The organism is Streptomyces sp. NPDC101227, from assembly GCF_044767545.1.
In the GTDB taxonomy this organism is placed as follows: Bacteria; Actinomycetota; Actinomycetes; order Streptomycetales; family Streptomycetaceae; genus Streptomyces.
In genome coordinates this window covers 57,672-115,342 of record NZ_JBIWOD010000025.1, presented here as the reverse complement: position 1 = coordinate 115,342, position 57,671 = coordinate 57,672, and the positions used below count along the sequence as shown (strand labels likewise).

Genomic DNA, 57,671 nt, shown 5'->3' with positions numbered 1-57,671 from the left:
ACTGGAGGACAACCTGGGCGCCTTGGAGGTCGACTTCACCGCCTCCCACCTGGTCCGCCTCGACGAAGCCGGCGCCATCGACCTCGACTACCCGCACACCTATCTCGGGGGCGACATCGCCCGCACGCAGACCCGGGGCGACCTGAAGATCGACGTCCGCCGCTGACGCCCGATCGAGCACCGAAGGCAGCGCAGCGCGTACGGCTGCCCTCGGTGCGGCCATCGGCACACCTCTGCCGCAAGAGCGCCCCCCGTGCTGATCTCAGTGACTCCGGCGCGCACCAGCCGTTAACCTCGATGTTTGTCTCTGGGCCGGGGCGAAAGCCGGCGCTACTTCGAATACATCAACGGCTTCTACAACACCCGGCGTATCAAGGAACGGCTCGGCTTCCTCAGCCTCATCAAGTTCGAGGAGAAGTGATACACCAAGCAGGCGACGGCGGAACAAGCGAACCGAAACCCCGTCAACCCCAGCTGACCAGTTGATCAGCACCTCCCGCGCAGCGGGGGAACCTTGCAGATCAGGTCGAATGGGGAAGCTCGACCGTTTCAGATATTCATGAACCAAGCTGCATCTAACGGCGATTGCGAACCCTGACCTTGGAGCCACCACGGTCGTGTCCGCGGATGTACGGACGTGGTGTACGGCATCGCTGACGGCATTGCTCCCGTGCTGGTGATCCGGCTGTCCATCCCGGTAATATGCCCGAGTCCGAGCCCGGTGCCCGATATATACACGTCACCCAGGGAGGCGGACGTGCTCAGTGGCGGTGGATCGACCGATTCCACACCCATCGCGGGTGCGACCGCGCCTCCGCAGCCCTCCGGCGACACTGCCCCCGAGGCTCCCAACACGCCGGTGATCTCGCTGCCGAAGGGTGGCGGCGCCATCCGGGGGATCGGGGAGAAGTTCACCGCGAACCTGGTCACCGGCACCGGCGGGTTCTCGGTTCCCCTCGCGATCAGTCCGGGACGGTCCGGGTTCGGCCCATCTCTGACGCTCGGTTACGACTCCGGTGCGGGCAACGGCCCGTTCGGGGTCGGTTGGGGAATCGGCCTTCCGGCGATTACCCGCAAGACCGACAAGGGGATCCCGGGCTATCTCGACGCCGACGAGGACAGCGAGGACACCTTCATTCTGTCCGGCACGGAGGATCTTGTCCCTGTCCTGGTGGAGGACGATGGCGAGTTGGTCCGGGATCGCCGTTCGCGCAGGGTGGACGGCTCGGATTATGCGGTGTGCCGATATCGGCCGCGCGTGGAAGGCCTCTATGCACGTATCGAGCGGTGGACCGAGGTACGGTCCGGCGACGTGCATTGGCGCTCGATCAGCCGGGACAATGTCACCACTGTCTATGGGCGTGATGCCGCCAGCCGTATCGCCGACCCGAACGACGCGCGCCGGGTTTTCAGTTGGCTGATCTGTGAAAGCCATGACGACGTCGGCAATGTGGTCCGCTACGAGTACAAGGCCGAGGACGACAGCGGCATCGATCTCGATGCCTGCTGTGAACGCAACCGCACCGCGGCCGGTCGCGCCGCGAACCGGTATCTGAAGCGAATCCACTACGGAAACACGGTCTCCCGGCTGGTCTCCGACGATTCGGATGATCCGGAATACATGTTCGAGGTCGTGTTCGACTACGGCGAACACGACGAGAGTACGGCCGAGACACGGCCGTGGACCTGCCGGCTGGACCCGTTCTCCTCCTACCGGGCCGGATTCGAGATTCGTGGCTACCGGCTCTGCCGCCGGGTGCTGATGTTCCATCATTTCCCGGACGAGCCCGGTGTCGGCCGTGACTGTCTGGTGCGCTCCACCGAGCTGGCTTATCGCGGCGACGCCGAGCGGGGCGCGGTGACGGGCGCGTTTGTGGAGTCGGTGTCACACAGCGGCTGGCGGCGGGCTTCGGGCGGATACCTCACCAGGTCGTTGCCGCCACTGGAATTCTCCTATTCCCAGGCGGAGATCGACACCGAGGTGCGCACGCTCGACGCGGCCGACCTGGAGAACGCGCCGATCGGTGTGGACGGATCGGCCTACCGATGGACGGACCTGGAGGGCGACGGGCTGGCCGGGTTGCTCACCGAGCAGGCCGGGACCTGGTTCTACAAGCCCAACCTCGGCGGTGGCCACCTCGGGCCGATGCGCGTGGTGCGCAGCCGCCCGGCCGGCGGCCGGACCGAACTGCTGGACCTGGACGGCGACGGCCGCCCGGCCGTGGTGGGCTTCGGTGGCACGACACCGGGTTACACCGAACGTTCCGACCAGGGCTGGGAGGTGTTCCGGCCGTTCCGGTCCCGGCCGGAGCTGGCATGGGACGACCCGAACCTGCGGTTCGTGGACCTGAGCGGCGACGGCCGCGCCGACGTGCTCGTCACCGGCGAGCCGGGCTGGACCTGGTACCGATCGCTGGGCGAGGAGGGATTCGACACCGGCCGCCGCAACTGGCCGGCGCGGGATGAGGAATCCGGGCCACGACTGGTCTTCGCCGACCGCACCTCGTCGATCCACCTCGCGGACCTGTCCGGCGACGGGCTCGCCGACCTGGTCCGGATCCGCAACGGCGAGATCTGCTACTGGCCGAACCTGGGCTACGGCCGGTTCGGCGCCAAGGTCACCATGGACGGCGCCCCCCGGCTCGACAATCCGGACCAGTTCGACCCGGCCAGGATCCGGCTGGCCGATGTCGACGGCTCCGGTCCGGCGGACCTGATCTACCTGCACCGCGACGGGGTCCGGCTCTACCTGAACCGTTCGGGCAACGCATGGAGCGCTCCCCACGCCCTGCCCCTGGCCTTTCCCCGGATCGAGAACGTGTCCGAGGTCGCCGCGATCGACCTGCTCGGCTCCGGTACCAGCGCTCTGGTGTGGTCATCGCCGCTGCCCGCCGACTCCGGCCGGCAGCTGCGCTACCTGGACCTGATGCGCGGCGGCAAACCCCATCTGCTGACCGCGGTACGCAACAACCTGGGCGCCGAGACACGGATCCGCTACGCCCCCTCGACCCGCTTCTCCACCGAGGACGCCGCCGCCGGGCGCCCCTGGCTGACCCGGTTACCGTTCGTCGTGCACGTGGTCGAGCGCGTGGAGACGGTGGACGCGATCGGCCGTAACCGGTTCGTCAGCCGCTACGCCTACCACCATGGCTATTTCGACGGGCCGGAGCGTGAGTTCCGGGGCTTCGGCATGGTGGAGCAGACCGATACCGAGGAACTGGAAGCGCTGGCCGACGCCTCCAATGTGGACGAGGCCACGTACCGGCCACCCACGCTCACCCGAACCTGGTTCCACACGGGTGCCTTTCTCCCTGGAGAGAGGATTTCGCGGCAGTTTGAACGCGAGTACCACGACGGCGACCTGTTGCTGCCGGACACGGTGCTGCCGGACGGCCTGACCGCCGATGAAGCCCGGCAGGCATGTCGGTCCCTGAAGGGATCGGTGCTGCGGACGGAGGTGTACGCGGTCGACGGCAGTGACGCCGAAGGGCGCCCGTACCGCGTCACCGAGCACAACCACCTGATCAGGATGGTGCAGCCGGCTGCCCCGCACGCCGACGCGTCCGGCATGCGGCACGCGGTCTTCGACGTACACCCCAGGGAGACCCTGACCGGGCACTACGAACGCACCCTTGACCCCCGGGTCGGCCATGAACTGACCCTCGCCGTCGACGCATACGGCAACGTGCTGCGGTCGGTGACCATCGGCTACCGCCGCACGCGCCCCGACCCCGACCTCGATGAGCGGGACGCGGGGCCCCAGCAGCGCACGCATGTGGTACTCACCGACCACGACTACACCAACGCCGTCGAGGAACCCGACAGTCACCGGGCCCCCTTGCCCTGCCGGACACGCGCCTTCGAGGGGGTGGGGCTCCAGCCCGTCGGAGACCGGTTCACCCACCCGGAGCTGACCCGCGCGCTGGCCGGCATCGATCAGACGATTCCCTATCAGGACTGGGACGCGCGGCCACCGACACCGGCACTCCGGCTCACCGAGCACGTACGCACCCTGTACCGGAGCGACGATCTCTCGGGGCCGCTGCCCCTCGGCACGCTCCAGGCCCGTGCCCTGCCCTACCAGGCGTACCGGCTCGCCTTCCCCGACGGCCTGGTCACCGCGCTCTACGGGGACCGGGTCGACGAGGCGATGCTGCGGACCGCCGGATACCTGTGGCACGAGGGCGGATGGTGGATCCCCTCGGCGCGGACCGCTTACGCGCCACCGGACACCGGTGAACTGGCATACGCCGAAGGCCACTTCTTCCTGCCCCGCCGGTTCACCGATCCGCTCGGCGAGACCTCGACGGTGTTGTACGACGACTACGACCTGCTCCTCGTCGACAGCACAGACCAGCTCGGCAACCGCTACACCGTGGGTGAACGCGACGCCGACGACCGGACGCTGTCCCACGGCAACGACTACCGCGTGCTGCGGCCCGCTCTCGTCACCGACCCCAACCGCAACCGGGTCCAGGTGGCCTTCGACGTGCACGCCAGGGTCTCCGGGACCGCGACCATGGGCAAGCGTGAGCAGTCCCTCGGCGACTCGCTGGACGGCTTCGATCCCGACCCGTCACCTGCGCTGGTGGCCCGCTACCTCGCCGACCCGCTGGGGGCAGGACACGAGTTGCTCGGGTCGGCGGGGACCAGGTTCTGCTACGACGAGTCGGCGTTCCGGCTGCGCGGCGAACCCTCCGTGGTCGCCACCCTCGCGCGGCACTCCCACCAGTCGGACCTCGCCCCTGGCGAGCAGAGCAGGATCACGCACACCTTCGCCTACGGAGACGGTTTCGGCCGCGAGATCCAGTCCAAGGTCCAGGCCGAACCCGGGCCGCTGACCGAAGGCGGCCCGGTCGCCGGGACCCGCTGGGCCGGCACGGGATGGACGATCTTCAACAACAAGGGCAACCCGGTCCGTACCTTCGAACCGTTCTTCACCGCCACCCACTCCTTCGAGTCCGAGGTGACCGCGGGGGTGAGCACGGCGCTCCTCTACGACCCGTTGGAGCGGGTGATCGGCACCCTGCACCCCGAGGGTATCTATGCGAAGACGGTGTTCGACCCGTGGCGGCAGCGGGAGTGGGACGGCAACGACACCGTGCTGACCGATCCCCGGCAGGATCCGGACATCGGCGGCCAGGTCCGCCGGCTGCTGGCCCCGCAGCCGGGATGGACCACATGGCACGCCGCGAGGGCCGGCGGCGCGCTCGGCCCCGAGCAGCAGCGCGCCGCCGAGAAGGCCGCGATCCACGCGGACACCCCCACGGACACCCATCTCGACTCCCTCGCCCGCCCGTTCCTCACCGTGGCGCACAACCGGTACGCCAAGGACGGAATGCCCGCCGAGGAGCGTCTGGTGACCCGCACGACCACGGATGTCGAGGGCAACGTCCGCGAGGTGCGCGATCCCCTCGGCCGCGTCGCGATCCGCCATGACTACTCGATGGTGAGCACGCAGGTGATCCGGGCCGGCATCGACTCCGGCACCGGGGCGCTGCTGCCGGACGTGCTCGGCAACCCACGCTGTACCTGGAACAGCAGGGGCTTTAGGTTCCGCACCGAGTACGACGCCGGCCACCGCCCGGTACGCGCCTACATCAGCGGCCCGGGCCTGACGGACGAGGTTCTGCACCAGAAGACCGAATACGGCGACGATCCGGCCCGCAACCTGCGGGCCAGGGTGTTCCGGCGGCACGACGGTTCCGGTGTCAGCACCCACGCGGCCTACGACTTCCGCGGCAACCTCCTGGAGGCGACGCGGCGGTTCCCGGTGGAGTACCGGCGAGCGCCCGACTGGCGGGAGGAGGTCACGCTCGAAGAGGAGGTCTACACCGGCCGCACCCGTTTCGACGCGCTGGACCGACCCATCAGCATCACCAGCCCGGACGGCACCATGGTCCGGCCGTACTACAACGAGGCGAACTTGCTGGAGCGTCTCGTGGCCACGGCCGACGGCACCGACACCGTGCTGGTCGCGGCGGTGGAGTACAACGCCCGCGGGCAGCGCACCCGGATCGACTTCGGCAATGGCGTGCGGACCCGCTACACCTACGACCCGCTGACCTTCCGCCTCACCGCGCTGCGGTCGCGCCGGGAGCGGCCGCGGCCCCGCCGCGGGCACCGGACGGTGCAGCGCCTGACCTACTGCCACGACCCCGTCGGCAACATCGTCTCGATCCGGGACACCGCGCAGCAGAAGACGTTCTTCCGCAACCGGGTCGTCGAGCCCGGCGCGGACTACACCTACGACGCGGTGTACCGGCTCATCGAGGCGACCGGCCGGGAACACCTCGGCCAGACCGACCCTGGTGACACCGGCGACGCGCCCAGGGTGGGACTCGCCCACCCCGGCGACGGTGCCGCGATGGGGCGTTACCTGGAGCGGTACGTCTACGACGCGGTCGGCAACATGCTGACCCTGGAACACCGCGCGTCCACCGCTCCCGGCTGGACCCGACGGTTCCGGTACGCCGAGCCCAGTGCGCTGGAACCGGAGGTGACCGGCAACCGGCTGAGCGGTGTGGGCGACGGCGAATTCGCCTACGACGCCAGAGGGAACACCACCGCGATACCCGGCCTGTCGGTGCTGCGCTGGGACCCCGAGGACCAGCTGGAGGCCACCGCCCGGCAGGTCCGCGGTGCCGGAACCCCGCAGACGACGTACTACTCCTACGACGCCACCGGACAACGCGTCCGCAAGGTCACCGACTCGTCCTGCGGCGAGGGGGACACCGCGAGGAGAAGCAACGAACGCCGCTACATCGGCCCGTTCGAGGTATACCGGGAGTACGGTGCGGACGGCGCGGTGACCCTGGAACGCCAGACCGTGCACGCGATGGACGACACGCGGCGCGTCGCGTTGCTGGAGCGACGGACCCGCGGCACGGATCCCGGCCCCGGACGACAGATCCGGTATCAGCTGGCGGACCATCTCGGATCCGCCACGCTGGAGTTGGACGAGCGGGCCAGGATCCTCACGTACGAGGAGTACCACCCCTACGGCGGCACGGCCTACCAGGCGGTACGCGCCAGGACCGAGACGCCCAAGCGCTACCGCTTCACCGGCCGGGAACGCGACGCCGAGACCGGCCTGTACTTCCACGGCGCCCGCTACTACGCCCCGTGGCTGTGCCGCTGGACCAGCTGCGACCCGGTCGACGCGCCTCAGGCCAGCCCGTACGAGTACGCCCATGGCAATCCAGTGCGCCTGATCGATCCCGACGGCCGGCAGACGCAGACCCCGACGCTGATGGACGTCTGGCAGTACGGCGTGAAGGTCGCCAACCGCGCGCAGCTCGGCCGCAATGTCCAGGTGGACCATCCCATCCAGGTCGCGGCCAGGATCGCCCAGCGCACGTCGCCGACGGGAGCCTCGTTCTATTCCCGCGCGGTCTCCAAAACCAGCCAGGAACTGGGCATCCTGGTCGAGACGGGCAAGGGCCTTTTCCATACCGAAGTCGGCAAACTCCAGAAGGTCATCACCCAGCAGGTCAAGAGCGGCGCCCTCGCGAGCGAAGGTGCGCTGATCGAGGCCACCCGTGACGCCTACCGGGCCGCGGGCCAGACCACGAACACCGCGATCAACTGGCGGGCACTGGACAAGGCCATCCTGACCAACCAGGCGGCGATCCACCGGTCCCTCGGCGAAACGGTGAGTGAGTTGGGGGCGGTCGGCGGGGGTGGATCCGCCCCCGCGTCAGGGGCGTCTGTTGCCGCCGAGGTGGAGCAGTCGTTCGCCCAGACCTTCAACCTGACAGAGCAGGCCGTGGCCGGCACCGCGGCGGCCGCCGCGCCGGCGGCGACGGAGGCCGCATCGGCCGCGACCGAGACCGCGTCCGTCGCCAAGACCGTTTCGGCGACCGCGCAGGTGGCCTCCGAGACCGGCGTCGCGGCCAAGGCGGTGGGTACGGGAGCGCGGGCTCTGCAGGCGGCCGCGCCGGTGCTCAAGGTGGTCGGGAAGGTGGCGGCCCCGCTGGCCGTGGCCGCCACCGCCGTCCAAGTGGCCACCGCGAAGACCACGTCCGAGAAGGTCGACGCCGGGATCGGTGTCGTGTCCACAGCGGTCGGTTTCGCGGGCCCGCCGGGAGCGGTCGCCGCGGTCGGCATCCAGGGCACCGCGTACGTCAGCGGCAAGGTGGGCGAAGTCGTCACCGAGAAGACCGGCAGCGAGACCGCCGGGGTGGCCGCGGCCACGTTGACCGGGGCGGCGGCGGGGGCAGGGGTCGGCGCCGTCGTCGGAAGCATCGTGCCCGGAGTGGGTACCGCGGTCGGCGCCGGGGTGGGCGCGGTCGTCGGCGCCGGCATCGGATTCGTCAAGTCGTACTGGAAATAGTCGTGTTGGACCAGCTGGTACAGCTGGAATCGGGGCGGAAGGGCGTAGGTTGATATGCCGGAGTTGATCATCGTTCGGTTGCATCCGACGAAGCCGAGGTCCGCGGCGGAGTTCCGGGCAGCCCTGGACAAGCTGACCCTGACGGCGTTCGACCTGACCTTCGCCGAGCCCAGGAAGGGCGTAGGGATCGGTTCGGCGAAGGGGCTTGCCGTCACGCCCGCCGATGTCACCAGGCACGACGTGAACGTGACCAACACGGCGATCATCCAGCACTACCAGGACATCGTCGGCGGCGGCCTGCCGCCCGTGACCACCCGGCACCAGGAGGCGATCGCCACCGCCGTGATCGTGGTGACGCCACCGGCGGGCCATCCGGAATACCCGACCGCCTCCTCGTACGACCTCCGGCTGGAGCTGACCCGCGACGGCGTCCCCATCGGCGACGGGGAGCTGGACTTCAACATCACGGTCACCAGCGTGGGCACGCTGCCGGTGCTCCAGCCGGCGTACTTCGCGATGCCCGCGAGCGCCTACGCGGCGGTGCCTGCGACGTCGCCCGGCGGGGACCAGGTCGAGCTGCCCAAGGACGGCACCCCGCCGAACTTCGCCGACCTGGTCGCGAAGGTCGACAAGGTGCTGGCGAAGGATCCCGGCACGGGCGGCTCCCTCGCCCAGCGCCCACCGCTCAGCCCGGCGCAGAGCCGGCATGTGGCAGCCGAACTGACCTGGGATCGGCTGGTGTATCCGCCGCCGGACCTGCCGCGCCCGCTCGGCGAGATGTACACCAAGCCGCCCGTGGCCGTCGGCCTTGACGAGCAGAAGGCGGAGAACGACCGGCAGCGCTTCGAGGCGGAACTGGCCGGCTATCACGCCACCGTCGACGTGAAGGCGTCCAGGCTCGCCACGTTCGTCTTCGCCGCCTCTGCGGCCGTGCAGGGCGAACGGCTGGCCGCGGCCGCCGCCCAGGCGAGGCTCACCCTCCCGATCCTGACAGGTGGTCAGGCCGGGCACGCCGCGGTCACCCTGGTTCCCCCGGGCGGCTCGACGACGCTCGACCCCACGTTCGCCGTGCCGGCGGCTTACCTGTACGCGCTCGCCGCGACACTGCCGACAACGGTCGATCCCGAACACCGCTACGACGCCGCCCGGTTCGGCACCGAGACGCAGTCCCTGGCGCAACTGCGGATCGCGATCGAGAACGGCGTGGTCGCCGCGTCCGAGCCGCTGCTCACCAAGCCCGCCGAACCGGCGATCGGCCCGCAGGCCGCGGCCCGCCGACTGCGCGCGCTGGGCTCGGTCACCACCTCGGACCCCACCGTCGCGCCGGCACCGCCGGTCTCCACCATGGTGCGCTCGTGGAGCACGCACCCCGGGGCAACGGAGGCCATCGACGCGGAGTTCTGGGCCCCGACCGCGACCACCTCCCCCGGACCGTACCTGGAGCTGGTGCTGCGAGCGGTCACCGGCAACCATGCGCCGCTGGTGGTCGCGGTGGGGCAGCCGCCGCTCTCGGTCACCGCGGTCGCCGGGCTCGTGGCCGTCACCGATGAGCAGTGGCGCACCGTCCTGCGGGACAATCCCGCGCTGCTGCCGCCGTTCACCGAGCCGGGCACGGTCGCGGAGCGGGCGCAGGCCTTCGTCCGGCACCTGCGCACGTTCTTCACCGTCCCGTTCAAGCCCCCGACCGCGGAGAAACCCGCCGCCGGTACCCTGCCGACGCTCGGCGTCTCCGCCTCCGATGTGTTCGCCCGCATGATCGCGGCATACGGCGACCACGGCGGTGGCGCCTTCGTCTTCGGAGCGCCCCGGGACGAGGCCGCGTTCGCGGCCGCGCTGGCCGACACTTTCGGCGCGGACATCGCGGCGCAGCGGTGGCTCGAGCAGGCGGTCGCGGTGCTCGACGCGCTGCACGAACTGACCGCGTTCGCGGCCGGGGACGAACTGCGGTTCTCGCTGATGGAAGCGCTGTACTCGGCCGGCTTCACCAGCAGGTCGCAGCCGGCGGCGCTGCCGGCGGCCGATTTCGCCGCGGCGCTCGCCGGGACCGTCGCGCACCCGTTCGCCGCCCAGATCCAGGAAGCGGCCGGGGGCCCCGCCGATCCGGCCGGCCCGCCGGACGAGAGTTTCGCGCCGGTCAACCCGGACGGCACCCTGACCGACTGCGTGCCGCCCGATCACCTGTCACCGTTCGGCCCGCCTCGGTACCTCCATGACCTGCTGCGGATCTCGGCCGCGTCGACCTGCGAGCACCCCACCACGCCGGCCAACGTGGCAACGCTCGGCGAACTCCTCGCGGATCGCCGCGGCCCGCTCGGCGATCTGCAGGTGACGGCCGCCAACCTCGGTACCCCCCTGCCGGTGATCGACCTGGTCAACGAGAGCCTGGAGAAGCTGGCGGGCGGCGGCACGCCCGGCGCGATCCACGACACCGCGACGGATCGGCTCGCCGGGCACGCCCTGGGGCAGCCGCACGATCCGGCGACCTTGTTCGCCGCGGTGCCGGAGCACTCCTCACCGGCCACCGAGGCCCTGCCCCAGGCTCACCTCGACGCGTACGGCCTGCTGCGCAAGGACTTCACCTCACCCGCCCTGCCGTACCACCAGCCCCTGGACGTGAACAGGTCCTACCTGCGCTTCCTGGGCACCAGCCGGTACGCCGCGATGCGCCGGTTCCGCAAGGAGATCACCGAGCTGGTGCTGGACCCGGCGCACGAGCCCGTGGGGTTCCAGAGCCACCGGTGGCGCTACCCGGTCCGGTTGGAGACCGCCTGCGAGTACCTGGGCATCTCCGCCGAGGAGTACGACCTGCTCTATGCCCACGACATCGTCCATCGGAAGGCGCGGGCCCGGCTGACCCTGTACGAGGTGTACGGGTTCGTCAAGGAGTCCGTCGGCGATGCGTCCTGGACCGACGTCGTGCTGCGGGTGCCCGAGTTCCTGGACCGTACCGGCCTGGGCTACTGCGAGTTCCTCGCACTGTGGCGCAGCGGCTTCGTCGCGTTCCAGCGTGCCGTGGTGGAGGGCGGAGACCCGAGCTTCCCCGACTGCGAGCCGTGCTGCCTCGACGACCTGCGGATCAGGTTCACCGATCCCAAGGACCAGCAGGACCCGCGCGCCGCGCTGCGCAAGCTGATCGTCTTCGTCCGGCTGTGGCGGCGGCTGCGTGAGGGTGCGGCGCCGGGGATCACCTTCGCGATGCTGCGTGATGTGTGCGAGGTGTTGCGGCTGTTCAACGGTTCCGCGATCAACCCGGACTTCTGCCGCCAGCTCGCGGCGCTGCTCATCCTGCACGCGGAGCTGTGTCTGTCTCTCGTGGACACCTATCGGGCCGACGCGGCATCGCCGGCCGAGAGAGTGCCGCTGCTGGGGGTGTGGGCCACCAAACCCCCGGCCGCCGGGGCCGTCGAGCTCGTGCTGGACCGGATCGGCGACCTGGCACGGGCCCGCTATTCCTGCGGGGACCGGGAACCGCGCTTCGCCAAGGCGCTGGCCGGGAACCTGACCGTGCTGTCCCGGCTGGCCGGGTTCGACCCCGGCACGGCGAGCGACACCTGGCACGCGCTGCCCACGCACACGCTGCGGTTCGTGGAAGTCCTCGGCAAGATCTACGCCTCCGACTTCACCGTCGGCGAGATCATGTGGCTCTTCACCGTCGAAGAGCACCGCGACGGTGACGACCCGTTCGCTCTCCAGGACCGCAACGAGTCGGCCGACGATCCCCTGTCCCTGCCCGAGCCGGCGGGATCGACCGGGTGCAACGAGGCGCAGACCCTGTGGGCGCTGCGGCGCTCCCTGCTGGCCGTGCGCGTGTCCGAGGAGGACGCCGAAGCCTGGACGTGGCCCCGGATGACCGCGATCTTGCGGGACGAGTTCGGCTACGTCCCGGCGGAGGGCGGACCCGACGCCTGGCAGGTGCTCGGGGAACACTTCTTCCCGGCCGTGCTGGAGCGGTGCGGCTGCCCTGTCGATGTGCGGGGGCGCCAGTACCGTACGCCGCTGGCGGCAGCGGACACCTCTCCCCCGATGTGGCTGCGACCGGAGGAAGGGCCGTTCGGCTACGACAGCGCCGCGCAGGAACTGTGGACCTCGCTGCCGGTCTCCGACACCGAGGTGATGGAGGAGCTCAGCCACCTGCGGCCGCTGCGGGAGGCCGAGCGGGTCGCCGTACGCAACCTGTACTTCGCGCCCCGAGCCGCGCTCGCGCCGTTCGCCGCCCTCTTCGAGAACGCCGAGCTCGCCATCGACACCCTGGTCTCCGAACCCGACGAGCAGGCCAGATTCGCCTACTTCCAGGCCCAGTTCGCCCGATTCCGGGCGCGCTGCACCGTGATCGTCGACCATCTTGCGGCGCACGTGGCCGCGGTGACCGGCTGCCCGGCCGACGCGGGCGCGGCGGCCACGGTGCTGCGCAGCCTGTGGGCGGACGAGAACGCGGCGGCAACGCCGTGGGAGACCGACGACGGCAAGACCCCCGAGGTGACCTGGGCGCCACCGCCCAGCGGTGGCGCGTTCGCCGCGCTGCTGGGCCTCGTCGGCACCGGTCTGCTCGGCGAACTGCACGACGGCGCGGGGAAGCTGGTCTGGAGGGAGACCCGCGGTCCGGCCACCGCGTTCGGTCCGGTGCGCGACCACTACAACGCTCCCGTGCCCACCGTGCTGCCGGCGATGGACCTGGCGCCGAGCCCGGCCCAGTCCCGCTTGGTCGGCGTGCGCAACGGATTCGCCGTCAGGGAGGGCGACGCCGAACCGCTCGGTGGCGCGAGCCCCTTCACCGTATGTTGGACCGGCATGCTCCTGGTGGACGAGGCGGGCGAGTACCACTTCCACGCCGGCGCGCCCACCGAGGGCGACACCGCACCGGACTTCGCCCGCGCCCGCGAGCACCGCTGGCGGGTCACCCTCGGGCGCGGCCAGAAGACCTGGATCATGCTGGACCACAACTGGGTCTCCGACGACGCGCCGGCGGCCGCGTCACGGGGCGTGCGGCTGCGCCGGGGCGCCTACCGGATCACGATCGAGTACGCCCAGTCCGATCCGACCTTCGAGCGGGCCGAGGAGGTCTGTCCGGAGCACACCGGATTCCAGCTGAAGTACCGCGGCCCGGACAGCGACGGTGTGCTGACGGAGATCGCCTTCGACCGGCTGTTCCGGGACGCCAAGGACGGCACGCTGGGCGACGGCCTCGTGGGGACCGCGGGCCGGTACGCCTCGGGCGAGGCCGCCGCCCAGTACCTGCAACGGCGCTACGGCGCGACCCTCCGCGACATCCGCCGCACGTACCAGCGGGCGGTGAAGGCAGCCCTCCTCGCCCGCCGGTTCGCGCTCTCGGCGACGATCGTGCCCGGATACCGGCAGTCCGAACTGGGCCACCTGATCACGCATCCGGAATCCTTCGCCGGCACGTCCTACCCCAGGACCGGGCCTTCGGCGTTCGGGGTCCACCACGCCTGGTTCGACTTCGATTTCCTGCCGGTGTCCGACCCCTACCCGCCGCAACCGGTGGGGGATCAGCGCACCGCGCCGAGCCCGCGCCGCCAGGCGGCACTCTTCGACTGGTGGGAACGGCTCTTCGACTACTGCCTGCTGCGGGCGGAGACCGAGTCGGCCCGGGAGCGCCCCGCCTGGCTGCTCTTCGCCGACGTACTCGAACAGCAGCCGGACGACCCGACGCAGCTGCTCAGGCACCTGGGTGTCGATCTGGCGCACTCTCCACTGCTGCACACCTATTTCGCGAAGCCGCCTTACGTACTCGACGCCGACGACCTCACCGACGAGCGGTGGGCGCTGCGGGTCTGGCAGGGCGAGAAATGGCTGACCCGGCTGCGCAGGAACTTCGCATGCCGGTGGATCGGCGATGCCGTGCCGTGGAAGTGGGCCGCCGACGACCCTGGGGCACAGCCCGACTCGGGCAACGCGAACCTCACCCGGTTCGTGCGGGACGGCGGTTTCGAGAACGGCGAGCCACTGCGCTACGAGGACCTGCGCGGGCTCAACGACGGCTTGCGGGAGCGGGCGCGGACGGCACTGCTCGGGTACCTGTGCGGGATGGACCGAGTGCCGCTGCCCTGGGCTCCGGGCACGTTCGCGACCGCGCCGAAGGATCTCTCGGACCTCCTGCTCCAGGATGTCGAAGCGGGCATCTGCCAGCGGATGAGCCGGATCGAGGAGGCCATCCGGACCGTACAGGCATTCGTCCAGCGCGCACGGCTCGGGCTCGAACCCACGCTGACGCCCGGCCCGGAGTTCGTCCGGCTGTGGGAGCGGCGGCTCGCCACCTACCGGGCGTGGGAAGCATGCCGGCGCCGTGAGGTCTACGGGGAGAACTGGATCGAATGGGACGAGCTGAGCACCGCGCGGGAGTCGGCGGCGTTCGCGTTCCTGGAGTCCGAGCTGCGCCGGTCGACGTTGACCGTGCCGGTGCCCGGTGGACTGGAATGGTGGCCGGGGCAGCGGCCGCCGGAGCACCCGTCGCTGACCCTGCTGCAGTCCCGCGAACCGTCCGGCATCCAGCTGCTGCAACCGGCCCCGGAGGGCCTGGGGTTGCTCGGCACGCCCGAGCGGGCCGCCCGTAACTCCTGGCTCGCGCCGGTGCTCGGCCTCACCCCCGCCCCCCGCCGCCCGCAGGACGACCGCCCCAGGCTTGAACACGACCCGCAGCGCGACCCGCGCGATCACCAGGAGACAGCCGATCAGGACCCCACCGAACTCCCGCTGTGGCTGACCGCCGCGGTCCGCCTGGGCACCCGGTTCGTCCGGGTCGCCGCCGCCGGGCTCCCCCCGGCCGGGACGCATTTCCAGGCACGGCACGAGGACACCACCTGCTGCGCCCGGTGCGGCGAGGAGCGGCACGTCGTCGACGAGTACTACTTCTGGCTGGCCGGTTCCGCGTTCTACTCGGCACAGGACCAGCAGGCGGACGTCGGCGCTCAGCCGGACCAGGCACACCACGACACCTCCGACTGGCACCGGCCGGAGAAGCTGCCGGCCCTGCTGGAATGGGACGCACAGCCGATGACGCACCTGTACTGGAGCCGGGTGCGGCACGGTGAGTTCGACCCGCCGCGCCGGTCCGGCCAGGGCATCGCCGTCACTGGGGAGACGGCCACCCTGAAGTTCTCCGGACGCACAGCGGATTCCCTGCGCTTCGAGGTGGTCGGCGCGGTCACACCGGTCATCGGTCACGCCGATCCGACACCACCGGGATTCCGTTACGACCTCGCCGAGGACGAGGCCGTACCCCTGCCGCTGGTCGAGACGCCGGACCCGGCACCGAGCTTCCCCGGGGGGCTCGCGGCCTACCCCTACTTCGTCTACGTCGCCCCGGGGGCTCCGCTGCTGCCGCCGTCGCCGTTCAGCGTGGCGATGACCGTGGCCGGCGCGCTGCGCACCCAGTGTCAGTACGAGTCCGCGCTGAAGTGGTACGAGCTGGCATACCAGCCCCATGTCCGCGACAACACCTGGGCCTCCTGCGCCACGGACAACCAGCGACGCCGAGGGCGGCAGGACCTGCCGTGCTGCCCGAGTTCGCCCGTCTGCGAGGACCGGGCCAGGAATCGGGCGGTGCTGCTGGCCCACCTCGAGACCATGATTCAGTGGGCCGATTCCCACGCCTGCCACAACACCGTGGAGGGCGCGCAGCAAGCTGGCGTCATCCTCGCCGCCGTCCAGCGGATCCTGGGCGATCGCCCCACCGTGGTGCGGGCCCAGGACCACGTCGGCGAGCCCATGACGGTGAGTGGCCTCGTCACCCGTCCCGCACCGCTGAACCCGCGGCTGATCGCCCTGTACGACGACACCGCGGACCATGTCGCCCTGGTTCACCACTGTCTCAACCGCTACCGGCTTCCCCAGCGTGGTGCCTTCGGTGAGACCGGGCTGCGGGAAGGGTGGCAGGAGACCGTCGAGCCGTGCGCCGGTGACTGCGCGGACGACTGCAAGTGCGGCGGCAGCCCGTACCGGTTCACCTTCCTGGTTGCCAAGGCCATCGAACTCAGCGCGGAGGTACGCCAGTTGGGCGCGGCGCTGCTCGCGGCCTACGAAAAGGGCGATGCCGAAGCCCTGACCGCGCTGCGCAACAATCACGAGCGGCAACTGCTCGAACTGACCCTGGACATCAGGAAGAACCAGTGGCGGGAGGCCGACTGGCAGGTGCAGGCGCTGGACAAGACCAAGGAGGGCGCGCTCGCCCGGCTGCGGTACTACCAGGAGCTGATCGTCGGTGGGCTCAACGCCGGCGAGACCGGCTACGCGGCGCTGACCGGCGTCACGATCGCGTCCCGCATCGCCGGCAATGTGCTGGAGGGCGTCGCGCAGGGAATCGGGATCAGCCCCGACATGTGGATCGGCATCGCGGGCGTCATGGGCACTCCGCTGGAGTTCAACCAGCTTCCGGTCGGCAACAAGCTCGCATCCGGCTTCTCCACCGCGGCGCGGATCATGATGGCGATCGCCGACAACGCCAACACCGGCGCGGGTCTGAGCCTCACCGAGGGCGGCTGGGACCGCAGGGAACGAGAATGGCACCACCAGGCCGAGATCACCGGCATCGAGATCGAGCAGATCGAACGACAGATCCTGGCCGCCCACCGGCGACGTGACATCGCGCTGCGCGAGCTGAACAACCACCAGCGGCAGATTGACAACAGCGCCGAAGTCTCCGACTTCCTACGGGACAAATTCACCGGCACCCAGCTGTACCTGCATCTGCAGCGCGAGACCGCCGCTCTCTACCGCGGCCTGTACGAGGTGGCGATGCACACCGGACGCCGGGCGCAACGCGCCTTCAACTACGAACGCGGCCACACCGCCCGCGCCTTCCTGCCCGAAGCCGGATGGGACGACCTGCACGAGGGCCTACTGGCCGGCGAACGACTGCAGTTGGCCCTGCGTCAGATGGAAGGGGCCTACCTCGACGCCAACTGCCGTGAATACGAACTGACCAAGCACATCTCGATGCGCAAGGAGTTCCCCCTCGCCTTCCTGCACCTTCAGCACGCCGGCTGGGCCGAGATCGACATCCCCGAATGGCTCTTCGACCTCGATCACCCCGGGCACTACCTGCGCCGCATCAAGAACGTGACGGTGACGATCCCCTGCGTGGTGGGCCCCTACACCGGCGTACACGCCCGGCTGACCCTGCTCGGCAGCAGCACCCGCGTCGACCCCACCCTCCCCCGACCACCGGCCGGATGCTGCTCGGGCCCCGAGGGCGACGGCTACCACGCCGGCAGGGACGACCGGCGGGTGGTGCGTGCCTACGGTGCGACCGAGGCGATCGCCACATCCAGCGGCCAGAACGACGCGGGCCTCTTCGAACTGCGCTTCGCCGACGAGCGTTACCTGCCCTTCGAGTTCGCCGGAGCCGTGAGCCGCTGGCGCTTCGAACTGCCCCAGGAGAACAACCGGTTCGACTTCGACACGCTCGGGGACGTCGTCCTGCACCTCAACTACACGGCCAGGGAAGGCGGCGACGCACTGCGCAGGGCCGCCGGCACCGCCGCACGGCGATATCTACCGGGCGCGGGCCTGCAGTTGTTCGACGTGCGGCACGACTTCCCCGACGACTGGCACCGCCTGACCACCGCCACGGGCCCAAGGCGGTTGCCGCTGCGCTTGACGCGGGCGCACTTCCCGTACCTGCCTGGTGATCAGGACCTGCGCGTCAACAGGCTCGGGCTGTTCGTCGAGACCACGGGCTGCGACGACGTCGGCCACATCACAGTGCGCTTCAGGACTGAACACGAGGTGCCCCACGGCCCCGGCGGGAACGGCGGCTGCGGCGGACACGACATCACCTGTGTGACCGGTGCCGAATACCCGGGCCTGTTCCACGGCGAGCTGAGCCTGCCACTGGCACCGCTGCGTCGCGCCCGAGACCACGAGCTGGGAGACTTCACCCTCCCCGCCGATGTCGGCCCGGTCACCCGGATGTACATCCTGTGCGGCTACGAACTCGTCCCGTGACCCGCTTTGTGGGCCAGGCCTGGGGCGCCGGCTTGATCGGTGGCCGGCGTCGAGCGGCAGCAGCGGTCCGGCTCGCCCCACTGGCCGAAGGCGCGCGCGACCTCGATCCAGACCGTCCTCGTCGGCTGCCCCGAGCTCGAACGCAGCCTCGCGGCAGTCACCGCGGGCCTGACCCTGCCCTGGAGCTCACGTGTCGTGGAGGGCCATGTCAACCAAATCAAGATGATCAAACGCCGGATGTTCGGCCGCGCAGGGTTCCAACTTCTCCGCAAACGAGTCCTTCTCGCGTGACGGAGAGTGGCCGCTGCACGGAAGCTGAGTCAGAATCCGAGAAATGACGTCACTGCATGGGCCGTCCGCCATCTGTGACAGCTTCTTCAAGCCTCCTCGATGATCGAGGAGATAGTGAAAGACTTCGCAGGGGCGGACGCCTTCTCACCACAGGAGCCTTCCCAAACCACGCAACCTCACAGGTCGGGGACACTAGGTAGCCCAATTTCTGACCGTCGCGGACGCAGCGATGAGTTTGTCCGGCCAGGGGAGTCTCACCACCGTTATCGCCATCACAGGAGGAACACGTGGCTCAGCTACTGAGAGTCCAGAACTTCAACGTCTCGAGTGACGGAATCGGTGCCGGTGAGGACCAGACCCTCGAGAGGCCGTTCGGTCATGTCGAGCCCGAGAGGCTGTTCGCCTGGGCCGGCGCCACGGCGAGCTGGCCCATGCGCACCGACCCCGGGGGGAGCCGGGGCCTGGACGACTACCTCACGCGGGACTACGCACGCAACATCGGCGCCGAGATCATGGGCCGCAACAAGTTCGGGCCCCAGCGCGGGCCCTGGAATGACCATGAGTGGCAGGGCTGGTGGGGTGACGAGCCCCCGTTCCGCACTCCGGTGTTCGTCATGACCCACCACAAGCGTCCTTCGTTCGCGCTCTCCGACACCACGTTCCACTTCGTCGACGGCGACCCGGCCACGGTCCTCGAGCAGGCGCGGAAAGCGGCGCAGGGCAAGGACGTCCGGCTCGGCGGCGGAGTCACCACCATCCGGCAGTTCCTGGACGCCGACCTCGTCGACACCATGCATGTGGCTGTCTCGCCGGTGAAGCTCGGGTCCGGAGTACGACTCTGGGAGTCACCCGATGAGCTGCTCGACCGGTTCCACCTGGAGGTCGTGCCCAGCCCGAGCGGGGTGACACACCACCTGTTCTGGCGAAAGTGACCGGTCCTCAGGGCCGGCCCCGGCCGGCTGCATTGCCTTCCGGGGCCAGCCCTGAGGCGGGCCGCCGAGTCGAGCCTCGGGTAGTCAGCCGGCCTGGCGGTTTTCTCAACTCGGGCCCGGGTGGAGGCAAGCCGGAAGGAGCCGGGCCATGTGGGACTTGCCAGTGCCGGAGTCCCCGATCAGGCAGAGCGGCTGACTCTTCTTGATCCATTCACAGCTGGCGAGGGTATGAACGGTGGCCGCGTCGACAGCGGCCGCTCCACCACGGGACCAGGCTCACCGTACCGATAGTGACCCGACGCGAGTGAGTCGGCGAGTACATCGGCGGTGAAGGTGGCGATGCCGTTCTCACGCGCGATGTGGACGGGTGTTGGAGCAGCAGGGTGCCGATCCCCCGGTGGTGGAATTGGTCGGCTACGGCCAAGGCGATCTCGGCGGAGGCGGGGTCGCCACAGGTCTCGTACTCGGCGATGCCGACGAGCCGGTCGCCCTGGACCGCCACCAGTGTGTGGTGGCCGGATTCGGGAGGCGCGCAGAGCCGGTCGGCGGCCTGCTCGCCGGAGCGGGCGGTTGACCAGGAAGAACCGGATGTGCAGATGGTCCGTGGGCATCGCGTCGTAGAGCCGACGTAACCGACCACGATCCTCGGGCACGCCGGGCGCAGCCGGACCGTGCTTCCGTCGGCGAGTAGTGCACAGACCTCACGGGTACTGGAGGCGGTGTCAGCGTCGATGTCGGTATCCGTCATCGACGCTGCCTCTCCTCGGCCCGTGTCGCCAGCCCCTGATCGCGCTCGGAAGCGCGGTCCGCCACCGGTGACCCCACCCGGGCGGGAGCCGGTCTTTCGAGGTCGAACGTCACGTCCACGACGCCCTCGACCGCCCGTCCCAGCCGTGCCGCGACGGGGATGAGCGACGTGTCGCGGATCCGGCCGCTGAGGGTGACCACTCCGTCGGTGACACCGACCGACACGTCCTTCGCAGATCCGGCGAACAGCCGGCCGACGATCTCCGTGCGGACTTCCGCCTCCAGGTCCTCGTCGGAACGCAGAAAGACCTTCAGCAGGTCGGAGCGGCTGACGATGCCCTGCAGCAGCCCCTCGTCGTCGACCACAGGAAGCCGCTTCACGGACTTGTACGCCATCGTCCGCGCCGCCTGGGCGAGGGTGTCCCCGGCGTGCGCCGTCAGGGCGGGTGTGCTCATCAGCTCCCCGGCCGTCAGAGCCCCGGCCTTGCGTACGTCGTCCAGCCGGCGCAGCTGCTCCAGACGGTCGGGGTCGGATTCCCGGAATTCCTCCTTGGGCAGCAGATCGGCCTCGGAGACCACCCCGATCACCCGCCCCTCCCCCGCCAGCACGGGCAGCGCGCTGACCTTCCACTGCTCCATGGTCTCGACGATCTCCTTGAACCGCGCCTCCTGGCCGACCGCCACCACCGCCTGGGTCATCACGTCGCTGACGGTGTACGGAGTGTGCTCCATGACGCCTCCTCGTTACGGACCGCGTCGCACGACTGGTGTGACACTTCCAGCCTGCGTCCTCTCACGGGCACCGGGCAGGGCCGTCCGGCCCTTCCGCCGCGCGTCGACGGACCCGGTCCTGGCCCCGTTCGGCTCTTCTGCCCGGGCTGGGCACGGCACTTCTTCGTAATGTCGGCGTATGGCGGTGAAGCAGGGCGGAGACGGTCACGGCAAGCTGCCGCGGCCGCTGTACGAACGGGAGCTCTACCGGTTGCAGACGGAGCTGGTGAAGCTTCAGGAATGGGTGCGCACCGAGGGCGCCCGGCTCGTCGTGGTCTTCGAGGGGCGCGACGCGGCCGGCAAGGGGAGCACCATCCAGCGCGTCACCCAGTACCTCAATCCCCGGGTGGCGCGGATCGTGGCGCTGCCCAGGCCGACCGAGCGTGAGCGCACCCAGTGGTATTTCCAGCGCTATACGGAGCATCTGCCCGCAGCCGGCGAGATCGTGCTCTTCGACCGCAGCTGGTACAACCGGGCCGGTGTGGAGCGGGTGATGGGGTTCTGCACCCCCGGCGAGCACCAGCGGTTCCTCCGGCAGTGCCCGATCTTCGAACGGCTGCTGGTGGAGGACGGGATCCTGCTGCGCAAGTACTGGTTCTCGGTCAGCAACGAGGTACAGGAGCAGCGGTTTCGGCGTCGGCTGGACGACCCCACGCGGCGCTGGAAGCTCTCCGCCATCGATCTGGAGTCGCTGACCCGCTGGGAAGAGTATTCGCGGGCCAAGGACGAGATGTTCGTGCACACGGATATCGCCGAGGCACCGTGGTACGTCGTCGAGAGCGACGACAAGCGTCGAGCCCGGCTCAATATGATCGCCCATCTGCTGTCCACCGTGCCCTATCGCGACATCGCCCCACCGGCGCTCGAACTGCCGCCACGCGCGCCGGCCACCGACTACCGGCGGCCGCCCCGGGACCTGCAGACATACGTTCCCGATCACGCGGCCGGGCTGGAGAAGTAACGGCAGGACCCGGCAGCGCATTCGCGCGTGGCGTGAAGTAAGGCGCGAACCGCCGGAGCGGCCCGAGGGAGGCCGATGTGGGCGTTACAAGGTCCGGGAGCGCCGCTGCCGCCTCGGTGGGCCTGACAGGGTGAACCGCCGGGTGCAGCGTGCCGAGCTCGCCGCCGCTCCCGAGGCCGGTCAGCTGCACCGTGGCGAGGAGTTCGGCGTCCCCGGGGTCAGGAAGCAGGCGGGTCGCGGGATACCAGGGCGCGTGGACCGCCGCGACCCGGAGGTTGAGCAGGGCCGCGCCGCAGCCGATGTGGAGGGCACGGTTGTCGGGGTCGCCACGGTTGGGAATGCGCGCGCTCGGCCAGCCGGCGCATGGCGTCGACCTCGGTGACGGCTCGCGCCGGGCCATGTACGAGTACGCTCCACCCCTGGCTCAGGGCCTCGTCCACGTGGTCGACCTCGAAGGCGACCTCGGTTCCTGGCCGCTGCCGGAACGGCGCCGGGCGCGGTCCGGTAAGCGATCGCACGGTCGACGACCTCGTAATTCACCGGGACCACCATCAGCCCGTCCGGTGTCGAGACGGCGACACGCCCCACTCCGTGTGTCCCGAGCCGGTCCCTGCATTCGTCGGGGCTCAGCTCCCGTAGCTCGGGGTGGTAGGCGGCCTGGCCCTCGCCTGGTGGCAGATCGGCCCCGCCACCGCGCAGACGGGCCGCCGTGGTGCCCAGCGCGTCGGCGAGGCGGGTGAGCCCCTCGATATCCGGAGCGGCCGGTCGCTCCTCCACGTACGCCAGATACGACGTGGCATGCCGGCGCGGTCGGCCACCTCCGCGCGGGTGAGCCGCTGCCGGCGGCGTTCATGGGCTACGCGCCGGCCGATGTCGCCGGGGTTGAGCAGCCGGTAGGACGCCGTGTCGAGCGCAGAGGGCTCCCCTTCGGGGTGTTCGTCCTCGGGCCGGTGCTCAAGGTGGTGGGCATGCGCATCGGGTCCGGGGAACACGAGCGTCACGTCGTTGGTATCCGACCAGCGCACGTTGTAGGGCGGCGTTCCGTCATCGTGCGGGATTCCGACGATTTCGCCGTCCCGCCCGGTCGCCCCCGTTGCCGGACTTTCGACAACGAGTTGGTCGCCGATGTGCGCCCGCATGGTCATCACCACTCTCCGGCGCCGCGTACTCCCCCTGTCCCCTCCAACGTGACATGCCCGCATGCCGACGGCACGCGGGCCAGAAGCCCTGTTCCGAGGGCCGATCGGTCCTGATTCCGCCGATGGGGGCCGGTCGGCTCATCCAGCTCCTAGCCCTCGGGACCCAAGGACCAGGGCAAAGGCGTTCCGACCTGCACCCGTCAGGGACGCCGCCGCGTCCTCGCACGGCACCTCGCTCGACAGCCGCACGTTCGGGGCACGCTGTGCCGCCCGCGCCGTCGCCGAGGCGATGATGCGGTCGACGGCTTCCCGGGCTTCCTGACCGGACGGACCTGCGCCGGCGACCCGCGCGTCGGGCGCCTCATGATGCGGCGGAGCAGCATGCACGAGGCGCAAAGCCCGTGGCGCGCTGCCTCGTCAGCGGCCCAGTCCACGGCCTCCAGTCCGGCCTCGGATCCGTCGACCCCGACCACCAGGGGAATCTCCACCGCCCGCACCTCCTCCGCCTGTCGCTCGCCGCGCCTTTCCCCCTCCCGGGTGTGCCCCGCGCGGCTGCCGATGGGGACCGAGGGGCCCTGGCACCCGTCGCGCGACGGCAGCACGCTGAAAGGGCGGAGGACATTCCCGTCCCCGCGTTCCAGCGTCCGACAAGACGGAGGCAACCGCCATGGAGTCCGTCGTCACCGTAGGCCTCGACGGTTCGGCAGAGAGCCTGGACGCCGCCCGCTGGGCCGCCGACGAAGCCCATCAGCGCAACTTCACGCTCCGCCTGCTGCACGCCTGGCCTCTCCTCTCCCCGGCAGCCGCAGACGCAGAGGCGCCGTCCCCCGAAACGGATCAGAGCTACTGGGCGAAGCGGATCGTGCACGACGTGCAGCGGGACGTCCACGAGCGCCACCCGTACTTGCCGATCGTTGAGGACCTGGTCGCAGCGGATGCCGTGACCGCTCTGCTCGACGCGGCAGCCCAGTCCTGGGTTCTCGTGCTCGGATCACGGGGACTGACACCCACCGAAAGCTTCTTCCTGGGCGACACCAGCATGGACGTGGTGGTCCGGGCCGCCCGGCCCGTGGTGCTCGTGCGCACTGGCATGGGCGAAAAGCCCGGCACCTCCACCCACGAGGGCGGCGTGACCGTGGGGCTCAGCCTGCATGGGCCCTGCGACAACCTCCTCGAGTTCGCCTTCGACGCCGCTGCCGTGCGCGGCGTCCGACTGCAGGCCGTGCACGGACGAAGCCTGCCGGTTGCGGCGTACGCGCCGTGGGGCGTGGATCCCGACGAGTCCAAGGAGATCCGAGAGGATGCACTGAAAGGGCTCAGCGAGGTGCTACGCCCCTGGCAGGAGAAGTTCCCCGGCGTACAGGTGGTCAACAGCGTGCACCTCGCAAGCGCGGCCCGGGCCCTGGTGCAGGCGGCCGCGGGCTCCGACCTGTTGGTGATCGGCCGACGCGAGCACCGGCCCGCCCTGGCGCCGCGTCTGGGCAATGTTGCCCATGCCGCCGCGCACCACGCAGCCTGCCCGATGGCCGTGGTTCCCCATGGCTGAACCGGAGACCGCACAGGCATGACAGCGAGGAGGTGACATCATGCGCGCACTCGTCTACCAGGGCCCGGGAGAATGCACCTGGGATACGGTCCCGGACCCCGTGATCGAGGAGCCGACCGACGCCGTCGTACGGGTCGAGACCACCACCATCTGCGGCAGCGATCTGCACATCCTGGCAGGAGAGTTGCCTGAGGTGAAGCCGGGGACGGTGCTCGGCCACGAGGCCCTCGGCGAGGTGACCGAAGTCGGCTCCGGAGTGCACTCCCTCCGGCCCGGTGACGAGGTGATCGTGTCCTGCGTCTCGGCCTGCGGCCGCTGCTCGTTGTGCCGGGAGCACGCATACGGGCAGTGCCGCGGAGGCGGCGGGTGGATCCTCGGCAACAGCATCAACGGCACCCAGGCGGAACTCGTCCGCGTCCCCTTCGCCGACCACTCCACCCACCGGCGCCCCGGCGCAGTCACCCGCGAGGACGCGGTCCTGCTGGCCGAAGTCCTGCCCACCGCCTACGAAGTCGGGGTGCGCAACGGACAAGTGGGCCCTGGGGACACCGTAGTTGTCGTGGGGGCCGGGCCGATCGGCCTCGCCGCCGTCCTCACCACGCGGCTCTTCTCACCCCGCAGAACCATCGCCGTAGACCTGTCTCCCTCACGGCTCAAGGCCGCGGCACGGCTCGGCGTCGACTTCGCCGAGCTCCCCGGGCGGATGATCAGCGACCTGGCGGAAGGGCCAGGAGCCGACGTGGCCATCGAGGCCGTCGGCGCACCGGAGAGCTTCGTCCTGTGCACGCAGGCGGTGCGCCCGGGAGGGCATATCGCCAACATCGGCATGCACGGCAAGCCCGCGACCCTGCATCTTGAGGCGCTGTGGCGCAAGAACGTCACGATCAGCACCGGACAGGTGGACACCTTCTCCACGCCCTGGCTGCTGGACGTGGTGGCGTCCGGCCGCCTGGACATCTCCCCGCTGATCACCCATAGCTTCGGCCTCAACCAGGTGGAAGAGGCCTACGACGTCTTCGCCCGAGGCGTCGAGACCGGAGCGCTCAAGGTCGCGTTGCACCGGGAGTAGGGCCTGCCGACGTACCCGGACGAAAGGTCACGGTGAAGACCGTGTGTCCGGGACGGCTCGTCACGGCAACCGAGCCGCCGTGCGCGGTGACCACCGCGTGCACGATGGCCAGCCCGAGCCCCGTGCCGCCGGCGGCTCGCGAACGGCCGTGATCGGCCCGGACGAAGCGGCCGAAGATCTCGGGGCGGAGATCCTCCGGAATTCCCGGGCCGTCGTCCGCGACGGTCAGCCGGGTGCCGGAGTCGTCGGCCGTCAGCTGCACCGTGATCGTGGTCCCTGCGGGCGTATGGCTGCGGGCATTGGCGAGCAGATTCCCGATCACCTGATACAGCCGGTGCTTGTCACCGGTGATCGTTACCGCCGTCTCGGGGAGATCCAGCAGCCACCGGTGGTCAGGACCGGCCGCCCGCGCATCATCCGTCGCATCGAGCACCAAGTGGGTCAGGTCCACCGGCGTCCGCTCCAACGCCCGGCCGGCATCGAGACGGGCGAGCAGCAGCAGATCGTCCACCAGCCGGCTCATCCGCTCCGACTCGGACTGGATGCGGTCCAGGGCGCGACGGACATCGCCGGGTACGGGCCCTTGGTGCCGGAGGGCCAGTTCCGCGTGGCCGCGCACGTTGGCCACCGGGGTGCGCAGCTCATGGCTGGCGTCGGCGGCGAAGTGGCGCAGCCGCTCCTCACTGGCCTGGCGACGCTCCAGGGCGTTGCCGACATGGCCGAGCATGCGGTTCAGGGCGGTACCCACCTGCCCGACCTCGGTGCGCGGGTCCGCCACCGGAACCGGCTCCGGCATGGCCACCTCGCCGCTGGCCAGCGGCAGCTCGGCCACGCTCGCGGCGGTGGCGGTCACGCGCCGCAGGGGACGCAGGGACAGTCGTACCCACAAGGCCCCCATGACGCCGGTGACGAGCAGGGCGCCGCCGAAGACCGCTGCCTCCACGGCCTCCAGCCGGTGCACGGTCTCCTCGACCGGGTGCAGCGGCAGGCCTGTGACGAGGACATCGCCGTCGTCTCCGGCCACGGCATTGACGCGGTAGCGCCCCAGCACGGACAGCCGGATGCTGCGTCCCGTGCCGTCCGTGGGGAGCGCGGCCAGCTCCCGTCGGTCGTCTCTGGTCAGCGGCACCCTCGCATCGGCCGCCGCACGGACCACGGCCGCCTGGGTCGGGGTGCCACGCAGCAGCCGTGCGCCGAACGTGCCCTCCGCCTGGCCGCGGGTGTCGGGCCGGTTGTCGGCGTCCGGTCGCGCCTCGTGTTCCAGGCTCACCGCGAAACGGCCGGCCGAGGCGGAAAGCTGCTGGTCGAGGCGGCGCACGAGAAAGCCTTCGAGCGCGACGACGGTGGTCACTCCGACGGCGAGGCACGCGAGGGCGAGGAGGGCGACCAGGCCGGCGGTGAGCTGACTGCGCAGGGTGCGCGGTAGCGGCCGCATCACGTCTCCTCCGGCTTGAGGACGTAGCCGACGCCCCGGACGGTGTGGATCATCGGTGGCCGGCCGGCGTCGATCTTCTTGCGCAGATAGCTGATATACAGCTCGACGACGTGCGATTTGCCGCCGAAGTCGTAGGACCAGACCCGGTCGAGAATCTGTATTTTGGACAGCACCCGCCGCGGATTGCGCATCAGGAATCGCAGCAGCTCGAACTCGGTACGGGAGAGTTCGATGAGCTCGCCACCCCGGACGACCTCCCTCGCTTCCTCGTCCATGATCAGCTCGCCGACGACGAGGCGGTTGCCCTCGGGCTCTCGCGCCATGCCGGCTCTGCGCAGCAGGCCGCGCAACCGTGCCAGTACTTCTTCGAGGCTGAACGGCTTGGTGACGTAGTCGTCGCCGCCCGCGGTGATCCCGGCGATACGGTCCTCGACGGAGTCGCGTGCGGTCAGGAAGAGGACGCAGACCGTCTCCAGTTCCCGGCGCAGCAGATGCAGCAGCCGCAGGCCGTCGATGTCGGGGAGCATCCAGTCCAGCACGACGGCGTGTGGACGGAAGGTGCGGGCCGCCTCGAGGGCCGTGGCGCCATCGGCCGCGGTGCGGACCGTCCAGCCCTCGCTCGCCAGGGCTCCGGAGAGCACTTCGGTGAGGTCCGGCTCGTCGTCGATCACAAGGACGCGGACCGGCGCTCCGTCCTCGCTCTGCAGAGGGACTGTGGTGCAGTGGTTCTCCATGGTCACTCCAGGATCCCCCGGACGTCGGCCCGCGCGGGCCCGCCCTTGTTCTGAGTTTCCTCTGAATTCGCCGGTCAGCGCCCCGCACAGGCCGAATCAGAGAATCTTCAGAGGTTGCCCTGCGACGGTGGCGCCGACCACGGAAAGGGAGCCCTATGAGCACCGTTTCGCACCCCCGCCGCGGTACCGTGCGCCGCCTGTCCCCGCGCCGGCCGCCGTCCCTCGTACCGCTGCTGGCACAGAGCACCATCTGGGCGGGTGCCGTCGGCGTGCTCGGCCTGTGGTGGGCGGACACCGCGTCAGTGACGAGCCCGGCGGACTGGCTGACCGGCGCCGGGCGGATCACCGGGCTGCTCGCCGGATACGGCTGCGCGGTACTGGTCGCCCTGATGGCCAGGATCCCGCTGCTGGATCACCGCCTGGGCACGGACCGCCTGGCTCGCTGGCATGCCATGGGCGGACGCTACGTCCTCTCGCTCGTCCTCGCCCACACGCTCCTGGTCATCTGGGGATATGCACTCGCCTCGCACAGCGGCGTGGTGCACCAGACGACCACGCTCGTCGTCGACTATCCCGACATGCTCAAGGCCACCGCGGCCTTTCTGCTGCTGCTTGCCACCGCCGTCGTCTCGGCGCGGGCCGCCCGCCGCAGAATGAGTTACGAAACCTGGCACTACCTGCACTTCGCCACCTATCTGGCGGTCTTTCTCGCATTCGGCCACCAGCTCTCCAACGGCGCCGACTTCGTCGGCCACCGGCCCGCCCAACTGGCCTGGTACGCGCTCTACCTCTCGGTGGCGGCGCTCATCGCCTGGTACCGCTTCCTGCTCCCCGTACGCCGAGCGCTGCGCCACCGCCTGTGTGTCACCGACGTCCGCCAGGAGGCACCGGGGGTGGTCTCGGTCCATCTCACCGGCCGACACCTGACGGAACTGGGGGCGCAGCCGGGCCAGTTCTTCCGCTGGCGTTTCCTGGCTCCGGGCCTGTGGTGGACCGCGACCCCGTATTCCCTCTCCGCGCCACCACTCCCCCATCACCTCCGCATCACGGTGAAAGAGGCCGGCGGGCACAGCGCTGCTCTGGCACACCTGCGACCCGGCACCCGCGTATGGGCCGAAGGCCCCTACGGCGCCTTCACCGCGGCGCGCCGCAGAGCCCCTAAGACGCTGCTACTGGCGGGAGGCGTCGGCATCACACCCCTGCGCGCCCTCTTCGAGACCCTCCCCGGAGAAGTCACCCTCGTCTACCGGGCGCGGCGGCCCGAAGACCTCGCACTCCGCTCCGAACTCGATGCCATCGCCACCACCCGCGGCGCGATCGTGCACTACTTCGTGAGCCAACCGGCCAGGTACTCCTTCCCGTTGACGGCCCGCGCGTTGAACCGCCTGATACCGGACCTGGCCGCGCACGAGGTGTACCTGTGCGGCCCACCCGGCATGACCGAAGCCGCCCAGCGCGCTCTACGGGGCACCGGAGTGCCACGTCGCCACATCCACCACGAGTCGTTCGAGTTCTGAGGAGCCACCACGTGCGCCGAGCCGTACTCACCACCGCGTCGACCAGCGCCCTGGTCGTCCTCCTGCTCGCTCTCAAACCCCACCACAGTCCCGGTCCGGCCGGCGGCGCACCGGCGACGAGCGCCGCACCGGCACCGTCCGGCACCGCACACCGGGGCGCCGGCCATGGACAGGACGCCGGTCACGGAAACGGCACGTACACCGGCGCCCCGATCGCCATCAGGTACGGCACCGTGCAGGTAGCGGCCACCGTCAAGGCCGGCCGGCTCACCGCCGTCAAAGTGCTCCAGGCACCGTCCGAGAACGGCCGCGACCGGGAGATCGCCGCATACGCCCTACCTCGCCTGACACAGGAGGCCCTCAACACCCACAGCGCCCAGATCGACGCGGTCTCCGGCGCCAGCTACACGAGCGCCGGATACACGCAGTCCCTTCAGAGCGCATTGGACAAAGCAGGTGTCTGATCGCCGGCGTGGCCTGCGCCATGTCGAGCACGCGATGGGCACCGTGTTCTCCTTCGATATCCGCGACCCGCACACCGCCGCCGTCCCTTCCGCCCTCAACGACGCCGTCGCCTGGCTCCACCACGTCGACAGGGTCTTCTCCACCTACCGTCCCGACAGCGCCATCAGCCAACTCGCCCGGGGCGACCGCACACTGGACGACTGCCCGCCCGAAGTACGGGAGGTCCTCGGCCTCTGCGCCCAGGCCGGCCGCACCACCGACGGCTGGTTCAGCCCCACACCGGACGGCACTCTCGACCCTTCCGGCCTGGTCAAAGGGTGGGCCGTGGAACGCGCCTGGCAGATCCTCCACGACGCGGGAGCCCCCAACATCTGCGTGAACGGCGGCGGAGACCTCCAGCTCAGCGGCGAGTCCGCCCCCGGCGTCCCGTGGTGCATCGGCATCGCCCACCCTCTGCGGCCCGGCGAGCTGTGCACCGTCGTCACCGGCCGCGACCTGGCCATCGCCACCTCGGGCACCGCGGAACGCGGCGCACACATCCTCGACCCGCACACCGGCACCCCCGCCGACGGCCCCGCCTCCCTCACCGTGGTCGGCCGACGACTCACCCTGACCGACGCCTACGCAACGGCAGCATGCGCCATGGGAAGGAAGGCCAGGAAATGGCTGGAACACCTCGACGGCTACGAGGGCTTCGCCGTCACGCGCCACGGCCGGTCCTGGTGGACAAGCAAGTTTCCCGGCACTCGGAATTCGGACCGCATGCTGTGACCCGAACACCACACGGACGTCACAAAGCTTCGAGCACCGCAGGTCCGAGGGAAGCACCCGCAGTCTCGACCGATCGCCCCTCTCTCCCCATGGCCGAAGCGGGACACGTGGGACAGCAGCTGTCCAGGCTTGCACGACGGCGTATCGACTGCGCTCTGGAGCTCCTGCCGGCCGGTACTGCACCTCGCTTAGCCCGCCCTCTCGGGCTTCATGGCACCGGCGGCCGGGGGTGTCCGACGCCGTGGCCGTCGCCACCCGCTACGACAAACGCGGATACGTGTACCTCGGCACCGTCAAGCTGCCGCCCTCCTCATCTGGCTCCGATCGTAATCTCGTACGGAAGCGACTGATCTGGCGATCTGTCCTCAACGCCGGACCAGGCAGAACGGATGCCCCGCCGGATCGGTGAAGACCCGCCACCTGTCCTCACCCGGCTGGTGATCCGGCTTGCCCGCGCCCAGCTCCAGCAACCGGGCCTCGGCCTCGTCCAAGTCCTCGACCGCAAAGTCGAGGTGCAACTGCTGGGGAACACTTTGGTCGGGCCAGCGTGGAGCCCGGTAGTCGTCGACCCGTTGAAAGCCGATGAAGAGTCCGTCCGCATGGCTGAGACCGGCGAAATCAGCGTCTGATTTCGGGTGGGGTTCGAGGCCGGACGCCTGCTGGTAGAACGCCGCCAGAGCCGGCGGATCAGGGCAGTCGAGTGTTATCGCGGTCAACTTCATCTGCAGGGGCATGGCACCTCCGGACCGATCGGTGGACTCTCACGATGCACACGCTAGAGGCAGCCGCCCGCTCCGGCGTCGATATCCAAGACCGGAGCGACAGAAGCTAGGGCCGATCGACCAGGCAAACTCACCCGCGCCCGCTTGCCTTGCGTCGCGTTCACGCCCTCAGTTCACCCTGGGATGGACCTGCTCCAGCGCGGGCAGATGGTCATCCTCGTTATTCGCCTCGATCACCGCGTAGCGCGCCCGGTGCTCGTGGTGCAGCACGGAGCGCGCTGCAACGACTGCGTCGGGCGAAGTCATGCGCATGGTGATCAGTATCCACACCGGCGGCCGCGGACCCTGCGGCGGATCCACGGCACCACCCCGCCCGGCGCTGGTCTGAACGTGCCTGGTTTCGGAGCCTCCGAGCGCCAGGAGCCGACACCACTCCGACCCACGCTTCTGCAACACCCTTTAGCCAAGCTGCGTAAGTCAGCGCCACGAGTGCCGTCCCGTAACCCGAACGATGCTGCAAGGCATCTGCTGTGATCCGACGCTGAGAAAGCCGCACCGTGCTCCCGGGGCCGGCCGGTCACCGATGCAGCGGGAGCATCGTGCGTGCCGGATCCGGTACAGGGTCCGGCACGGCGAGTGGGGGCGGCTGGACCGCCCCCGGCCGGGCGGCGCGCCATCCCAGCAGCATCTGGGGCACCAGAAGTCCTGACAGGATCCACAGCGGGATCTGCCAGCCGCCGGTTGCGCTACGCAGCAGACCCATCGTCAAGGGCCCTACGGCAGCAAGCAGGTAGCCGACGGTCTGCGCCATCCCGGACAGGCGTGTGGTGATGTGCGGGGTCGCTGACCGCAGCGCCAGCAGGATCATCGCCAGCGGGAAGGCACTGCCCGTGCCGATGCCCAGGACACACACCCACACCCAGGCCTGTCCGGGGATGAACGTCAGGCCGCCCAGTCCTGCGGCAACGGCGCCGGTCACGGCCAGGACCAGGCACCGTTGGTCCCTCAGCCGGGCCGCGAGGGCGGGGACGACGAAGCCGCACGGGATTCCGACGCACATCATCGTGGACAGCATCGTGGCGGCCTCGGGCCAGTCGTGCCCCTGGAACCGCATGATCGTCGGAAGCCACGAGACCAGCACGTAGAAGGTGAGCGAGACCAGGCCCAGGTATCCGGCTACCGCCCATGCCAGCCGGGACCGCAGCAGGAACCGGCTGGAGGGCTGCGGTGCGGCCTGCACCGGGACGGGGCCGGAAGCGGTGCGGCGGCCACTCGGTCGACGGCCCCCGGTACGGGCGTGGGGTGTCCTGTCGGCACGGCTGAGCCACACCACGGCGGCGATCAGCGACGGCGCCGCCCACGCGGCGAACGCGATGTGCCAGCCGACAACGTGCTGCAACGGGACGGCCAGGCCGGCGGCAAGCGCTCCGCTGCCGGCCATGAGCGTCATCGCGATCCCCGTCAGCACGCCCGTCCGGACGGGGAACCGCCGCTTGATGACGGCAGGCATCAGCACGTTGCCGACAGCTGTCCCCGTACCGGCCAGTGCCGTCCCCGCATACAGGGCGATGGGGGACGGCACCCCACGCAGGAGCACCCCGGCGGAAATCAGAGACAGCGCCAGGGCGATGGCGGCCTCGGCCCCGATCCTGCGCGCCAGTGGCGCGGCGGCCAGGGCGAACACGCCCAGGCACAGCACCGGCAAGGTCGTCAGGATGCTGACGCCCGCGACTCCCAGGCGGTACCGGGTCTTCACCTCGGCGAGGACGGGCGTGACGCAGGTGATCGCCGGACGCAGGTTGACCGCCAGCAGTACCACCCCGGCCAGGATCCAGATGCGGACCGCGCCGTATTTCCGAGCGTGAGCAGACATGCGTTCTCTCCATGGTGAACGTCCGGCGGGCGGCCGGCCGAGCGGTGCCGGAACAAGGCAGACCCCCCATCGATCGGATGGGGGGTCTGGGCACCGGTATGTGGAACCTCGATCGTGTCGCGGGTGCGAGTGCGTGCGTCCCCGATGTGGTGATCGGGGGTGGGGGGTCAGACCTGTGCGGCCTTCTGGCTGAACGGGCACTTCGCCGCGGTGGCTCCGGTTCCGGCCGTGAATGCTGCCGTCGTCGCCTCGGTAGCGGCGGACGGAGTCTTCAACTGATCGAGGATCTCCGTCGAGAGCAGGTCCTGCTTGCCCTTCAGCGCGTCGGCGATCTCCGTGTCCGATACGAACACCAGCTCAGCGGCGATGTTGTCCTGGACGATGCGGGCGATGTTGTCCAGCACGGTGAAGACCGGGTCGGCCGGCGTCGACGTCGTCGGGAAGTCGATCAGGTGCGTGGCGACCTTCTTCGCGTCCATGCACGGCCCGATGATGATGGTGTTCTGGTTCAGGACACTGGTGGTCCACTGGGAGAGGACTCCGACGTACATGTCGGACCAGGCCGCCTCGCCGATCTGCGCGCGCCACTTCTTCATCAGCGCCTGCACGCCGGCGATCTGCGCCTTGCTGGCCCAGTACATGTTCTTCTCGACGTTGGGGAACGCCGCTTTCGAGAAGTCCTGGTAGGACTTCATGTCGAACTGCTTCGTCTTGACTGCCGCGTCGATGAAGACGTTCGCCTTTTTGATCATCTCGTCGCAGGACGAGGTGAGCTGGGCGGGCAAACCGGCAGCCTTGAGGTTGCCCTTGGCGGTGGTCATGGTCTTCTGGAAGTCCTGCAGCGGTGTGATCCAGCCGGTGCCACCGGCCGGGCCGTACGCCGTCATCTCCAGGTCGTGCGGGTCGATGCGGGCGGCGTTGGGGATGTTGGGGACCTTGTCCGACAGGTACGGCGCCAGGATGGTGAAGATCCCCAGCGGTACGTGCGCGATGGACTTGGCCAGCTCGAATATCGGGTCGACGGGCTGGACGGCCTCCTGTGTGCCGCCGTGGATCAGGGTGAATTTGCCGCCTCTGTTGTCGTTCTGCACGACCATCACCGGAGAGAGAACTTTGATGAGTTCGGCTTTGAGCGCCGCGTAGTTGGCGCGCATGCCGACGTTCACCGCGAGGATGGAATCCCGCGCCTCCTTCTCGGTCACGGCCGCCGCGGCGGGCGCGTCGTCTGCCGCATACGCCCTGCTGCTGGTGAGCAGCGTCGCCGCACTGACGGCGGTTGCGGTGCCCAGGAATCCTCTGCGTGTAGCCACGTGCTTGGTACCCCCTTGAGAGAAATGACACGGGGGAGCGCAATGTCTTCCTTGTCCCCCGCGGAGGGGACAGTAACGATCCCGACAGAACGCGGGAATCAGACAATGACACAGGAGTAGGACCCCTGCGCCTGTGTGAAAGCAGAACCCGACCGGTCAGCCCAATTTGCCTTCCTCATCTGCGAGTTCGTTCCGAGACAGGCTCCACAAGCGGAACCGGCCCCACCTGCCGGGAAGGCGGGTGGGGCCGGTCGTATCAGCCAGGGTGGCTACTTCAGGGTGTTGCCCTTGCGCACCACCACCCCGTACAGGTCACCGATCGTCGCCAGTGCGCTGCGGTGTACCTGGTCTGCCGTCAGGTCGCCGTTCACGGAGGGCAGTGGCCGCGTCGCCGACGCGTCCGCCACCACCGTGGGCCGGTTGCCCCGCAGGAACGCACCCTCCGTCGTGAACAGCGTGCACATGTGCGTCATCCAACCGGCGATGATCACGTTCCGGTGCCCGGCCCGGTCGACCAGCTTCCCCAGGTCAGTACCGACGAAGGCATTGGGGACCTTCTTGGTGACGACGGCCTCACCCCTGACGGGTGCGACCTCGGGCATGATCTGACCGATCTTCTTCCGCACGTCGTAGGGCGTGCCGGGGCCTCCGTCGTTCTGCACGTGGATGACCGTGCCGCCCGCCGCGCGGGTCCGCTTCAGAAGATCGGCAGCCGCGTTGAGCGACTCCCGCCAGCCGGCCAGCCGCATCGTGCCCTGCGTGTAGGTCCGCTGGTAGTCGACCATGATCAGAGTCGAATCCCGCAACGAAGCCGGTGCCTTCGGCAGCTTGTTCAGGGTGCGCAGCGTCGTCGTGTCCGACGCGTCCGCGGCCCTGGGCACAGCGGGCCGGGCGTCCGCGGTCCTGCCGTCGGTCGCCCCGGCCACCTGCACCCCACCCAGCGTCGCCACCGCACCGACAGCGACAGCGGCGGCGAGGCCCACAACCGTACGGACCAAGGCCGCCCTGCCGGTCCGCCTCTCGGCCACAAAGTCAGCCGAGCTGTGCGGCGGACGACACGACGACGCCGTACAGGTCCTCGATCGTGGCCAGCGCACCGTGATGCACATGCGCCGTCTCCACCTCCTTGCCCACCGCGCGCAGCGGACGCGTCGCCGACGCATCCGCGACAACGGTGGGGCGGTTGCCCCGCAGGAACGCGCCCGCCGCCGTGTACTGCACGCACATGTGCGTCATGAACCCGGCCACCACCACATCGCTGTTCCCAGCCGCGTCCACAAGGTCACCGAGGTTCGTCTCGTGGAAGGCGTTCGGGGTCGTCTTGACCACGACATCCTCTCCGTCGATGGGGGCGACGGCGGAGTGGATCTGACCGATCGGTGCGGTGATGTCGTAGGGCGTGCCCACACCGCCGTCGTTGATCACGTGAATGACCTTGGCTCCGGCTTCGCGGGCCCGGGCCAGCAGGTTCGCCGCGGCGTCCAGCGCGGGCTGCCAGCCGTCCAGCTCCATCACGTCCTGGGTGTAGGTGTTCTGGTAGTCGACCATGATCAGGGTCGCGTCGGACAGCTTGGCGGGGGTCTCGTCAAATCCGTTGAGCTGGCGCAGCGTCGTCGTAGGCACAGGAATGTCCTTCGTGAGATGTCGTCGATGGCGGCGGCCCCGCACCGTCCGGCGGGCCGCCTCTTGAAAGTACGGACCCAGCCCCCATGGCGGCAATGTCATGTAACTTGCAAATGCCGCCATCACCTCCTGGGGAGCCGCACCGTGCCCACGCCAGAACGCCTCGTCGTCATCGTCCTGTTCGACGGCGTCGACCTGCTCGACGTCACCGGCCCGCCCGAGGTCTTCGCCCTCGCCAAACGCGAATCCCCCACTGCCGACCACCGCGTCCTCCTCGCCGCCGACACCCTGGACCCCATCACCACATCGGCCGGCGTCCGGGTCCTGCCCGACATCACGTTCGCCGAGGCCGCCCGCCGCAGCATCAACACGCTGCTCGTCCCCGGCGCGGTCACCGAGGACACGGAAGGAAAACTGCGGCCCGTCATCGCGCCCGCCGTCGTCGCCCACGTTGCCGCTCTCGCCGCGCGGTCCCGCCGCGTCACCAGCGTCTGCGTCGGGGCACACATCCTGGCCGCCGCCGGGCTGTTGGACGGCAAACGTGCCACCACCCACTGGTCGACCGCCGATCAGCTGGCCGCCGACCATCCCGAGGTCGACGTCGACCCCGACCCGATCTTCATCCGGCACGGCGACGTGTGGACCGGCGCCGGGATCAGCGCCTGCCTGGATCTCGCCCTGGCCCTGGTCGCCGAGGACCTGGGCGAGGCACTCGCTCTGCGCGTCGCCCGCCAGCTGGTCATGTACCTCAAACGCCCCTCTGGCCAGTCGCAGTTCTCTGTCCCGACGGAACACGCCCCCACCACCAAGCGCATGGACGACCTGCGCCACCACATCCTCACCAACCTGGCGCAGCCGTTGACCGCCGCCGGCCTGGCTGCAATCGCCAACGTCAGCGAGCGCCAACTCCCCCGCATCTTCCGCGCGGAGCTCGGCACCACACCCGCGGCCTACGTGGAATCGGCCCGCGTGGAAGCCGCCCGCAACCAGCTGGAATCCACCGACGACACCCTGGACCGGGTCGCCACCGCCTGTGGGTTCCGCACGATCGACACCCTGATCCGCGCGTTCCGCCGACAGCTGGGCATCACACCCACCGACTACCGACGCCGCTTCCGGACAGGTTGAGCACCGGCAACCGGTCGAGTGCACGCCCACCATCAACGTCGATGCGGCCATCCGCGTCGGTTTCGATCTGGACGGCCCTCAGGCCCCTCGCCCATGTTCCATCCGTCGACCAGCGGCGACGACGGTCGTATACCGCCTTTCGCATCCCGAAGCACGTCGGCAGGTCCAGCCAGGGGATACCGGTCCTGAGCCGGAACGGGATGCCGGTGATCACCTGACGATGACTCTTCCAACACCCGCCCCGGCCGTCGTTCTTCGGTAAGCAGGGCTCCAGCCGAGCCCATTCGTCGAGGTGCCGGTCTCAGCGGCCTTCACGGGCGCTGCCCCACTGCCCCGCTTCAGGCCGCGAACTCCAGCCAGTGGCCCATGTTCAGCAGGGCCTCGCCGTACGGCCGGACGATGGGCCGGCCCGCCTTCCTCGGCCGCCCGGGGCCGCGGCCCTCCGGCACGATCACCTCCCGCCGGCACAATGGACTGAGCACTTGCCGCCGGTCGTCTCAGACCGGTCGACTGCCAAGGAATTCCAGGAAGCCGGTGCCACCACGGTGGTCGACGGCTTCGAAGAGCCAGGCACGCTGGAGCTCTGACAGGCGCGCTCCGTACCCGCGAAGCGTCTCCGGCGGTTCAGGTCAGGGAGTTGAGCCGGTTGCGATGGCATAGCCGATCGCGGCGGCTGCGTCGGCAATGTCCGCCAGGGATACCTTGTCGTTCAAAGTCGTGACCACGTCCTGGGTCAGTGGGCGAAGGGCATATACGTGGCGCACCGCGTGGATGTCGACCGGGATCTCGTAGTAGTCCTCCGCGAAGTTCTGGAATGCCTCCGGCGATGGGTCGACCAGCATGTGGAACAGCCAACCCGATCCGTCAGGGTCGGCGTTGTCTTCAGGAAAGTCGATCCCTCCTGCCCGCCAGTGCTCGCTTCCCGCCTCACGCCACATGCAGGCCGTCACTCTGGGCACTCCGTCGTCTGTGAAGGCCGGCTCTTCGACGCTACTGCGGAACGCCTCGGGGACCGAGTCCACTACGCCTGGCCAGGGCGCGTCGTCGACATATGGGCTCATCGCCGACTCGTGGTCGAAGCCTCGGACATACGCGCCCGCCGGAGAGAAGATGACGTCGAACTCGTCTCCCGAGCCGTTGCGCATCGAGGCGATCTCCTCCGTCTCGGACCAGGCCCGGCTGAATGAGTAGCAGCGCTAACCGTCAGGGTTCAGCACAGCCTCCAGCATGGCCATCGACCGACACCGGTCCCGCAGCGTCGGTATGTCGGGAAGAGCCTCGGCAACATCGCGAACAGTCACGCGGCCTACCCAAGCGCACGCCACTGACAACAGATCACGCGTTCGCCGAGCGGCGGATCTCGCGCCCCAGCCGAGGTGACATTCGAGGTGTCCTGCCCAGGTGCGCAGCTTCACGTCCAGGTCTTCCAACAGCCCGACCGCCGCCCGCAGCGCCACAATGCCGCCGCGCGCCGTAGATCGCCCCGGCGCTGCCAATCATCTGTTCGCCCCCGCACGTCCCCCCGTACACACGACCGGGACGACGTCCGGATCTTTGTGGGTTCCGCCAGTACGCCGGCTTGCCGGGATCCGTAGAGACTGCCAATCAGAGGCCGCGGCGCGCCCGAGGACGGGGGACCGTGCCGTGGCCAAGGACATGACGAAACACGGGGAGGACAGCGCTGTGAGCACACAACAGTACGACGAGATCGGTGAGGCGTACGAGGGCTTCAAAGCCCTGCCACTGGAGCAGTACGCAGTGGTGCCCAGCTTCCTGGCGATGGTCGGGGACGTGCGCGGCAAGTCGGTCCTCGACCTGGCCTCCGGCACCGGCTTCTACAGCCGGGAGTTCAAGCGGCGCGGCGCCACGGAGGTACTCGGAATCGATATCTCCGGCGAAATGGTCGCCGTGTCGGAGGCACTGGAGAAGGCCGCCCCGCTGGGCATCAGCTACGAGGTGGGCGATGCGTCCGAGCTGCGTCCCTTCGAGCAGCGCTTTGACATCGCCCTGGCGGTCCAGTTGCTCAACTACGCGTCGGACACCGCCACCACCGAGCGGATGTGCCGCAACATCCACCGGAGCCTGAAGCCCGGCGCCGAGTTCTTCTTGCTCAACCAGTCGCCCGACTTCCGCTTCGACGGGCCGACACCGGAGAAGTACGGCTTCCGCAGCGTGCTCACTGGTGAGGAGGTCGAGACCGGACCGCAGGTCCGGACCACGGCGCTGCTCGACCCGCCGGTCTCCTTCGTCGCCAACCTCCCGCGCCGCGAAGTCTACGAAAAGTGCCTGCAGGCAGCCGGATTCAGCGAGCCGGCCTGGGTTCCGCTGACGGTGTCGGAGGCCGGCGTGCGCGAATTCGGTGCGGACCACTGGGCGGATTTCCACGCCAACCCCCCGCTGGAGATGCTGCGCTGCCGCGCTTGACGACAGTCCGGAAATCCGGTGGCCCGCCCTCTGGGATTCGCCCAGGGTCGGGCCATCGGTCGTTGGTCATGGTCGCACCGAATCCTCAACCGGTTGACTAATAAGCGCAAACTGTCCTACTGAAGAGCTCAGCCACAGCCGGTAATTCGGTGCTCGCTATTTCCCTCTCAGAAGTCGATCTCCATACCGCTCTCCTGCGAACCCGTCAGCAGGTCCCGAAGGGCTTCCTCATCAAATATTGGGATGCCCTCGCGCCATGCCCTGTCGACCTCTCTTACCTGCGAGCGGAGTAGTCGATCGTGATCGTGGGCCGCTGGCGTAGGAGTTACTCGATGGGACGTGGTAGACAGCCTGACTCTTCCCCTACCCACGAAGTCTTCGGATCACTTTGTCAGGAACACCGACGGCCCACGGCCCATGATGGCGTCGGCGAATTCTCATGACTCACGGCCTTGACTAGTCATCCGGTCGGCAACTCCCCCTCGGGACCTTGAATTATCGATGGACACAGACGGGTGGCGCGCACGGCTTCACTCAACAGCTCACCCATCTCCGCATGGATACGCCTGGGGCAATCAATTCCAATCCCGCCTCTGTCAGGGCCCGTTCGAGCGCCTCCCAAACGCCCCGGCGCGTACGTGCGCCTCTCCTCCGACCGCTTCGGCCTGGAGGCCGGAGTCGACCGCCGGCTGGAGGATGCCGAGGACTCACGGGCCCGTCTTCGCTGGGGCCCCTTCGTCAAGATCCACAAGGAGAACGACACCTCGGCCTTCAAGAAGCGCAAGATCGTCAAAGCCGACGGCCCCGTCGACTGGATGGTGCCGCGCCCCGAGTTCCGCCAACTGCTCGCCGACCTCGCCCACGACGTGATCGACGGCGTCATCCTCTACGACCTCGATCGCCTCGTCCGCCAGCCACGCGACCTCGAAGACCTCATCGACATCGTCGAGTACGTCAAGCACCCGGAAACCGGGGCCACCGGCGGCCGCATGAGCCTGATCAACGGCAGCGACCCCCACATGGCCGCACGATGTGCGTCATGGCGCTCAAGTCCTCGGAGGACACTGCACGTCCGGTGAGGGTGGCTCGGCAGAGGTGGAGCCGGCGGGCAGACGATGGCTAGGCCGTTGGCCGTGGTCCTTCGCGGCGAGCAGCGGTCCATGCGGCGAGCAGCTGCGCGTACTCATCCTGCTCTTCGGGCCATAGGGCCCGGCCGGTGTGCCGCATCAGGCAACGTTCACCCTGTGGTGAGGCCCGCCTGCCAACGAGTTCGACCGCTGGCGATAATCGACCGATGAGTACCGTCGAACGCCCTATGCCGCCCCTGAACGCCGACGAGCGCACCACGCTCGAAAGCTGGCTCGACTTTCACCGCACCACACTCGCCATGAAGTGCGAGGGCCTGGACGATGAGCAGGCCGCCGTCGCGTCCGTGCCACCGTCCGGTTTCACTCTGACCGGTATCGTCCAGCACATGGCGGAGGTGGAGCGGAACTGGTTCCGCCGAGTGCTGACTGGAGAACAGGCCCCGCCCATCTACGACCCGCAGGCTGACCCGCATGGCCCCGACGGCGGCTTCGAGCTGGCCGAGGGCGCCACTCTGCACGACGCTCTCGCCACCTGGCACGAGGAAATCGCCCGCGCCCGCGAGCACTGCACCGACCGTGCCCTGGCCGACACCGGTCGCTTCATGGAGCAGGACGTCAGCCTCCGCTGGATCTACGTCCACATGATCGAGGAGTACGCCCGCCACAACGGCCACGCCGACCTGCTCCGAGAACGCATCGACGGAGCCATCGGCGTATAGCGCCGGTCAGACAGCGTTGCCCCTGTCACGACGGGTATGCGCGCTGGCCGTTGGCGACGGAGGTCTCAACTCGTGCCGTATCGGAGAGCTTATGCCCCGTGGTGACGTGACGCGCCGTCCGGATGCCGGTCCCGGGCGGCGCGGTGCCGCCAGGCTGCGGCACTCGGGCGTGTCCGATAGGTCGTGAGGTGCCTGCCCCGGCATCAGTAGCGCGTGCCGGCCCGGGAGATGCCTATGACAACCTGATGCCGCGGTACTGGGCCAGGATCCCGGTGATGCGCTGGTACTGGCCGGAAGTGAAGCGGTTGCGGCAGTTGTCGTTGGAGTCGTCCATGTAGTTGTGGATCGGGTCCGCGCCGGGCTGCGGACAGGTGTTGCGGCCGGTGGGGCAGCCCACGGCCGGGGAGGCTTCGGCCGGGGTGTCGCTGACGTAGTCGCCGTCGCCCGAACAACCGCCCTGGTAGGTGCTCCAGAGCCCGGCCCAGTGGCCGATCAGATTGATTGCCGTCTTGCCCTGGTGGTGGTGAGGGCGGGTACCGCCGGGCATGGTGTCGTACGAGAGCACCACTCCGTCGTCACCGGGGCGGGAATTGCAGTCCCAGGGGTAGGTGGACCAGCCTCGGGTGGCGTCGGCGTGGACCGAGAAGATGTTGAGAATCTGCTGGTTGCCCTGGTGGGACTGCATGATGCGAGCCTCGTCCTGGCTGCCTTGAGCAACGCCGTGGAGTACCGAGCGGGGCACGCCGTGGCGGTTCACTTGCTGGAGGTTGAACGACAGCCCGATCGGACTGAAGGCGTGGTTCACCACGTTGAGCTGCTTCGCGATGGCCGCGTCGGTGATGTTCCCGTCAGACGGATTTTTCTCGTCGTAGAACACATTCCAGACAACCCCTACGCTGGACGCCATCAGCTTCTGCGCCGGGTGGATGCTCGGGCGCTTCTGGAAGTCCCTTTGCACGGCTGCGGCCGGTGCCATGCTGACGGTGGCGTCCCCGCGACCGGTGCTGGTTTCCGCCGCCGAACGAGTGACGCAGGCGTGCGCCGTACCTGCGGCACCGGGACCGGCCGGGACGACCAGGCAGGCAGCCAACAGCCCCGACAGTGCCATCCCGCGGCGAAGCATCCTCGTAGCCTTCACACCTCACCCTTCGTGTGAGTCCGTGTCACTGTGTGTGGATTGCATGCCAGCAGCCGCGTTCGTTCCGTTCCCTCACGAACTGTGGAGCGGCAGAGCGCGGATGCAACCGTGCACCGACGCCTATGGCACCAGCCAGGCGACGCTAGCGACAGCAGACGCACGGCGCCCAACACACTGACAAAGAGCGCTCGTTCGCAGTAATGCGAGTCAACACCCCAGTACACGGGCGGAGCCGGCAGTCAGCGTGGGGCGTGGTGCAGGGAAGAAATCGGCGCCCGGGCAGAAACGCCGGACCGGTGTGACGGCCGCCCATCGATGGCGGACGGGGGTGAGGTAAGCGGAGGAGTCGCCTGGGCCGGGTCCGTCGCCACCTCGGTTGGCGCCGCTCCGCAAGCACGGCCTTTGCCACGCTGCCCCTGCTCGTGTCATGGCCCATCGGACAGACCCTAGGCCGTTGGTCGCGGTCCGTCGCGGCGAGCGACGGCCCATGTGGCGAGCAACCGCTCGTACTCGTCCTGCTCGTCCGGCCACAGGGCCCGACCTGTGCGGGCGGCCATGAACAGGCGTATCGCCTCGTTGACCTCGTCGGCATCAGGAACGCATCTGGTCGCCATGATGCGGATGATACGGCCGGCCACTGACAAACGCTCCGAATTCGGGAGCGATCACGCGAACGGCCCCAGCCCGCGACCGAGAGGCAGTGAGGGATTGGAGCCCAAGCGATTGGCCCTGCCCCATACTCTGGCAGTGACGAGCTGAACAGAGAGGGGCAAGGCCATGACCGATGCCACCCCCGACCCGTACGCCACTCCGCTGGTCTTTGGGCAGAGAATGCGGATCCTGCGGGAACGCCGCGGAATGTCTCGTATCGTTCTGGCCGGCCTGATCGGCATGTCGCCTTCCTGGGTGAAGCGCATCGAGAACGGCCAGTTGCAGACACCCGGGTTGGACATGATCCTCCGTATCGCCGAGGCACTTCGGGTTCGGGTCCTCACCGAACTCACGGGGCGCACCAGCATGCGAGTTGATCTGTTCACCGGCCCAGGGCACCCCCGGCTCGCCGCCGTGCGTGCGGCTGTGAACGAGTTCCCCGTCACCGGCGACCGACCAGCCCCCGTCACCGAGTACATGCGCGCCCGGCTCGCGCGCGCCTAGGCGTCGACCGGTCGGCGCCGTGCTCCAGGCGTCCGCTCAGCCGTCTCCGGGGGGTGCCGGGGAAGTTCGCCACGGCTTGCGCTGCTGTGGTCGCGGCAGGTCGAGGCTGCCGTAGTCCTCGCCGGGGATGGCCCGGCAGTAGGAGTGTGGCACGCAGATCTCGATGGCCCGTACTCCCAGACTCGGCCCGCCGCGGCCACGGCTCGGGAACTTCCCGCCTGTGGCCGTGGTCTGTCCTGCGCCCCACCTCGGGCGGCTTCGAAGACCAGCGAGGTGAGGCAATCGGAGGTCAGGCGAGATCGAGGAGTTGTTCGTAGAAGCCGCCGAAGCCCCTTTCCAGGTCCACCAGATGAAGTTCGAGGATCCAGTGGCAGGTCCGCCCTGCGCGGTCGGTGCGGCGCAGTGGGGTGTCGTTCTCGGGGGTGATGTAGGACTCGGCCTTGGCTCCGTCGTTGGTCTCGTGGGGGAATTCTCCGACGAGGTGGCCGGCGTGCCAGATGCCAATGGTCCAGCCGGCCTCGGCGGCGAGGCGTTCGACCTCGGCGTGCAGCTGTCGACCGGTAATAGCCGGATCGGCGGCGAAGAAAGCACGGCCGGCGTCGAAGATGCGCGGCAGGTCCTGGAGGAGACGGTGCTTGTGCGGGTCGTCGCCGAAGACGTATGTGCGGCCGAAGTCCGCCTCGTACTCCTCGAAGATCGGCCCGAAGTCGGCGAAGGCGATGTCGTCGGGGCCGATGACCCGGTCCGGCGGGTTGTCCCGGTAGGGGCGGAGGGTGTTGGGGCCGGAGCGGATGATCCGCTTGTGCCAGTGCTTGGTGGTGCCGAACATGTCGTTGGCCAGGTCGCGAATCAGGTCGCTGACCTCGCGTTCGCCCCGGCCGGGCGCCACCAGTCCGCGCGCCTCCACCTCGGCGAACAATTCGATGGCCTTCTCCTGGGCCGCCACCAGCCCCTCGACCCGCTGTACCTCCGGGACGTCCGTCGTCTCGAATGTCATGAGGCACTACCCGCACGAGAGCGGGCCAACGGCCCGGTCCGACTCAGCGACGTGTAGACGGGCATCGTCACTACCTCCAACGTATTCATCACAAATGCAGCGAATTTTGGGGAAACACTCAAGCAATTGCCAAGAGATTGTCGAATCCTAGCCGCATATGCAGGATGGGTCGTGTCGCATTTCAGAGGAGGCGGTCAGGTGGGCGACAGAGACCACGGCAGTGCCGTCCGCGCATGGCTCCGGGGCATCGAGGTGTTCGCGGGACCGCTTCCGGAGTTCGCGCCGGAACGGGCTCCTGCGGATCCTGTGGCGCTGTTCCTGTCCTGGTTGTCCGACGCCGTGGCGGACGGTCTGCGCGATCCGCACGCGATGACCTTGTCCACTGTCGACGAGGCCGGTGACCCGGACGCCCGCGTGCTGATCCTGAAGGGGGTGGACGGCTCGGGGTGGCAGTTCGCCGGGCACGGTTTCAGCCCCAAGGGGCACCAGTTGACCATCCATCCGCGGGCCGCACTCACCTTCCATTGGCCCCAGCACGGCCGGCAGGTGCGCCTGCGCGGGCCCGTGACACCGGGGTCAGCCCAGGACAGCGCCGCCGACTTCCTCAGCCGTTCGGTGACCGCCCGGGCCGAGTCGCTGCTGGCCCGCCAGAGCCAGTACCTGACGGACACCGCCGAGCGCGACCACGCTCTCGAAAAGTCACTGGCTCGGGTCGGGCAGGACCCTTCACTCGTCGACGCCGGCTGGACCCTCTACACCCTCGCCCCGGATGAGGTGGAGTTCTGGCAGGCGGCGAAGAGCCGTGTACACACCACCCGCCTGCGCTACGAGCGCGCAGCGGACGGCTGGGAGCGGTGCCAGCTCTGGTCGTAGCTCCTGCATCTACTCCGCGGCCCGGCCGACACCACCGGCGGTTCGCGAGCCCTTCCCTGACCCTGCTCACGAGGCGAGGCAAAACGGTATGACCACACGCACCACGGACGGCAGCGCCGGCGACGTCGACTACGGGGCCTTCGGCTCCGACTACTCCTCCTTCCGCCGGCCGGACGAGCGCATCGCCCGGTTCATCGCCGAGGCCCTGGGCGAGTCGCGGACCGTGCTCAACGTCGGTGCCGGCGCCGGGTCGTACGAGAGCGCGGCGCGTACGGTGACTGCGGTCGAGCCCTCGGAGTCGATGCGCGCCCAGCGCCCCGCGCCACTCCCCCGGGCCATCGACGCCGTCGCAGAGGACCTGCCGTTCGCCGACGGCGAGTTCGACGCGGCGATGACGCTGTTCAGCGTTCACCAATGGTCCGACGTCCGGGCCGGCCTGCGCGAGATGCGACGGGTGACCCGCGGGCCCGTGGTCGTCCTGACCTGCGACCCCACCCTGGTCCGGGAGTTCTGGCTGTACCGGTACGCGCCCGAAGTCCTCGACACCGAGGCCCGCCGCTACCCACCCCTCGCAGAACTGACCGCCGCCCTTGGCGGCACCGGCACCGTCCGGACCGTGCCCATCCCGTCGGACTGCACCGACGGGTTCAACGAGGCGTACTACGGGCGCCCCGAGATGCTGCTCGACCCGGCTGCCCGCCAGGCGTGTTCGGCCTGGAGCTTCGTTGACGACGCGGCCCGCGAGCACTTCGACCGGGCCCTGCGCGAGGACCTGGACAGCGGGGCCTGGGACGAGGAATTCGGCCACCTGCGCGGTCGGCCGACGTACGACGGGTCGCTCGTGATCGTGCGCGCGACCCCGTGAAAGGAAGAGGAACGCACGATGGCAGTACCCGACCGGATGGACGAACAGCTGCGGGCCCTTGGATGGGTGGAGGCGCAGCGGAAAGGCGCCGCAGCAGCAGCCTTCACCTACGCGTCCAGCACCACACCCGGTAGCCGTGGACAGTGCTCAACGATGTGCGTGTGCCGGCGAGACGGGCTCGGCGATCGCATCATCGCAATCGCCGAGCCCGCGACGCACGTCAGCGTCTCATAGGCAGCCGCCGGAAACGGCTCGTCGGCTACGGCACCTCAACGGTGGTCTCGCAGGAGCCGCCGACCGCGATCGAATCCGTGCCCGGGAGCGTCGGACCGCCGTTGGTGTGTTGCCGTCGGCCGCCGCTTCGTCGTGTTGAGCAGCACCGACGCGTCGTTGACGAACGTCGCCGAGCTATTGCTGTTGGCCGTGGCGACATCGGGACGCCCGTCGCCGTCGAGGTCGGCTACTGCTGTGGCCTGCGGATTACTACCGCCGTTGAGCCCGAATGCCAGCGGCCTGCCGAACGCACCAGTGCCGTCGCCCTCAAGCACCATGACCTCGTCCGAACCGGTGCTGGAAGCGACCAGGTCGGCGTGGCCATCGCCATTCAGGTCGGACACCGACGCGGAGCTGAGGTTCTTCCCCGCCGATAGGACGCTCGCAGTGCCGAACCCGCCCGCGCCATCGCCGAGCAAGACAGCGACGCGCCCCGGCAAGCCGGGCGCCACGATGACGGCGTCCAGCTTGCCATCCTCATTGACGTCGGCGAGCTTGAGCGTGGACGGCAGTGCCACACCGGCCGAGACGCTCGACGCCGTGCCGAAGCCCCCTTGTCCGTCGCCCGGCAGCACGGAAAGCGTGCCGGTCGATGAGTTTGACGTGATGAGATCCAGATGGCCATCACCGTTGAGATCGGCGGCCGCGATGCCCTGTGGGCCGGTGCCGCCGCCCAGTCCGAACTGCGTCGCCGCGCCGAATGTGCCGTCGCCGTTGCCGAGCACTACCGAGGCGTTGTTCGTGTTCGCGTTGGACGTCGCGAGATCCGGCTTGCCGTCCTCGTCGAAGTCGCCCACGGCGACGTCAGTCGGGAAGCGTGCGACACACGGGTTGTCGCCCGTGGTGTCGCACCCGGACCTCGGGTTGAGTTGCACCTCCGCTCCGGCGCCGAGAGCGCCGGATCCGTCGCCGAGCCAGACCAGAGCGACATTGCCGCGCCCGTCGTGGCTGATGACGTCCATGTGGCCGTCGCCGTTGACATCGCGGATCACTGCCGAGTGGAGAAATTTGCTCCACACGGTGCGTGGCGCCGCGTACTTCGTCACAGCGCCGAAGCGGCCGCCACCCGAGCCGAGGAACACGCCGAGGCCCTCGGTGCGGATCGCCGTCACGAGGTCCGGTATCCCGTCGTTGTTGAGATCGCCGATCGCGACGGCGGAGCTGCCGCGGCCGTTGTCATCGAGGTTCACCGCGGTACCGAACCTGGTCGTGTGGGCGACGGCCGCCGAGGCCGGGCTGTCGGCCATCACGACGGTCGCTACCGCGAAGATGAGCGTCAGAACTCGGCGTGACCGACCGCGCGTGAACGCAACTGAGCGGCCGTCCGGCGTGCGGTGCCGACGTGGTGATCTGTGCATGGGTGAGGCCCCTCCTCAGGGCCTGATGAACAAGAGTTGGTGACGCACTTCGGCAGTACGACCGCCGATTGGCAAAGTGCTGTGCCGGTCGTTACCGATCCGGCCGGCATCCATGGCCGAATGGCATGGCGTCAAGCGACTGCCGGTTGGCGGCTGCCGCGTGGGCGCCCTGCCGGCAGGAGTATGCAAACCGCCGAAACCATGACGTGCGGGGCGGACAGCACGTCGGAGGGCCGGAAGGCGGCTCGGTAGGCGGCGACCGCGGAGAGAACAGCCGTCGGCATCGAGTGGCAGTTCACCACGAGTGGCAACCCCGGCCCTCCCGCAATCGGTGCGCTGCCCCAGGCGCTCGCGGCTGAACCTGTCCACGTTCGAGCGATCGAGGCACGGCCGGCGCGGCGGCGACGACACTCGGGGTCAGATCGTGCTCGGCGATCCAGTACCGGGTGTACCCGAGCCGGTTCGGCATGGCGTGCCAGGTCGATCGTCCGGTGCAACGCCAGCGCGGGAGTCGAACCCGAGGCGAGGGGTACGAGGTCAAGTACTGGGAGCTGGACGGGTCCTTCAGACGGCACTTAGACCCACCCCCCTCACAGTTTGCGTCCGATCGGCGAAACACCCAGAGCGCGGATGCCACGAACGGTCTCGGTTGTCGGCCCGGGACCGCGATGTCCGGCACCCTGCCCTGGGCGAAGACAGTGAACCAACGGACCGGAAAGGAAACGACTGGTTGCGAACACGAAAGACGGCCGCATGGCGTGCCCGCGCCCTGGCGAATCCACCAGGAAGGCGGGAGACGGGCCGGGAATCGACTTGCGCGGACTGGATGGATCACCCAAGAGGCGAACCTGCCACAATGTCCAGCATCTACCAGATGAATCGGTGCTTCGACCTCACATATGCATATGCTGCCGAGGCGAATGATCGAGACTGAGGAGGTGCAGGATGACGAACGAACGCCTGCCCCCGGGGCAGCAGGCGGCCAGGGGATGGCCTGTGTCCCACTACGGCCCGGTGCCCAGGTTCCGTGCCGACCGCTGGAACCTCCAGGCCTTCGGAGCCACCGCGACGGGAGAGAAATACTCCTGGTCGCTCGAGGAGGTCACGGCACTCCCCACGACAACGGTCATCGCGGACCTGCACTGCGCATCGGGTACCTCGACCTTCGGCCACGAGTTCTTCGGCGTGCCGGCCGCCGTCCTGCTGGAGCTGGCGCCTCCTGGCCCACACGTCACCCACGTCATGGCGTGGGCCGAGTACGGCTACAGTGCCAACCTCCGCATCGAGGAATTCGCTTCCGAACAGACACTTCTGGCCACTCATCACAACGGCGAAATGCTCACCGCCGAGCACGGCTTCCCCCTGCGCCTGGTCGTCCCCCACCTCTACGGCTACAAAGGGCCCAAGTGGCTGCGCGGCATCGAGTACATGACGCAGGACCGGCGCGGCTTCTGGGAGGAGCGGGGCTACCACAACCTTGCCGACCCGTGGGCGGAGCAGCGCTACTCGTACCAGGAGGACGACTGCCTCTGAAGGGTTGAACCGCCTTGCGAGCGATGCCACCTGACGGGCCTCGCAGGTGATTCAGGGGCTCTGGAAGCCTGCCTGCCGCAGGATCTTCTGGGTCTCGGGCGAGGAGAGCCACTTGACGAAGGCGTCGGCCGAGGCGGCGTTCTTGGTTGCCTTCAGGGTCGCCGCCGGGTAGGAGGCAATGGCGTTCTGGTCGTCAGGGATCTCGACCGCGTCGACCTTTCCCTTGGCCACGGCCGCGTCCGTCCAGGGCATCGGCGGGGGCGCCCTGCTCGACCTGCGCGGCCAGCTCCTGTGAACCGGCGAAGGAGAACGCGACCTTCGTGCCCGGATGTTCCTTCTCTTAGGTCGCACCGGCGGTCTTGAACTCATCAGTGAGGGAGGCCGCGGCCAGCACGGTCAGGTGCGCGGCGGGCGGCTTCCCCGGCCCGGTCGCGGACGGTGTCGGGGACGCGGAGGTGCCACTGCTGCCTCCGCAGGCGGCCAGGACGGGAACGAGAACGGCGCCACTGAGGAGGCCGACAGCGGCCCGGAATCGCCGGACGACAGAGAGAGCGCGCATGGCAGAATTCTTCTCCGGTGCCGTTATCTGGGCCGCATGCAAATATGCACCAGCTGGCGGGATCGGTACCGTATTTGCCACGACAGAACTTCCACCAGGCCCTCATTTGCAATTGCCGGACCTTTCCTCATGGCGTGCGGACGACCACCCGAGCGGAAGGAAAACCCCAGCTCAGGTGGGCTGATTCCGCTGCGAGCCATGCGCATCATGGAGCTCTCCTGGAATACGCAATGAGGTTGCGCCAATTTGGCTGGCAAATGCACAACTAACGTTCTGGGCATGATTTTTCATCCGGTATTGTCGGGCGTGGCGCACGTCATAGAAGTGCTTGCCGATCCGTTTCCGACTTTGTGAGGCGTGTTTCATGAGCCTGTCCATCCGCAACCAGATTCCCGGCACGGTCCTCTCCGTCACCGCCGGTGAGGCCATGGCGTCGGTGAAGGTGCGTCTGGCCGCTGGTCAGGTCATCACCGCCGCGATCACCACTGATGCAGTGAAGGACCTGGGACTGGCCGAGGGATCTGCCGTCAAGGTGCTGGTGAAGTCCACCGAGGTCTCCCTCGCGACCGGCCCGGTCGAGGGCATCTCCATCCGCAACCAGATCGCCGGCACGGTCACCGACGTCTCCACCGGTGGCGCCATGGGCTCGGTCCGCATCTCCGTCGAGGGAGGTGGGCTGACCGCCGCGATCACCAAGGACGCCGTCGAGGACCTCGGCCTGGCCTCCGGCACCTCCGTCGTGGCCCTCATCAAGGCCACCGAGGTCTCCCTCGCCGCCGCCTGATCACCCGCTGACCCGCTGAGGACCGCGCACCGCAATGGTGCGCGGCCCTTGTTGTGGAGCGAAGGCTCACACACGAAAGGCATGGGCCGTGAGCGGACCGGAGCGCAACGGCAACCCACATAGCGGCGGCAGGTAACGCCCAGGACCGACAGTCGTGTTCATGCTCTCCGCGACCGCCACCCTGCCGCCCACCCACGTGCCGCCACAGCCGTCGGCGGTGTCCTGGGCGCAGGCCCGCGTCCTGGCACACGGCGCGGCGCAACCGTCCCCGGCCCGTACCGTGCCGCTGTGCGATGCCGCCGGGCTGACACTGGCCGGCGACCTGTGCACCCTGCGGCCGCTGCCGGCGTTCGACACGGCAGCCATGGACGGGTATGCCGTGGCGGGTCTCGGCCCCTGGCATGTGCGCGCGGCCCTACGGGCAGGCGGGGTCTGGGAGGACACACTCGACGCGGGCGAGTGTGTGGAGATTTCCACCGGGGCTCACGTACCGGCAGGAGCGTGCGCCGTGCTGCCTCTGGAATCAGCGGTGGCCGGCGACGACGGCAGGGTGGCCGGCCCCTTGCCGCCGCCGGGCCGGCACATCCGCAAGACCGGCGAGGACGCCCCGGCAGGACACTGCCTCGCCCCGGCAGGGACCAGAATCGGGCCCGCGCTGCTCGGCCTCGCCGCTTCCTGCGGCCACGACACCCTGGCGGTGGTCCCCCGCCCACGAGTCGGAGCGCTGGTCACCGGGGACGAACTGGACCCGGCAGGCCTCCCCCGCCCTGGGCGGGTACGTGACGCCCTCGGACCGGCCCTGCCGACTCTGATCTCCGAACTCGGCGGCGAGAGCTGCGGGGTGCGACACGTACCCGACCAGCCGACGCGACGGCTGGCCGCGGCCGTTCACGAGAGGCAAGACGTCGACGTCGTGGTGGTCACGGGCTCCACCTCCATCGGCACCACGGACCAGCTACGTCGTCTGCTCGACGACGCAGGAGCCCGTATGGTCGTCGACTCGGTCGCCTGCCGCCCCGGACACCCGATGCTGCTCGCCGAACTCGCCGACAACCGCTGGGTGGTAGGCCTGCCGGGAAATCCCTACGCGGCCCTGGTCGCCGCTCACACCCTGCTCGGCCCGTTGATCGCCGGCTTGTCCGGCCGTGCATCGGCTCCCCTGCCGCACGTCCCTGTGAGAGGGCGGGTACGGCCCGCCCCTGGGCCGACGCGCCTGGTACCCGTCACTTGGAACGGCTCCGAGGCCAGGATCGCCGATGGTCATGGCGCGGCATTCCTCCAAGGCGCCGGCGTCGGTGACGCACTCGCCGCCATCACTCCCGGCTGGACCGACGGCACCCCGGCACCCTTGATTTTGACACCTGGGTGATCCAAGCCGGTCACGACAGCTCCAGCCCCGGTGCACGAGGGGCCGAAGCCTTGGTGTTCCTCCACCAGGTCGCGCTCTCCGCTCATTGGGCCTGCCGCACTCTGAGGCGATGCGGGACAACGGCACACCGTCGGACATTCGGGTCACGCGCCAGGGTGGCCCGAATGAGGGCTGCGCGTGCGGAGAGGGCCACATCTCCTGGAGGTCCACCGAAGGGCGGGCCGCTGCCCTGTCGGCCGGCCCCGTGTGTGGCAGACACAAGGTCGGCGGACCATCGCGTCTGCGCCCGGTTCAGGCCGAGGCAGAGGGCGGCGGCCAGCCCGAGAAACGCCAGGTAGTTGCCTGAATTCCGCTCACAGCCGGGGTGCCGATTCCGCGCACGTCCACCCTCCCTTCGCGATGCGGTATGGGATCACAACGTCCCCACGTCGCGAACGGAAGGGAGGCTTGCGTCCGGTGGTCATCCGGTCGGCGCAAACTGTCCCAAGGTCGGATCACCAGACGGGCCGTCCAGTCTGTTGGTCCACGAGTTCGACGTCGGACTTACGTGTCTGACCGCTAAGGGAGCGTGAGGCCACGGTGTCAGCCGTGCCCTCACGCTCCCGTGCCAACGCGACCGCATCGCCCTGGAACGCCCAGGTCAGCTTCGGCTCCATCGCATAACGGAACACCCGCCGTACCGGCCGCGTGCACAGCAGCGTGATCAGCGTGACGGCCAGCACCGTCACCACGACCTCGCCGACCGGCGTGCGCACCCAGGGGAGAGTGTCGTACCAGCCGGACCAGCGTGCCATCTTGATCGCGAAACCGTGCAGCAGATAGCCGTACAGCGTGCCCGCGCCCAGCTTCGTGAACCACGTCTGCCGCCGTGGCACCAGGGCCAGGAAGCATACGGTGAGCACCATGGCGCAGCCGAACAGCGCGAGTTCCATGACCGGGGAGACCCACGCCGGCACGCCCAGGTCCTGTACGGCGTTGTTCTGCCGGAGCCATGCGACGTTCATGCGCGGCGCCGCCCAGTATGCGAAGACAACGGCGCCCAGCATCACCGGCGCTGCCGCGACGCGGATCGCGCGCTGCCGCAGCAGGTCGAAGTGGGCCGGCTTCAGGTGCAGTCCGAGGACGAAGAACGGCAGGAACTGCAGTACCCGCCTCATGGCGAAGTCGTTGCCGACCTGGGGTGAGGCCGCTGCGAGCACGGCGATGATCAGCGCCAGTGGAACGGGCCAACGCACGAGCTTCCAGATCGGGGTGGTCAGCCGCCAGATGAAGAGGGCTGCCAGGAACCAGTCCAGGTAATACGGGCTGGTGAGGCTGATCGGCTCGTTCGGGGTGTCGTGCACCCAGCGCTGGAAGTAGGCGTAGAGGACCTCGAACACCACGTACGGCACGGCGACACTGGTGATGAGCCGCTTGAGCTTGGCCGGGCTGAGGTCGAATCCGCGGGAGAAATAGCCGGAGATGAGGACGAACGCCGGTATGTGGAAGGTGTAGACGGTCATGTAGAGCGCCATGGCCGCCCGGCCGCCGTGGGTGAGCGGCTCCCACGTATGCCCCATGGCGACGAGGACGACCGCCAGGTACTTCGCGTTGTCGAAGAACGAATCTCTCCCGCCGGACTTGGGCTCGACGCGTGGGGCGGGACCCTGCTGCCCTTCGGGCGCCGGGTCCACAGTACGTATGAGGGGTAAGGCCGCGCGGAACATTTGAGGCACCCTAGCCGCACAGCTGTAATGGGTAAAACCGTCCACACGACTGATCCGTCGTCCGTCCGTCATGTCGGCGCAACGCCAGGCCCGTTCATACGTTCCGCCCGCTTGATGCCTCATCATCCGCCTCAATGGAGGCGTGTCGCGAGTCTCGACCATGCCCAGGGAGTGTCCGACGGGTCAGGTGACGGGCTTGCGAGCAGATCGTTCGCTTGGTGTGGGGCGGGGAGATCTATCAGATACGGAGTGGGCTCGGCTGCGGCCGCACCTTCCGAGGAATGTCGGTCGGGGCGGACGGTGGAAGAACCACCGCACCGTCATCAACGGCATCCTTTTCCGCCAGCGGACCGGCATCCCGTGGCGGGACTTACCCACGCGGTTCGGCGAGTGGAAGACCGTTCATGATCGACACCGGCGTTGGTCGGCGGACGGCACATGGGAGAAAGTCCTGCGGGCCGTTCAGAGCAACGCCGACGCGGACGGCAGGATCGACTGGAGTGTGGTGAGTATGGATTCCACGGTGTGCCGTGCCCATCAGCATGCCGCCGGGGCTCTCCATCGCCCAGCCCTGAAACCGGGTCGACGCGCTCGCCCTGCAGAGCATCGTCCGCACGAGGGGATCGGCCGTTCACGCGGCGGTCTCACGACGAAGATTCACCTGGCGAGCGAGGGCGGATGCCGTCCGCTGGCCATCCTGGTCACGCCCGGACAGTGGGGTGACGCGCCGCAGTTGATCCCGGTGCTGGACCGCATCCGTGTCCCGCGTCCTGCCGGCGGTCACCCGCGGACGCGTCCGGATCACATGTGCGGCGACAAGGCGTACAGCTCGCGCCGAAACCGCCACTACCTGCGGCGACGGCAAATCCGGCACACGATTCCCGAGCGCCGGGGACCAGCGAGCCAACCGTCGACGGCGCGGCAGCCGGGGCGGTCGCCCCGCTGGTTTCGACCGGGCACTGTATGCCCGCAGGAACGAAGTCGAGCGGACCCTCAACGCTCTCAAGGGCTTGCGCGCCGTGGCGACCCGGTACGACAAGAGAGCGTACGTCTTTCACGGAACGATCACCCTCGCCGCGATCCGGCTGTGGGTTCGTTGATGGTCCGCCGCACAGTTCTTAGCCCCTCACTTCACCGGACGAGCCCGATGGCTTCAATCTCGATCATCCACTCGGGGTCGGCGAGTGAGGAGACCTCTACGAACGACTCGGCAAGGTGGGGCTCGTTGGGGAAATGTTCCGCGCGCAGCTTGGCGAAGATGCCCTGCCGTGCAATGTCGGTGACGAACACGGTCGCCTTGACCACGTCGGCGAGGCTGGAGCCCGCGTTCGTCAATACCGTCGATAGGTTCGCGAGCGCCTGGCGGGCCTGCGCCTCGAAGTCCCCGGCGCCGACCGTGGCCCCCTGGGCATCGATCGGGGCCTGGCCCGAGGTGAAGACCAGATTCCCGACGCGGATACCGAGCGATATGCCGGCCGACTCGTACCAGTCGGGCTCCGCGGAGACGCGTACACGCTCAGCGGCGGGCGGTGTAATGGACATGGTGCTGACACTCCTTCAAAACTGCTTGTGTATAGCCGAGCGGCGGCAGTCGCCGGCTCGATGGTGATCCATGCAGGACAGCCACGGAATGCCGTGATCCATTCCCGCGGGCCCGTGGCGTCGCATCTGGGCCAGATCGAGTGTGAGCGCGCGGTGACGGTTGTCCAAGTACACGAGGGCGCGCCACACCTCGGACAGGATTCATCGGACAGGCCCTAAGCCCGTTCGCCGGTGCAGCCACTGCCTCGGGTGACCGCGAGCAGCGCCATGTCGTCGGTGATACGGCCGCCGGAGTGGCGTCGCACCTCGGTGAGGAGGGCGTCAAGCAGCCCGTCCGGCCCGGGAAAGGCGCGTCCGGCCAGCCCGGCCGCGGGGTCGTAGAAGTCCCCCGCGCGGTTGCGCGCCTCGCTCAGGCCATCGGTGTACAGCAGGAGCGTCGCTCCCGCGGGGAAGGGCAGGGTGTCGGTCCGGTCCCGGGCGGTGCCCAGCTCCGCCAGCCCCAACGGGAGGGCCGGCTCGGACGGTTCCGCGCTGCGGACGTTGCCGGCGTGCAGTACCAACGGCGCCGGGTGACCGCGGTTGACCAGCCGCAGTTCACCCCCGCAGTGCGGGATCTCGACGAGCACGCCGGTGACGAACCCCTCGGTCCGCTCGGGCCCCGCCCGCCGCGCTCTCTCCCGCAGCAGCGCCCGCTCCAGCCTGGCGGCGACCCCGACGAGCGTGGGTTCCTCCTCGGCAGCCTCCCGGAACGCCCCCATGGCCACGTCCACCACCTTGACGGCATCCATGCCCTTGCCCCGTACATCGCCGATCAGGCAACGTACGCCGTACGGGGTGTCCTGTGCGCTGTACAGGTCGCCACCGATCTGTGCGTCCTTCACGGCCGACCGGTAGCGGACGGCGATCCGCAGGGACCCGATCGAAGCCGGCAGCTGTGGCAGCACGGCCCGCTGCACGGCCAGAGCGATGCGGCGGACGGCCTCCAGCCGCACATTGCTGTAGTACATGAGACGGTTGACGACGACGGCGAGGGCCGAGACGGTCGCTACCGCCGCCAGCTCACTCCGGCCCCCAGAGGCCCCTATAAGACCGAAGTGGGTCAGCAACGCGATGTCGGCGGCGCAGGCACCGAGGCCCGCCAGGACCGTCGCGCGCAGCGACAGCAGCGCGGCGGCGGTCATCGGCGCGGCCGCATAGAAGGCTTCCGCACTGACATGCGGAGAAGTGCGGTAGTCGAGGACCGCACCTCCGACCAGCAGGATGACGGGCAGCAGCTGAAGGTGGCGCAGACACCAGCGTCCGACGGCGGTGTGCCCCACGCTCAGTGCCCTCACGTACCCGCTCCCGCTCTGTCGCGCTGTACCCACGCTCAAGCATCCTCGGGCCGGGTTTCGGCTGCCAGTCGTACAGCGGCCGTACCGGTATGCCGTCTCGCTGCAGGTGGCGGCACCGGGGATCCCCGGGGCAGCGGCATGCCCCCTGGGACGCGCCGGCGCAGCATCTTGCGGGACAGCGCCAACCATTCCCCCGGCAGTTCGCCGAACGAGACGGCGCCCCTGTCCCAGATGGTCTCGCCGCCTGACGATGAGGTCCAGGCGCCCCGTCGCCACGGCTCATCCGGCTGCGCGGCGCTCGCCCTTGCACCGTCTCGGCTCTCGCGGGGCGTGCCTCCTCCCAGGTGCCGTTGCCGAGTTGAACTCCGGGCGCGCAATCGGCTGAAAAGTACCGCGTCATATGACGCTCCCATCGGGAGATACGAACGCGATTATCATCTCAGCGTAATCAAGGAGTCACGTGGGGTGGAAACAGGCATTCGATCAGGCGATGGCAGAGCTGCAGGAGACACGTGAACAGCTCAAACGTATCGATGACCCGACACTCGGGTTGCCCGCGCTGCACGGGGAACTCACACAGAGCCGCCTGAAAATCCAGGAAGCCATTCAGATGGGCGTCACC

The 57,671-nt window shown here is 69.1% G+C and carries 40 protein-coding genes and 6 pseudogenes (2 of these 46 cut by a window edge); 23 read left to right on the top strand and 23 right to left on the bottom strand.

Annotation, left to right across the window (positions count from 1 at the left end):
* From ACIRPT_RS37295 to ACIRPT_RS37275, 5 genes are all read left to right on the top strand, one after another.
* Positions 1–166, top strand: the 3' end of a protein-coding gene (locus ACIRPT_RS37295; RefSeq protein ID WP_403835694.1) for an aldo/keto reductase. Its footprint begins 899 nt before the window's first position; only the last 166 of its 1,065 coding nucleotides appear in the window; its start codon lies beyond the left edge, outside the window; its stop codon occupies positions 164–166.
* A 591-nt stretch (positions 167–757) separates the two neighbouring features.
* Positions 758–8,335, top strand: a complete 7,578-nt coding sequence (locus ACIRPT_RS37290) for a SpvB/TcaC N-terminal domain-containing protein (RefSeq protein WP_403835692.1) — start codon at positions 758–760, stop codon at positions 8,333–8,335.
* Positions 8,336–8,413: 78 nt separating this feature from the next.
* Positions 8,414–18,298, top strand: coding sequence for a neuraminidase-like domain-containing protein (locus ACIRPT_RS37285; RefSeq protein ID WP_403835690.1), 9,885 nt, complete (start codon positions 8,414–8,416; stop codon positions 18,296–18,298).
* 39 nt (positions 18,299–18,337) lie between these two features.
* Entirely contained in the window at positions 18,338–18,589 is a 252-nt protein-coding gene (locus tag ACIRPT_RS37280; protein ID WP_403835740.1) for a hypothetical protein, read from the top strand.
* Between the two features lie 287 nt (positions 18,590–18,876).
* Positions 18,877–19,521, top strand: a complete 645-nt coding sequence (locus tag ACIRPT_RS37275) for a dihydrofolate reductase family protein (RefSeq protein ID WP_403835688.1) — start codon at positions 18,877–18,879, stop codon at positions 19,519–19,521.
* A 147-nt stretch (positions 19,522–19,668) separates the two neighbouring features.
* On the opposite strand, the pseudogene ACIRPT_RS37270 reads toward ACIRPT_RS37275, so the two are convergent.
* The 3 genes and pseudogenes from ACIRPT_RS37270 to ACIRPT_RS37260 form a co-directional block, all read right to left on the bottom strand.
* Positions 19,669–19,770: pseudogene (locus tag ACIRPT_RS37270) on the bottom strand (ATP-binding protein); the annotation flags it as partial.
* Positions 19,733–20,269 carry a GNAT family N-acetyltransferase gene (locus ACIRPT_RS37265; protein ID WP_403835686.1) on the bottom strand — a complete coding sequence of 179 codons (537 nt, stop codon included), beginning with the start codon at positions 20,267–20,269 and terminating at the stop codon, positions 19,733–19,735. The pseudogene ACIRPT_RS37270 and the gene ACIRPT_RS37265, both read right to left, overlap by 38 nt.
* Positions 20,266–21,000 carry a CBS domain-containing protein gene (locus ACIRPT_RS37260; protein WP_403835684.1) on the bottom strand — a complete coding sequence of 245 codons (735 nt, stop codon included), beginning with the start codon at positions 20,998–21,000 and terminating at the stop codon, positions 20,266–20,268. The genes ACIRPT_RS37265 and ACIRPT_RS37260 overlap by 4 nt, the downstream gene beginning before the upstream one ends.
* A 178-nt stretch (positions 21,001–21,178) precedes the next feature.
* Here ACIRPT_RS37260 and ppk2 point away from each other — a divergent pair, with 178 nt between their 5' ends.
* Positions 21,179–22,000 carry a polyphosphate kinase 2 gene (gene ppk2 / locus ACIRPT_RS37255; RefSeq protein ID WP_403835681.1) on the top strand — a complete coding sequence of 274 codons (822 nt, stop codon included), beginning with the start codon at positions 21,179–21,181 and terminating at the stop codon, positions 21,998–22,000.
* A gap of 326 nt (positions 22,001–22,326) precedes the next feature.
* On the opposite strand, the pseudogene ACIRPT_RS37250 reads toward ppk2, so the two are convergent.
* Positions 22,327–23,139, bottom strand: a pseudogene (locus tag ACIRPT_RS37250) (DUF1918 domain-containing protein); the annotation flags it as partial.
* Between the two features lie 147 nt (positions 23,140–23,286).
* Positions 23,287–23,627: pseudogene (locus ACIRPT_RS37245) on the bottom strand (universal stress protein); the annotation flags it as partial.
* Between the two features lie 179 nt (positions 23,628–23,806).
* Between ACIRPT_RS37245 and ACIRPT_RS37240 the strand changes: the two are divergent.
* Entirely contained in the window at positions 23,807–24,685 is an 879-nt protein-coding gene (locus ACIRPT_RS37240; RefSeq protein WP_403835679.1) for a universal stress protein, read from the top strand.
* Between the two features lie 40 nt (positions 24,686–24,725).
* Positions 24,726–25,754, top strand: a complete 1,029-nt coding sequence (locus ACIRPT_RS37235) for an alcohol dehydrogenase catalytic domain-containing protein (RefSeq protein ID WP_403835677.1) — start codon at positions 24,726–24,728, stop codon at positions 25,752–25,754.
* Here ACIRPT_RS37235 and ACIRPT_RS37230 read toward each other — a convergent pair.
* On the bottom strand, positions 25,729–27,189 hold the full coding sequence (locus tag ACIRPT_RS37230; RefSeq protein ID WP_403835675.1) for an ATP-binding protein: 1,461 nt from the start codon (positions 27,187–27,189) through the stop codon (positions 25,729–25,731). The genes ACIRPT_RS37235 and ACIRPT_RS37230 overlap by 26 nt on opposite strands.
* A complete protein-coding gene (locus ACIRPT_RS37225) occupies positions 27,189–27,923 on the bottom strand; it encodes a response regulator transcription factor (protein WP_403835738.1) in 735 nt (244 codons plus the stop codon). Before ACIRPT_RS37225 ends, ACIRPT_RS37230 begins: the two co-directional genes overlap by 1 nt.
* Before the next feature lie 155 nt (positions 27,924–28,078).
* On the opposite strand from ACIRPT_RS37225, the gene ACIRPT_RS37220 reads away from it, so the two are divergent.
* From ACIRPT_RS37220 to ACIRPT_RS37210, 3 genes are read left to right on the top strand one after another with little or no spacing between them, the layout of a single operon-like run.
* Positions 28,079–29,440: a ferric reductase-like transmembrane domain-containing protein gene (locus ACIRPT_RS37220; RefSeq protein ID WP_403835673.1), complete on the top strand. Its 1,362-nt coding sequence runs from the start codon at positions 28,079–28,081 to the stop codon at positions 29,438–29,440.
* An 11-nt stretch (positions 29,441–29,451) separates the two neighbouring features.
* Complete coding sequence (locus tag ACIRPT_RS37215; RefSeq protein ID WP_403835671.1) at positions 29,452–29,904, top strand: FMN-binding protein; 453 nt, start codon at positions 29,452–29,454, stop codon at positions 29,902–29,904.
* Complete coding sequence (locus ACIRPT_RS37210; RefSeq protein ID WP_403835669.1) at positions 29,897–30,676, top strand: FAD:protein FMN transferase; 780 nt, start codon at positions 29,897–29,899, stop codon at positions 30,674–30,676. The genes ACIRPT_RS37215 and ACIRPT_RS37210 overlap by 8 nt, the downstream gene beginning before the upstream one ends.
* Positions 30,677–31,041: 365 nt before the next feature.
* Here the strand turns inward: ACIRPT_RS37210 and ACIRPT_RS37205 are convergent, their stop codons facing one another.
* From ACIRPT_RS37205 to ACIRPT_RS37180, 6 genes are all read right to left on the bottom strand, one after another.
* A complete protein-coding gene (locus ACIRPT_RS37205; protein WP_403835667.1) occupies positions 31,042–31,410 on the bottom strand; it encodes a VOC family protein in 369 nt (122 codons plus the stop codon).
* A 156-nt stretch (positions 31,411–31,566) separates the two neighbouring features.
* Positions 31,567–31,758: a hypothetical protein gene (locus tag ACIRPT_RS37200; RefSeq protein ID WP_403835665.1), complete on the bottom strand. Its 192-nt coding sequence runs from the start codon at positions 31,756–31,758 to the stop codon at positions 31,567–31,569.
* A gap of 217 nt (positions 31,759–31,975) precedes the next feature.
* Positions 31,976–33,271 (bottom strand): CynX/NimT family MFS transporter, encoded by a 1,296-nt coding sequence (locus ACIRPT_RS37195; protein WP_403835663.1) that lies wholly within the window; start codon positions 33,269–33,271, stop codon positions 31,976–31,978.
* Positions 33,272–33,438: 167 nt separating this feature from the next.
* Positions 33,439–34,581 carry a hypothetical protein gene (locus ACIRPT_RS37190; protein ID WP_403835660.1) on the bottom strand — a complete coding sequence of 381 codons (1,143 nt, stop codon included), beginning with the start codon at positions 34,579–34,581 and terminating at the stop codon, positions 33,439–33,441.
* Positions 34,582–34,850: 269 nt separating this feature from the next.
* A complete protein-coding gene (locus ACIRPT_RS37185) occupies positions 34,851–35,462 on the bottom strand; it encodes a cysteine hydrolase family protein (RefSeq protein ID WP_403835736.1) in 612 nt (203 codons plus the stop codon).
* Between the two features lie 151 nt (positions 35,463–35,613).
* Positions 35,614–36,204 (bottom strand): isochorismatase family protein, encoded by a 591-nt coding sequence (locus tag ACIRPT_RS37180; protein ID WP_403835658.1) that lies wholly within the window; start codon positions 36,202–36,204, stop codon positions 35,614–35,616.
* 144 nt (positions 36,205–36,348) lie between these two features.
* On the opposite strand from ACIRPT_RS37180, the gene ACIRPT_RS37175 reads away from it, so the two are divergent.
* Positions 36,349–37,332 (top strand): GlxA family transcriptional regulator, encoded by a 984-nt coding sequence (locus ACIRPT_RS37175; RefSeq protein ID WP_403835656.1) that lies wholly within the window; start codon positions 36,349–36,351, stop codon positions 37,330–37,332.
* A 2-nt stretch (positions 37,333–37,334) separates the two neighbouring features.
* Here ACIRPT_RS37175 and ACIRPT_RS37170 read toward each other — a convergent pair.
* A pseudogene (locus ACIRPT_RS37170) lies at positions 37,335–37,606 on the bottom strand (transposase); the annotation flags it as partial.
* A gap of 355 nt (positions 37,607–37,961) precedes the next feature.
* Positions 37,962–38,633 (bottom strand): annotated as a pseudogene (locus ACIRPT_RS37165) (hypothetical protein).
* A gap of 382 nt (positions 38,634–39,015) precedes the next feature.
* On the opposite strand from ACIRPT_RS37165, the gene ACIRPT_RS37160 reads away from it, so the two are divergent.
* The 3 genes from ACIRPT_RS37160 to ACIRPT_RS37150 all read left to right on the top strand — a co-directional run bounded on the left by ACIRPT_RS37160 (position 39,016) and on the right by ACIRPT_RS37150 (position 41,563).
* Entirely contained in the window at positions 39,016–39,756 is a 741-nt protein-coding gene (locus tag ACIRPT_RS37160) for a class I SAM-dependent methyltransferase (protein WP_403835653.1), read from the top strand.
* Positions 39,757–40,394: 638 nt separating this feature from the next.
* Complete coding sequence (locus ACIRPT_RS37155; RefSeq protein ID WP_403835651.1) at positions 40,395–40,835, top strand: recombinase family protein; 441 nt, start codon at positions 40,395–40,397, stop codon at positions 40,833–40,835.
* 215 nt (positions 40,836–41,050) lie between these two features.
* Complete coding sequence (locus tag ACIRPT_RS37150) at positions 41,051–41,563, top strand: DinB family protein (protein ID WP_403835648.1); 513 nt, start codon at positions 41,051–41,053, stop codon at positions 41,561–41,563.
* 232 nt (positions 41,564–41,795) lie between these two features.
* Here ACIRPT_RS37150 and ACIRPT_RS37145 read toward each other — a convergent pair whose 3' ends face one another.
* Both ACIRPT_RS37145 and ACIRPT_RS37140 read right to left on the bottom strand, forming a co-directional pair.
* The gene (locus ACIRPT_RS37145) at positions 41,796–42,671 is read right to left on the bottom strand and encodes a zinc metalloprotease (protein WP_403835646.1); all 876 of its coding nucleotides are present in this window, start codon (positions 42,669–42,671) and stop codon (positions 41,796–41,798) included.
* A 476-nt stretch (positions 42,672–43,147) separates the two neighbouring features.
* The gene (locus tag ACIRPT_RS37140) at positions 43,148–43,315 is read right to left on the bottom strand and encodes a hypothetical protein (RefSeq protein WP_403835644.1); all 168 of its coding nucleotides are present in this window, start codon (positions 43,313–43,315) and stop codon (positions 43,148–43,150) included.
* A gap of 163 nt (positions 43,316–43,478) precedes the next feature.
* On the opposite strand from ACIRPT_RS37140, the gene ACIRPT_RS37135 reads away from it, so the two are divergent.
* On the top strand, positions 43,479–43,856 hold the full coding sequence (locus ACIRPT_RS37135; protein WP_403835641.1) for a helix-turn-helix domain-containing protein: 378 nt from the start codon (positions 43,479–43,481) through the stop codon (positions 43,854–43,856).
* 289 nt (positions 43,857–44,145) lie between these two features.
* Here the strand turns inward: ACIRPT_RS37135 and ACIRPT_RS37130 are convergent, their stop codons facing one another.
* Positions 44,146–44,853, bottom strand: a complete 708-nt coding sequence (locus tag ACIRPT_RS37130) for a M24 family metallopeptidase (RefSeq protein WP_403835638.1) — start codon at positions 44,851–44,853, stop codon at positions 44,146–44,148.
* 198 nt (positions 44,854–45,051) lie between these two features.
* Between ACIRPT_RS37130 and ACIRPT_RS37125 the strand changes: the two genes are divergently transcribed.
* Positions 45,052–45,726: a pyridoxal 5'-phosphate synthase gene (locus ACIRPT_RS37125; RefSeq protein WP_403835636.1), complete on the top strand. Its 675-nt coding sequence runs from the start codon at positions 45,052–45,054 to the stop codon at positions 45,724–45,726.
* A gap of 88 nt (positions 45,727–45,814) precedes the next feature.
* Positions 45,815–46,591, top strand: a complete 777-nt coding sequence (locus ACIRPT_RS37120) for a class I SAM-dependent methyltransferase (RefSeq protein WP_403835633.1) — start codon at positions 45,815–45,817, stop codon at positions 46,589–46,591.
* 269 nt (positions 46,592–46,860) lie between these two features.
* Here the strand turns inward: ACIRPT_RS37120 and ACIRPT_RS37115 are convergent, their stop codons facing one another.
* Positions 46,861–48,054: an FG-GAP repeat domain-containing protein gene (locus ACIRPT_RS37115; protein WP_403835631.1), complete on the bottom strand. Its 1,194-nt coding sequence runs from the start codon at positions 48,052–48,054 to the stop codon at positions 46,861–46,863.
* 1,113 nt (positions 48,055–49,167) lie between these two features.
* Between ACIRPT_RS37115 and ACIRPT_RS37110 the strand changes: the two genes are divergently transcribed.
* A complete protein-coding gene (locus ACIRPT_RS37110; protein ID WP_403835629.1) occupies positions 49,168–49,755 on the top strand; it encodes a molybdopterin-dependent oxidoreductase in 588 nt (195 codons plus the stop codon).
* Between the two features lie 51 nt (positions 49,756–49,806).
* On the opposite strand, the pseudogene ACIRPT_RS37105 reads toward ACIRPT_RS37110, so the two are convergent.
* Positions 49,807–50,314, bottom strand: a pseudogene (locus tag ACIRPT_RS37105) (substrate-binding domain-containing protein).
* 364 nt (positions 50,315–50,678) lie between these two features.
* On the opposite strand from ACIRPT_RS37105, the gene ACIRPT_RS37100 reads away from it, so the two are divergent.
* Positions 50,679–51,098, top strand: a complete 420-nt coding sequence (locus tag ACIRPT_RS37100) for a molybdopterin-binding protein (protein WP_403835626.1) — start codon at positions 50,679–50,681, stop codon at positions 51,096–51,098.
* 160 nt (positions 51,099–51,258) lie between these two features.
* The gene (locus ACIRPT_RS37095) at positions 51,259–52,467 is read left to right on the top strand and encodes a molybdopterin molybdotransferase MoeA (RefSeq protein ID WP_403835623.1); all 1,209 of its coding nucleotides are present in this window, start codon (positions 51,259–51,261) and stop codon (positions 52,465–52,467) included.
* Positions 52,468–52,961: 494 nt separating this feature from the next.
* Here ACIRPT_RS37095 and ACIRPT_RS37090 read toward each other — a convergent pair whose 3' ends face one another.
* Positions 52,962–54,173 carry an acyltransferase family protein gene (locus ACIRPT_RS37090; RefSeq protein WP_403835621.1) on the bottom strand — a complete coding sequence of 404 codons (1,212 nt, stop codon included), beginning with the start codon at positions 54,171–54,173 and terminating at the stop codon, positions 52,962–52,964.
* A gap of 220 nt (positions 54,174–54,393) precedes the next feature.
* Between ACIRPT_RS37090 and ACIRPT_RS37085 the strand changes: the two genes are divergently transcribed.
* A protein-coding gene (locus ACIRPT_RS37085) for an IS5 family transposase (RefSeq protein WP_403835734.1) occupies positions 54,394–55,273 on the top strand; the annotation gives its coding sequence in 2 pieces (ribosomal slippage) (positions 54,394–55,065 and positions 55,067–55,273; 879 coding nt in all).
* A 31-nt stretch (positions 55,274–55,304) separates the two neighbouring features.
* On the opposite strand, the gene ACIRPT_RS37080 is transcribed toward ACIRPT_RS37085, so the two are convergent.
* The gene (locus ACIRPT_RS37080; RefSeq protein ID WP_403835619.1) at positions 55,305–55,715 is read right to left on the bottom strand and encodes a RidA family protein; all 411 of its coding nucleotides are present in this window, start codon (positions 55,713–55,715) and stop codon (positions 55,305–55,307) included.
* Positions 55,716–55,930: 215 nt separating this feature from the next.
* Positions 55,931–57,049 (bottom strand): PP2C family protein-serine/threonine phosphatase, encoded by a 1,119-nt coding sequence (locus ACIRPT_RS37075; protein ID WP_403835616.1) that lies wholly within the window; start codon positions 57,047–57,049, stop codon positions 55,931–55,933.
* A gap of 490 nt (positions 57,050–57,539) precedes the next feature.
* Here ACIRPT_RS37075 and ACIRPT_RS37070 point away from each other — a divergent pair, with 490 nt between their 5' ends.
* Positions 57,540–57,671, top strand: the 5' end (the start) of a protein-coding gene (locus ACIRPT_RS37070) for a hypothetical protein (protein ID WP_403835613.1). The gene runs 822 nt beyond the window's last position; 132 of the gene's 954 nt are visible here — the first part of the coding sequence; its start codon is at positions 57,540–57,542; the stop codon falls past the right edge of the window.

Excerpts from the sequence above, each read along its gene's own strand:
- ACIRPT_RS37265 (WP_403835686.1), bottom strand. The coding sequence starts at position 20,269 with ATGACGGATACCGACATCGACGCTGACACCGCCTCCAGTACCCGTGAG.
- ACIRPT_RS37260 (WP_403835684.1), bottom strand. The coding sequence starts at position 21,000 with ATGGAGCACACTCCGTACACCGTCAGCGACGTGATGACCCAGGCGGTG.
- ppk2 (WP_403835681.1), top strand. The coding sequence starts at position 21,179 with ATGGCGGTGAAGCAGGGCGGAGACGGTCACGGCAAGCTGCCGCGGCCG.
- ACIRPT_RS37240 (WP_403835679.1), top strand. The coding sequence starts at position 23,807 with ATGGAGTCCGTCGTCACCGTAGGCCTCGACGGTTCGGCAGAGAGCCTG.
- ACIRPT_RS37235 (WP_403835677.1), top strand. The coding sequence starts at position 24,726 with ATGCGCGCACTCGTCTACCAGGGCCCGGGAGAATGCACCTGGGATACG.
- ACIRPT_RS37230 (WP_403835675.1), bottom strand. The coding sequence starts at position 27,189 with ATGCGGCCGCTACCGCGCACCCTGCGCAGTCAGCTCACCGCCGGCCTG.
- ACIRPT_RS37225 (WP_403835738.1), bottom strand. The coding sequence starts at position 27,923 with ATGGAGAACCACTGCACCACAGTCCCTCTGCAGAGCGAGGACGGAGCG.
- ACIRPT_RS37220 (WP_403835673.1), top strand. The coding sequence starts at position 28,079 with ATGAGCACCGTTTCGCACCCCCGCCGCGGTACCGTGCGCCGCCTGTCC.
- ACIRPT_RS37205 (WP_403835667.1), bottom strand. The coding sequence starts at position 31,410 with ATGCCCCTGCAGATGAAGTTGACCGCGATAACACTCGACTGCCCTGAT.
- ACIRPT_RS37195 (WP_403835663.1), bottom strand. The coding sequence starts at position 33,271 with ATGTCTGCTCACGCTCGGAAATACGGCGCGGTCCGCATCTGGATCCTG.
- ACIRPT_RS37150 (WP_403835648.1), top strand. The coding sequence starts at position 41,051 with ATGAGTACCGTCGAACGCCCTATGCCGCCCCTGAACGCCGACGAGCGC.
- ACIRPT_RS37145 (WP_403835646.1), bottom strand. The coding sequence starts at position 42,671 with ATGGCACTGTCGGGGCTGTTGGCTGCCTGCCTGGTCGTCCCGGCCGGT.
- ACIRPT_RS37140 (WP_403835644.1), bottom strand. The coding sequence starts at position 43,315 with ATGGCGACCAGATGCGTTCCTGATGCCGACGAGGTCAACGAGGCGATA.
- ACIRPT_RS37135 (WP_403835641.1), top strand. The coding sequence starts at position 43,479 with ATGACCGATGCCACCCCCGACCCGTACGCCACTCCGCTGGTCTTTGGG.
- ACIRPT_RS37130 (WP_403835638.1), bottom strand. The coding sequence starts at position 44,853 with ATGACATTCGAGACGACGGACGTCCCGGAGGTACAGCGGGTCGAGGGG.
- ACIRPT_RS37120 (WP_403835633.1), top strand. The coding sequence starts at position 45,815 with ATGACCACACGCACCACGGACGGCAGCGCCGGCGACGTCGACTACGGG.
- ACIRPT_RS37110 (WP_403835629.1), top strand. The coding sequence starts at position 49,168 with ATGACGAACGAACGCCTGCCCCCGGGGCAGCAGGCGGCCAGGGGATGG.
- ACIRPT_RS37100 (WP_403835626.1), top strand. The coding sequence starts at position 50,679 with ATGAGCCTGTCCATCCGCAACCAGATTCCCGGCACGGTCCTCTCCGTC.
- ACIRPT_RS37095 (WP_403835623.1), top strand. The coding sequence starts at position 51,259 with ATGCTCTCCGCGACCGCCACCCTGCCGCCCACCCACGTGCCGCCACAG.
- ACIRPT_RS37090 (WP_403835621.1), bottom strand. The coding sequence starts at position 54,173 with ATGTTCCGCGCGGCCTTACCCCTCATACGTACTGTGGACCCGGCGCCC.
- ACIRPT_RS37080 (WP_403835619.1), bottom strand. The coding sequence starts at position 55,715 with ATGTCCATTACACCGCCCGCCGCTGAGCGTGTACGCGTCTCCGCGGAG.